The organism is Stenotrophomonas sp. STEN035 (genome assembly GCF_056759935.1).
In genome coordinates this window covers 1-57,671 of sequence record NZ_JBRRDY010000031.1, presented here as the reverse complement: position 1 = coordinate 57,671, position 57,671 = coordinate 1, and the positions used below count along the sequence as shown (strand labels likewise).

Annotated in this window: 49 protein-coding genes and 1 pseudogene (1 of these 50 running past the window's edge); 25 read left to right on the top strand and 25 right to left on the bottom strand. The window is 61.9% G+C overall.

Annotated elements, in window-relative coordinates:
- The 5 genes from ACVOLL_RS15955 to ACVOLL_RS15935 form a co-directional block, all read left to right on the top strand.
- Positions 1 to 911, top strand: partial view of a leucyl aminopeptidase gene (locus ACVOLL_RS15955; RefSeq protein WP_481513770.1) — the 3' portion only. 562 nt of this gene lie to the left of the window's left edge; the window shows 911 of its 1,473 coding nt (coding positions 563-1,473); the start codon falls outside the window, past its left edge; its stop codon occupies positions 909 to 911.
- 112 nt (positions 912 to 1,023) lie between these two features.
- Positions 1,024 to 1,449: a DNA polymerase III subunit chi gene (locus ACVOLL_RS15950; protein ID WP_481513779.1), complete on the top strand. Its 426-nt coding sequence runs from the start codon at positions 1,024 to 1,026 to the stop codon at positions 1,447 to 1,449.
- Between the two features lie 12 nt (positions 1,450 to 1,461).
- Positions 1,462 to 1,650, top strand: a complete 189-nt coding sequence (locus ACVOLL_RS15945) for a YqaE/Pmp3 family membrane protein (RefSeq protein WP_481513769.1) — start codon at positions 1,462 to 1,464, stop codon at positions 1,648 to 1,650.
- Between the two features lie 31 nt (positions 1,651 to 1,681).
- Positions 1,682 to 4,507 carry a valine--tRNA ligase gene (locus ACVOLL_RS15940; protein WP_481513768.1) on the top strand — a complete coding sequence of 942 codons (2,826 nt, stop codon included), beginning with the start codon at positions 1,682 to 1,684 and terminating at the stop codon, positions 4,505 to 4,507.
- Positions 4,508 to 4,951: 444 nt separating this feature from the next.
- Positions 4,952 to 5,776: an EamA family transporter gene (locus tag ACVOLL_RS15935; protein ID WP_481513767.1), complete on the top strand. Its 825-nt coding sequence runs from the start codon at positions 4,952 to 4,954 to the stop codon at positions 5,774 to 5,776.
- A 12-nt stretch (positions 5,777 to 5,788) separates the two neighbouring features.
- On the opposite strand, the gene rimI is transcribed toward ACVOLL_RS15935, so the two are convergent.
- From rimI to pssA, 3 genes are read right to left on the bottom strand one after another with little or no spacing between them, the layout of a single operon-like run.
- Positions 5,789 to 6,274 carry a ribosomal protein S18-alanine N-acetyltransferase gene (rimI, locus tag ACVOLL_RS15930; protein ID WP_481513766.1) on the bottom strand — a complete coding sequence of 162 codons (486 nt, stop codon included), beginning with the start codon at positions 6,272 to 6,274 and terminating at the stop codon, positions 5,789 to 5,791.
- Positions 6,271 to 6,693, bottom strand: a complete 423-nt coding sequence (locus tag ACVOLL_RS15925; protein WP_481513778.1) for an alanine acetyltransferase — start codon at positions 6,691 to 6,693, stop codon at positions 6,271 to 6,273. The genes rimI and ACVOLL_RS15925 overlap by 4 nt, the downstream gene beginning before the upstream one ends.
- Positions 6,694 to 6,749: 56 nt before the next feature.
- The gene (pssA, locus tag ACVOLL_RS15920; protein ID WP_481513777.1) at positions 6,750 to 7,529 is read right to left on the bottom strand and encodes a CDP-diacylglycerol--serine O-phosphatidyltransferase; all 780 of its coding nucleotides are present in this window, start codon (positions 7,527 to 7,529) and stop codon (positions 6,750 to 6,752) included.
- Positions 7,530 to 7,611: 82 nt separating this feature from the next.
- On the opposite strand from pssA, the gene ACVOLL_RS15915 reads away from it, so the two are divergent.
- From ACVOLL_RS15915 to ACVOLL_RS15905, 3 genes and pseudogenes are all read left to right on the top strand, one after another.
- Positions 7,612 to 8,001 carry a DUF4124 domain-containing protein gene (locus ACVOLL_RS15915; RefSeq protein WP_481513765.1) on the top strand — a complete coding sequence of 130 codons (390 nt, stop codon included), beginning with the start codon at positions 7,612 to 7,614 and terminating at the stop codon, positions 7,999 to 8,001.
- Positions 8,002 to 8,292: 291 nt separating this feature from the next.
- Positions 8,293 to 9,987 carry a proline--tRNA ligase gene (locus ACVOLL_RS15910; RefSeq protein ID WP_481513764.1) on the top strand — a complete coding sequence of 565 codons (1,695 nt, stop codon included), beginning with the start codon at positions 8,293 to 8,295 and terminating at the stop codon, positions 9,985 to 9,987.
- 162 nt (positions 9,988 to 10,149) lie between these two features.
- Positions 10,150 to 10,527, top strand: a pseudogene (locus ACVOLL_RS15905) (H-NS histone family protein); the annotation flags it as partial.
- Between the two features lie 78 nt (positions 10,528 to 10,605).
- Here ACVOLL_RS15905 and ACVOLL_RS15900 read toward each other — a convergent pair.
- Positions 10,606 to 11,877 (bottom strand): threonine/serine exporter family protein, encoded by a 1,272-nt coding sequence (locus ACVOLL_RS15900; protein WP_481513763.1) that lies wholly within the window; start codon positions 11,875 to 11,877, stop codon positions 10,606 to 10,608.
- Between the two features lie 83 nt (positions 11,878 to 11,960).
- On the opposite strand from ACVOLL_RS15900, the gene ACVOLL_RS15895 reads away from it, so the two are divergent.
- The 4 genes from ACVOLL_RS15895 to ACVOLL_RS15880 are packed head-to-tail and all read left to right on the top strand — an operon-like array spanning position 11,961 to position 15,459.
- Positions 11,961 to 13,073: an ABC transporter permease gene (locus ACVOLL_RS15895; protein WP_481507993.1), complete on the top strand. Its 1,113-nt coding sequence runs from the start codon at positions 11,961 to 11,963 to the stop codon at positions 13,071 to 13,073.
- A gap of 4 nt (positions 13,074 to 13,077) precedes the next feature.
- Positions 13,078 to 13,887 (top strand): ABC transporter ATP-binding protein, encoded by an 810-nt coding sequence (locus ACVOLL_RS15890; protein WP_481513762.1) that lies wholly within the window; start codon positions 13,078 to 13,080, stop codon positions 13,885 to 13,887.
- A gap of 1 nt (position 13,888) precedes the next feature.
- Complete coding sequence (locus ACVOLL_RS15885) at positions 13,889 to 14,815, top strand: MlaD family protein (RefSeq protein WP_481507995.1); 927 nt, start codon at positions 13,889 to 13,891, stop codon at positions 14,813 to 14,815.
- Positions 14,812 to 15,459, top strand: coding sequence for an ABC-type transport auxiliary lipoprotein family protein (locus ACVOLL_RS15880; RefSeq protein WP_481513761.1), 648 nt, complete (start codon positions 14,812 to 14,814; stop codon positions 15,457 to 15,459). The genes ACVOLL_RS15885 and ACVOLL_RS15880 overlap by 4 nt, the downstream gene beginning before the upstream one ends.
- Here the strand turns inward: ACVOLL_RS15880 and ACVOLL_RS15875 are convergent.
- Entirely contained in the window at positions 15,413 to 16,009 is a 597-nt protein-coding gene (locus ACVOLL_RS15875; protein WP_481513776.1) for an alpha-ketoglutarate-dependent dioxygenase AlkB family protein, read from the bottom strand. The two genes, ACVOLL_RS15880 and ACVOLL_RS15875, sit on opposite strands and share 47 nt — an antisense overlap.
- A gap of 101 nt (positions 16,010 to 16,110) precedes the next feature.
- Between ACVOLL_RS15875 and ACVOLL_RS15870 the strand changes: the two genes are divergently transcribed.
- Positions 16,111 to 17,394 (top strand): glycosyltransferase, encoded by a 1,284-nt coding sequence (locus ACVOLL_RS15870; protein ID WP_481513760.1) that lies wholly within the window; start codon positions 16,111 to 16,113, stop codon positions 17,392 to 17,394.
- Between the two features lie 41 nt (positions 17,395 to 17,435).
- Here ACVOLL_RS15870 and ACVOLL_RS15865 read toward each other — a convergent pair whose 3' ends face one another.
- Together ACVOLL_RS15865 and ACVOLL_RS15860 are read right to left on the bottom strand one after the other, a co-directional pair.
- A complete protein-coding gene (locus tag ACVOLL_RS15865; protein WP_481513759.1) occupies positions 17,436 to 18,065 on the bottom strand; it encodes a CoA transferase subunit B in 630 nt (209 codons plus the stop codon).
- Between the two features lies 1 nt (position 18,066).
- Entirely contained in the window at positions 18,067 to 18,798 is a 732-nt protein-coding gene (locus ACVOLL_RS15860) for a CoA transferase subunit A (protein WP_282266866.1), read from the bottom strand.
- Positions 18,799 to 18,974: 176 nt separating this feature from the next.
- Between ACVOLL_RS15860 and ACVOLL_RS15855 the strand changes: the two genes are divergently transcribed.
- From ACVOLL_RS15855 to ACVOLL_RS15845, 3 genes are all read left to right on the top strand, one after another.
- The gene (locus ACVOLL_RS15855; RefSeq protein WP_481513758.1) at positions 18,975 to 20,321 is read left to right on the top strand and encodes a phosphohexomutase domain-containing protein; all 1,347 of its coding nucleotides are present in this window, start codon (positions 18,975 to 18,977) and stop codon (positions 20,319 to 20,321) included.
- Between the two features lie 8 nt (positions 20,322 to 20,329).
- On the top strand, positions 20,330 to 21,733 hold the full coding sequence (locus tag ACVOLL_RS15850) for a mannose-1-phosphate guanylyltransferase/mannose-6-phosphate isomerase (protein ID WP_481513757.1): 1,404 nt from the start codon (positions 20,330 to 20,332) through the stop codon (positions 21,731 to 21,733).
- Between the two features lie 121 nt (positions 21,734 to 21,854).
- Entirely contained in the window at positions 21,855 to 22,838 is a 984-nt protein-coding gene (locus ACVOLL_RS15845) for an acyltransferase family protein (protein WP_481513756.1), read from the top strand.
- A gap of 58 nt (positions 22,839 to 22,896) precedes the next feature.
- Here ACVOLL_RS15845 and rfbD read toward each other — a convergent pair whose 3' ends face one another.
- Genes rfbD through rfbB form a run of 4 tightly spaced genes read right to left on the bottom strand, consistent with a single transcriptional unit; the run spans position 22,897 to position 26,315 of the window.
- The gene (rfbD, locus tag ACVOLL_RS15840; RefSeq protein WP_481513755.1) at positions 22,897 to 23,814 is read right to left on the bottom strand and encodes a dTDP-4-dehydrorhamnose reductase; all 918 of its coding nucleotides are present in this window, start codon (positions 23,812 to 23,814) and stop codon (positions 22,897 to 22,899) included.
- Positions 23,811 to 24,368, bottom strand: coding sequence for a dTDP-4-dehydrorhamnose 3,5-epimerase (gene rfbC, locus ACVOLL_RS15835; RefSeq protein ID WP_481513754.1), 558 nt, complete (start codon positions 24,366 to 24,368; stop codon positions 23,811 to 23,813). The genes rfbD and rfbC overlap by 4 nt, the downstream gene beginning before the upstream one ends.
- On the bottom strand, positions 24,365 to 25,252 hold the full coding sequence (gene rfbA, locus ACVOLL_RS15830) for a glucose-1-phosphate thymidylyltransferase RfbA (protein ID WP_481513753.1): 888 nt from the start codon (positions 25,250 to 25,252) through the stop codon (positions 24,365 to 24,367). The genes rfbC and rfbA overlap by 4 nt, the downstream gene beginning before the upstream one ends.
- A 1-nt stretch (position 25,253) precedes the next feature.
- Positions 25,254 to 26,315: a dTDP-glucose 4,6-dehydratase gene (gene rfbB / locus ACVOLL_RS15825; protein ID WP_481513775.1), complete on the bottom strand. Its 1,062-nt coding sequence runs from the start codon at positions 26,313 to 26,315 to the stop codon at positions 25,254 to 25,256.
- 908 nt (positions 26,316 to 27,223) lie between these two features.
- On the opposite strand from rfbB, the gene ACVOLL_RS15820 reads away from it, so the two are divergent.
- From ACVOLL_RS15820 to wecB, 6 genes are all read left to right on the top strand, one after another.
- Positions 27,224 to 28,648, top strand: coding sequence for a UbiA family prenyltransferase (locus tag ACVOLL_RS15820; protein WP_481513752.1), 1,425 nt, complete (start codon positions 27,224 to 27,226; stop codon positions 28,646 to 28,648).
- A 57-nt stretch (positions 28,649 to 28,705) separates the two neighbouring features.
- Positions 28,706 to 29,080, top strand: a complete 375-nt coding sequence (locus tag ACVOLL_RS15815) for an SMR family transporter (RefSeq protein WP_481513751.1) — start codon at positions 28,706 to 28,708, stop codon at positions 29,078 to 29,080.
- A 165-nt stretch (positions 29,081 to 29,245) separates the two neighbouring features.
- Entirely contained in the window at positions 29,246 to 30,949 is a 1,704-nt protein-coding gene (locus tag ACVOLL_RS15810) for a hypothetical protein (protein ID WP_481513750.1), read from the top strand.
- 123 nt (positions 30,950 to 31,072) lie between these two features.
- On the top strand, positions 31,073 to 31,819 hold the full coding sequence (locus ACVOLL_RS15805; protein ID WP_481513749.1) for an electron transfer flavoprotein subunit beta/FixA family protein: 747 nt from the start codon (positions 31,073 to 31,075) through the stop codon (positions 31,817 to 31,819).
- Positions 31,819 to 32,754 (top strand): electron transfer flavoprotein subunit alpha/FixB family protein, encoded by a 936-nt coding sequence (locus tag ACVOLL_RS15800; protein ID WP_481513748.1) that lies wholly within the window; start codon positions 31,819 to 31,821, stop codon positions 32,752 to 32,754. Before ACVOLL_RS15805 ends, ACVOLL_RS15800 begins: the two co-directional genes overlap by 1 nt.
- Position 32,755: 1 nt before the next feature.
- Positions 32,756 to 33,958, top strand: coding sequence for a non-hydrolyzing UDP-N-acetylglucosamine 2-epimerase (wecB, locus tag ACVOLL_RS15795; RefSeq protein ID WP_481513747.1), 1,203 nt, complete (start codon positions 32,756 to 32,758; stop codon positions 33,956 to 33,958).
- A gap of 602 nt (positions 33,959 to 34,560) precedes the next feature.
- Here the strand turns inward: wecB and ACVOLL_RS15790 are convergent.
- The 9 genes from ACVOLL_RS15790 to ACVOLL_RS15750 form a co-directional block, all read right to left on the bottom strand.
- On the bottom strand, positions 34,561 to 35,841 hold the full coding sequence (locus ACVOLL_RS15790; RefSeq protein ID WP_481513746.1) for a glycosyltransferase: 1,281 nt from the start codon (positions 35,839 to 35,841) through the stop codon (positions 34,561 to 34,563).
- A gap of 82 nt (positions 35,842 to 35,923) precedes the next feature.
- On the bottom strand, positions 35,924 to 39,322 hold the full coding sequence (locus ACVOLL_RS15785) for a glycosyltransferase (RefSeq protein WP_481513745.1): 3,399 nt from the start codon (positions 39,320 to 39,322) through the stop codon (positions 35,924 to 35,926).
- Positions 39,315 to 40,655, bottom strand: a complete 1,341-nt coding sequence (locus ACVOLL_RS15780) for an ABC transporter ATP-binding protein (RefSeq protein ID WP_481513744.1) — start codon at positions 40,653 to 40,655, stop codon at positions 39,315 to 39,317. Before ACVOLL_RS15780 ends, ACVOLL_RS15785 begins: the two co-directional genes overlap by 8 nt.
- Positions 40,655 to 41,461 (bottom strand): ABC transporter permease, encoded by an 807-nt coding sequence (locus ACVOLL_RS15775; RefSeq protein ID WP_481513743.1) that lies wholly within the window; start codon positions 41,459 to 41,461, stop codon positions 40,655 to 40,657. Before ACVOLL_RS15775 ends, ACVOLL_RS15780 begins: the two co-directional genes overlap by 1 nt.
- Complete coding sequence (locus ACVOLL_RS15770) at positions 41,458 to 42,639, bottom strand: cystathionine gamma-synthase (protein WP_481513742.1); 1,182 nt, start codon at positions 42,637 to 42,639, stop codon at positions 41,458 to 41,460. The genes ACVOLL_RS15775 and ACVOLL_RS15770 overlap by 4 nt, the downstream gene beginning before the upstream one ends.
- Positions 42,640 to 42,722: 83 nt before the next feature.
- Entirely contained in the window at positions 42,723 to 44,093 is a 1,371-nt protein-coding gene (locus tag ACVOLL_RS15765; RefSeq protein WP_481513741.1) for a pyridoxal-phosphate dependent enzyme, read from the bottom strand.
- A 180-nt stretch (positions 44,094 to 44,273) separates the two neighbouring features.
- Entirely contained in the window at positions 44,274 to 44,492 is a 219-nt protein-coding gene (locus ACVOLL_RS15760; protein WP_481508019.1) for an HP1242/YdcH family protein, read from the bottom strand.
- Between the two features lie 328 nt (positions 44,493 to 44,820).
- Complete coding sequence (locus tag ACVOLL_RS15755) at positions 44,821 to 45,702, bottom strand: OmpA family protein (protein ID WP_481513740.1); 882 nt, start codon at positions 45,700 to 45,702, stop codon at positions 44,821 to 44,823.
- Entirely contained in the window at positions 45,702 to 46,088 is a 387-nt protein-coding gene (locus ACVOLL_RS15750; RefSeq protein ID WP_481513739.1) for a DUF4398 domain-containing protein, read from the bottom strand. The genes ACVOLL_RS15755 and ACVOLL_RS15750 overlap by 1 nt, the downstream gene beginning before the upstream one ends.
- A 97-nt stretch (positions 46,089 to 46,185) precedes the next feature.
- Here ACVOLL_RS15750 and ACVOLL_RS15745 point away from each other — a divergent pair, with 97 nt between their 5' ends.
- Positions 46,186 to 47,316: a PilT/PilU family type 4a pilus ATPase gene (locus ACVOLL_RS15745; RefSeq protein WP_481508022.1), complete on the top strand. Its 1,131-nt coding sequence runs from the start codon at positions 46,186 to 46,188 to the stop codon at positions 47,314 to 47,316.
- A gap of 237 nt (positions 47,317 to 47,553) precedes the next feature.
- On the opposite strand, the gene maiA is transcribed toward ACVOLL_RS15745, so the two are convergent.
- The 3 genes from maiA to ACVOLL_RS15730 all read right to left on the bottom strand — a co-directional run bounded on the left by maiA (position 47,554) and on the right by ACVOLL_RS15730 (position 49,646).
- Positions 47,554 to 48,210, bottom strand: coding sequence for a maleylacetoacetate isomerase (gene maiA / locus ACVOLL_RS15740; RefSeq protein ID WP_481513738.1), 657 nt, complete (start codon positions 48,208 to 48,210; stop codon positions 47,554 to 47,556).
- Between the two features lie 89 nt (positions 48,211 to 48,299).
- Positions 48,300 to 49,289, bottom strand: coding sequence for a fumarylacetoacetate hydrolase family protein (locus tag ACVOLL_RS15735; protein WP_481513737.1), 990 nt, complete (start codon positions 49,287 to 49,289; stop codon positions 48,300 to 48,302).
- A gap of 228 nt (positions 49,290 to 49,517) precedes the next feature.
- On the bottom strand, positions 49,518 to 49,646 hold the full coding sequence (locus ACVOLL_RS15730; protein ID WP_481513736.1) for a hypothetical protein: 129 nt from the start codon (positions 49,644 to 49,646) through the stop codon (positions 49,518 to 49,520).
- Positions 49,647 to 49,661: 15 nt separating this feature from the next.
- Here ACVOLL_RS15730 and ACVOLL_RS15725 point away from each other — a divergent pair, with 15 nt between their 5' ends.
- A complete protein-coding gene (locus tag ACVOLL_RS15725; protein ID WP_481513735.1) occupies positions 49,662 to 51,065 on the top strand; it encodes a DEAD/DEAH box helicase in 1,404 nt (467 codons plus the stop codon).
- 341 nt (positions 51,066 to 51,406) lie between these two features.
- Here ACVOLL_RS15725 and ACVOLL_RS15720 read toward each other — a convergent pair whose 3' ends face one another.
- Positions 51,407 to 53,983 carry a M14 family zinc carboxypeptidase gene (locus ACVOLL_RS15720; protein WP_481513734.1) on the bottom strand — a complete coding sequence of 859 codons (2,577 nt, stop codon included), beginning with the start codon at positions 53,981 to 53,983 and terminating at the stop codon, positions 51,407 to 51,409.
- 180 nt (positions 53,984 to 54,163) lie between these two features.
- Entirely contained in the window at positions 54,164 to 56,794 is a 2,631-nt protein-coding gene (locus tag ACVOLL_RS15715) for a TonB-dependent receptor (protein WP_481513733.1), read from the bottom strand.
- A 184-nt stretch (positions 56,795 to 56,978) separates the two neighbouring features.
- Between ACVOLL_RS15715 and queD the strand changes: the two genes are divergently transcribed.
- Entirely contained in the window at positions 56,979 to 57,344 is a 366-nt protein-coding gene (gene queD / locus ACVOLL_RS15710) for a 6-carboxytetrahydropterin synthase QueD (protein ID WP_282272587.1), read from the top strand.
- Positions 57,345 to 57,671: the final 327 nt, after the last annotated feature.

Genomic DNA, 57,671 nt, shown 5'->3' with positions numbered 1-57,671 from the left:
TGCCGCCGAACTACTGCACCCCGGCCTACCTGGCTGAATCCTCGGTCAAGTTCGCCGCCGAGCACGACGGTGCCGAAGCCGAGATCCTGGACGAGGCGCAGATGGAAGCGCTGGGCATGGGCTCGCTGCTGGCCGTGGCCCGTGGTTCGGCCAACCGCCCCAAGCTGGTGGTGCTGAAGTGGAGCAACGGCGGTGACGCCAAGCCCTACGTACTGGTCGGCAAGGGCATCACCTTCGACACCGGCGGCGTCAACCTGAAGACCCAGGGTGGCATCGAGGAAATGAAGTACGACATGTGCGGTGGCGCCAACGTCATCGGCACCTTCGTCGCCACGGTCAAGGCCAAGCTGCCGTTGAACCTCGTTGTAGTCGTGCCGGCAGTGGAAAACGCCATCGACGGCAATGCCTATCGTCCGTCCGACGTGATCACCTCGATGTCGGGCAAGACCATCGAAGTCGGCAACACCGACGCCGAAGGCCGCCTGATCCTGTGCGACGCGCTGACCTATGCGCAGCGCTTCGAGCCGGCTGCACTGATTGACGTTGCCACGCTCACCGGCGCCTGCATGGTGGCCCTGGGCCACCAGACCGCCGGCCTGATGAGCAAGCACGACGACCTGGCCAACGAACTGACCGCCGCTGGCGAGAACGTGTTCGACCGCGCCTGGCGCCTGCCCTTGTGGGACGAGTACCAGGGCATGCTGGATTCCAGCTTCGCCGACGTCTACAACATCGGCGGCCGCTGGGCCGGTGCCATCACCGCTGGCTGCTTCCTGTCGCGCTTCACCGAAGGCCAGCGCTGGGCGCACCTGGACATCGCCGGCGTGGCCAGCGATGAAGGCAAGCGCGGCATGGCCACCGGTCGCCCGGTCGGCCTGCTGACCCAGTGGCTGCTGGATCGCGTTGCCTAAGTAAGTTCTGGATAAAGCCGGGGTTGGAAAGTGGGGGCAGCGTCGGGTTCTACCCGGCATCACCCGACGCTGACCCCGGTGTTGCACCCTCTTCCCTCTACTTCTTCGTGACCTGATGCGTGCCGACTTCTACCTGATTGCCAAGCCGCGCTTTCTCACCGAGCCACTGAAGCTGGTGTGCGAACTCGCGCGCAAGGCCAACGATGGCGGCCTGTACACGCTGGTACTGGCCCGTGACCAGGCCCAGGCCGAGGAGTTGGACGAGTTGCTGTGGTCGTTCGACCCGGACGCCTACATCCCGCACCAGATCATCGGTGAGGACGTGGACGAGGAAGAGGCCATCGTGCTGATCGCCACGCCGGGCGCCGAAGCACCCGAGCGCCCGCTGGTGATCAACCTGCGCGACGAGCCCTACCTCGGTGCGTGCGATCGCGTGCTGGAAGTGGTGCCGGCCGACCCAGCTGCACGTGAACCGCTGCGTGAGCGCTGGCGCCAGTACAAGGCCGCTAACTACACGCTCAACAAATACGACATGTAAGGGATTACACGCATGCGCCTGCTGATTGCCATCCTGCTGCCGTGGCTGGCCTTTTTCACCATTGGCCGTCCGATTTCCGGCATTGTCTGTCTCATCCTGCAAATCACCTTGATCGGTTGGGTACCCGCCGCCATCTGGGCTGCATACGCGGTGAGCCAGTACCACACCGACCAGAAGATCAAGCGCGCACTGGCGCGCTGATCCCTCCCCCCGCTCTTTCCGGTTTCCCCGCATGACCCAACTCGCCTCCAGCTACGACCCGAAAACCTTTGAAACCGCGCTCTATGAGTCGTGGGAGAAGGCCGGCCTGTTCAAGCCGTCCGGCAAGGGCGAGCCGTACACCATCCTGCTGCCGCCGCCGAATGTCACCGGCACCCTGCACATGGGCCACGCCTTCCAGCAGACGCTGATGGATGCGCTGATCCGTTACCACCGCATGCGTGGCTACGACACGCTGTGGCAAGTGGGTACCGACCACGCCGGCATCGCCACCGAAATGGTGGTCAGCCGCAACCTGGCGATGGAAGGCAAGGGTGAAACCCGCGACTCGCTGGGCCGCGATGGCTTCATCGACAAGGTGTGGGAGTGGAAGGCGCATTCGGGCAACGTTATCGAGGGCCAGATGCGCCGCCTCGGCACCTCGGCCGACTGGTCGCGCAGCACCTTCACCATGGACGCTGGCCCGAGCGAGGCGGTGATCGAGTCCTTCCTCCGCTGGCACGAGCAGGGCCTGATCTACCGTGGCCAGCGCCTGGTCAACTGGGATCCGGTGCTGAAGACCGCCATTTCCGATCTGGAAGTGGAGAGCGTGGAAGAAGACGGCTTCATGTGGTCGATCGCCTACGCGCTCAACGACGGCGCCAGCTATGAGCACGTCGAAGTGGACGCAGACGGCGTCGAAACCCTGCGCGAAACCCGCAACTACCTGGTCGTGGCCACCACCCGTCCGGAAACCCTGCTGGGCGACACCGCGGTGATGGTGCACCCCGAAGACAGCCGCTACGCGCACCTGATCGGCAAGAGCGTGACCCTGCCGCTGACCGGGCGCAGCGTGCCGGTGATCGGCGACGACTACGTCGACAAAGCCTTCGGCACCGGCGTGGTCAAGGTGACCCCGGCGCACGACTTCAACGATTACCAGGTCGGCGTGCGTCACAGCCTGCCGATGATCAACCTGTTCACCACCATTGCCACGCTCAACGAGAACGCCCCGCAGCAGTACCAGGGGCTGGACCGCTACGCAGCGCGCAAGGTGATCCTGGCCGAGCTGGAAGACCTGGGCATCCTGGTCGAGACCAAGGCGCACAAGCTGCAGGTGCCGCGTGGCGATCGTACCGGCCAGGTGATCGAGCCCTATCTGACCGACCAGTGGTTCGTGAAAATGGACGGGCTGGCCAAGCGCGGCCTCGAACTGGTTGAAAACGGCTCGATCAAGTTCGTGCCGGGCAACTGGATCAACACCTATCGCCATTGGATGGAGAACATCCAGGATTGGTGCATCAGCCGCCAGCTGTGGTGGGGCCACCGCATTCCGGCGTGGTTCGACGAAGCCGGCAACTGCTACGTCGGCCGCAACGAAGCCGAGGCCCGCGCCAAGGCCGGGCTGAGCGACGACGTGCTGCTGACCCAGGACAGCGACGTGCTGGAGACCTGGTTCTCCTCGCAGCTGTGGCCGTTCTCCACCCTGGGCTGGCCGAACGAAGCGGCGATGGCCGAGCGCGGCTTTGAGCGCTACTTGCCGTCGAACGTGCTGATCACCGGCTTCGACATCATCTTCTTCTGGGTGGCGCGCATGATCATGGCCACCGACAGCTTCACCGGCCAGATCCCGTTCAAGGACGTCTACATCACCGGCCTGATCCGCGACGGTCAGGGCCAGAAGATGTCCAAGTCCAAGGGCAATGTGCTGGATCCGCTGGACATCATCGACGGCATCAGCATCGACGACCTGGTTGCCAAGCGCACCCACGGCCTGATGCAGCCGAAGATGGCCGAGAAGATCGAAAAGGCCACGCGCAAGGAATTCCCGGACGGCATCATCGCCCACGGTGCCGATGCGCTGCGCTTCACCATCGCCGCGCTGGCCACCCACGGCCGCGACATCAAGTTCGACATGAGTCGCGCCGAGGGCTACAAGAACTTCTGCAACAAGCTGTGGAACGCCAGCCGCTTTACCCTGATGAACACCGAGGGTGCGAGCTTCACCGGCGTACCGCAGCCGCGCACCGATGCTGAGCGCTGGATCCTGGCGCGCCTGGCCAAGGTTTCGGCCGAAGCACAGCAGCATTACGCCGACTACCGCTTCGACCTGTTGTCGCAGGCGCTGTACGAATTCGTCTGGAACGAGTTCTGCGATTGGTTCCTGGAACTGACCAAGCCGGCCTTGAACGGCGACAACGCCGAGGATGCGGCCAGCACGCGTCATACGCTGCTGTACGTGTTGGAAGCGGTACTGCGCCTGCTGCACCCGCTGACCCCGTTCGTCACCGAGCAGCTGTGGCAGCAGGTGGCGCCGCGTCTTGGCATCAACGCCGAGTCACTGTCGTTGCAGGCCTACCCAACCGCGGAAGAGTTTGCCGGCGATTACGCGCAGGCCGAAGTCGACGTGGAATGGTTCAAGACCATGGTCAGCGCCCTGCGCCGCGTGCGCAGCGAATTGAACGTGCCGCCGTCCAAGCAGGTGCGTCTGCTGCTGCAGGGCGGACAAGCTGCTGACCGCAGCCGCCTCGACCGCTTCGCCTCGCAGCTGCGTTTCCTGCTCAAGCTCGAAAGCATCGATTGGTTGGCTGCTGATGCACAGACGCCGCCGGCTGCGGCCGCCATTGTTGGCGAGCTGAAGCTGCTGGTGCCGCTGGAAGGTCTGGTCGATCTGGACGCCGAACGTGCGCGTCTGGACAAAGAGATCGCCCGCGTTTCTTCGGAAAAGGACAAGAGCGAGGTCAAGCTGTCCAAGTTCACCGACAAGGTGCCGGCAGCGGTAGTCGAGCAGGAGCGTGTGCGTCTGCTTGACTGGAACAGCCAGCTGGCCGGCCTGCAGGAGCAGCGCGCGAAGTTGTAAGGCTTGTTGCTTGCTGTTGTGGAAAACGCCGCCTTTGGGCGGCGTTTTCTTTTGTGCGTTGAGAATCAAAGAGCAGCGAGCGAAGAGCGCCCTCATCGCCCTGCCGGGCACCTTCTCCCGCGAGCGGGAGAAGGGAGTGCAATGCGCCATGCACTTCTGCGGGATCGCTGTGCAATCTGCTTCATGTGCTTGAGCTTGATCCTACGCCCAGTTCACGACGCTGCAAGAATCACTGCAGTCCCTTCTCCCGCGTGCGGGAGAAGGTGCCCGGCAGGGCGGATGAGGGGGCTTTTGGCTTTTGGCTTTTGGCTTTTGGCTTTTGGCTTTTGGCTTTTGGCTTTTGGCTTTGGGCTTTTGGCTTTTGGCCTTGGACCTTACCTTCCCGCAGCACCAGCACCCCCCAAACCCAGCTACCCTCCCCAAGCACCCCAACGACAGAACCCAATGTCCCTCGGCATCTTCTGCGCCGTCTTGTTCGCCGCCCTGCTCCACGCCAGCTGGAACGCCATCGTCAAACTCGGCGGCGACAAGCTGCTGACCACGATCCTGGTCACCGGCTGCGCTGCCGTCCTGTCCGCCATCGCCCTGCCCTGGCTACCCGCGCCCGCCGCAGCCAGCCTGCCCTGGCTCGCAGCATCAGCCATCCTGCAAACCGGTTATTACGTGCTGGTTGCACGCGCCTATCACAGCGCCGACATGAGCCTCTCCTACCCACTGATGCGTGGCTGCGCGCCCTTGCTGGTTGCCATCGCCGGTACCTGGCTGTTCAACGAACACCTGTCTGCCAGCGCCTGGAGCGGCATCGCGCTGATCAGCACCGGCATCCTGTGCATGGCCGGCAGCAGCAAGGCGCGCAACATCCGCCTGCCGCTGTGTATCGCGCTGGTCATCGCCACCTATACACTGGTCGATGCACAGGGCGCGCGCCTGTCCGGCAGCGCCTTGAGTTACACGCTGTGGTTGTTCCTGCTGTCCGGCTTGCCGCTGCCGATCTGGGCGCTGTTCGCCCGCCGCCAGCAGCTGGGCAACTATCTGCGCGGCAACTGGCAGCGCGGACTGGTCGGCGGTATCGGCACCACGGCGTCCTATGCAATCGCGCTGTGGGCGATGACCATTGCGCCGGTCGCGGTGATCGCCGCACTGCGCGAAACCTCGATCCTGTTCGCCCTGCTGATCTCGGCGCTGCTGCTGAAAGAACACATCAGCCGCAAGCGCATGCTCGCGGCGGTGCTGATCATCGCTGGTGTAGTTCTATTGCGCCTGACGTAAACCAGACAAATCTCAGAGCGGCGGCATCACACAGATGTCGTCGTCCACCAGTTCCATCGCCATCACCAGCGCATCTTCGCGTCCGTTTGGCGTCGGGTAATAGCGTGGGCGGCGGCCAATCTCGTTGAAACCTTCGCTGTGGTACAGCGCGATGGCCGAGGTATTGGACGGCCGTACTTCCAGGAATACCCGCAGCGCGCCACGCTGCCGTGCAACCCGCACCAACTCGCGCAGCAGACGCCGGCCGTGACCACGCGACTGACACAGCGGGTCAACACAGACATTGAGTACGTGCGCTTCATCAACGGCGATGCTGAGCACGGCGTAGCCGACAATACCGTCATCCTGCACCAGCACCCGGCAGGGATAGTCAGCACGCAGGCAATCCTGGAAGATGCCGCGCGTCCACGGGAACGGATAGGCGCGCAGCTCCACTTCCATCACCGCATCCAGGTCCCCCTCGTGCATGGGACGCAGGACCGACCCCAGCGCGGTCATTGCCGTGCTTTCCGCCGCAAGCTGCGCAGCTGCGGCCACAGGGCACGCTTGGCCGCTGGATCGGCACGCAGCTCGGCCAATGGCCAGCTGTCCATCAGCGCCCGCGTTTCGGGCTCATTGGGATTGCAGCCGGAAGCGCGTAACAAGGCGATCTGCAGGCGGTCGGGCATCCCCAAACCGCCGCTGCGACGAACACCGCCCGGTGTAGCGACAGCAAATACCGGCGCTGGTGCAGTGCTCGGTGCCTGCGGTGCCTTTGCAGCCACTTCACGCGGCGGGGCAACAGCAACTGGCTTGCTCACCGCAGGTTGCGGCTGCGCTGCCAGCTCCACCGCTACCGTAGCGGCATCAAAGGCTGGCGCAGACACGGCTGGCGGCGCATCCAGCGCGCCGCCTTGCAGATATACGGTGTAGCCCATCGCCTGCAGCCATGCCTGCTGCTCGGCGGTCCACACCGGTTCGGGCGAGAAGCCGATCACTGCACCTTGCCGGCCGGCTGCCGCCAGCGTTGCAGCGCCCACATCACCGGGCCGGACAGCGCATAGATCACCCCAACCGCCAACAAGGTGCGCGCAGGGTCCAGCACCACGATCGAAATGATGATCGGCACCAGGGCCAGCACCACGAACGGTACGCGCTCTGAACGCGGGCCCTTCTCGCTGCCGCCCTTGAAGCTCCAGAAGCGGATCCGGCTGACCATCAACAAGCCAGACACAATGGTCACACCCAGCGCCACGTAGCGCAGCTCCTCACCGCTCCAGCCCAGCTGGCCATCGGCAAAGGCCCAGACGAAGGACATCATCAAACCGGCCGCAGCCGGGCTGGCCAGGCCGACAAACCAGCGCTTGTCGACGGTGCCCACCTGGGTATTGAAGCGGGCAAGGCGCAGCGCCGCGCAGGCCGCATACAGGAAGGCCGCCGACCAGCCGACCCGGCCCAGCACGTCGCCGTCGAATTTCAGTGAAGACAGGGCCCAGTGGTACATCACCAGCGCCGGCGCCATGCCAAAGCTGACCAGATCAGCCAGGGAGTCGTATTGCACGCCAAATTCGCTGCTGGTGCCGGTCAAACGCGCAACCCGGCCGTCCAGCCCGTCCATCACCGCAGCCACGAACACGGCGACGCTGGCTTGGACGAACTGCCCGTTGGAGGCGGCAATGATGGCGTAGAACCCGGCAAACAGCCCGGCGGTGGTAAACAGGTTCGGGAGCAGGTAGATGCTGCGCGAACGCGGTGGTGGTCTCAATTCGTCCATACCGGGGAGTTTAATCGACTTGCCAGCCACGTCACCGGGTGCTGCAATCGCTGCCTGCCCTGTTTCGGTGTCTGGAGTTGCCATGCTCACCCTGCCCCGCCTCTGCTGCCTGCTCCTGCTCAGCACCGCTGCCACCGCCAGCGCCGCCAATCTGTACAAGTGGAAGGACGCCAATGGCGTCACCCAGTACTCGGAACGGCCGCCGGCCGGCAAGCAGTTCGAAACCCGCCGCATCACCGCCAGCGGTGCCTCTGTCGCCGAACCAGAGGTTGCAGCCGAAGCCGGCGAATCCGAACAGTGCCTGGGTGCGCGCAAAAATCTGGAATTGCTGAACGGCAGTGGCCCGGTCAGCCAAGGCGTCGGCGCCGATGGCAAACCGGGGGCTCCGCTGGATGACGCCCAGCGCGCGGCGCAGAAGCAGCTGGCCGAAGCGGCAGCTGCGGTCTATTGCAAGCCAGCACCCAAAAAATAGACCTCCGGGAATGGCGGGCTATAGGGTTGTGGGAGCGGCGTAAGCCGTGAAGCCCATGGACCCGCAATTGCCTGCGTTATCCGGCAACCAGGGTTTCCTGACTTCGCGGCTTACGCCGCTCCCACAGCTCCTACAGTTATTGTGCCCTGATGGGTGCGGGGAAGGCCCTTGCCGAGCATGGCTCGGCACTACGACTGGCCCGCACAGATCGCCCTACCCGTTCGTGGCGGTGCGCACTGGGCTGCAAGGCTGGCAAAATAGGGGATCGTCCGTTTTGCGAAGCCCCCTGCCATGCGTCTTTCCCGCTTCCACCTGCATACCACCAAGGAAACTCCCGCCGACGCCGAGCTGGTCAGCCACCGGCTGATGCTGCGCGCGGGCATGATCCGCAAGCTGGCGTCGGGCCTGTACACCTGGTCGCCACTGGGCCTGCGGGTGTTGCGCAAAGTGGAAGCCATCGTCCGCGAGGAAATGAACCGGGCCGGCGCGGTGGAACTGCAGCTGCCCACCATCCAGCCCAAGGAGCTGTGGGAGGAAACCGGTCGCTGGCAGAAATTCGGCGGCCAGCTGCTGAAAATCAAGGACCGCAAGGAGCAGGAATACTGCTACAGCCCCACCGCCGAGGAAGCCATTACCGACTTCGCGCGTCAGGAACTGTCCAGCTACAAGCAGCTGCCGGTGAATTTCTACCAGGTGCAGACCAAGTTCCGTGACGAAATCCGTCCGCGTTTCGGGGTGATGCGCTCGCGCGAGTTTCTGATGAAGGATGCCTATTCCTTCCATCTGGACGACGCCAGCCTGGTCGCCGAGTACGAAAACATGAAGGCTGCCTACACCCGCATCTTCACCCGTCTGGGCTTGGAGTTCCGCGCGGTGCAGGCCGATTCCGGCGCCATCGGCGGTGACGCCTCGCAGGAATTCCACGTCATCGCTGACTCCGGTGAAGACGCGCTGGTGTTCTCCACCGGCTCGGATTACGCCGCCAATGTGGAAGCGGCGATTGCCGCCGATCCGGCAGCGCGCGCCGCCGCCGGCGAAGAACTGCGCAAGATCGATACCCCCACCCAGAAAACCTGCGAAGAAGTCGCCGCGCTGATGGGCATCGCCCTGCTGCGTACGGTCAAATCGATCGCGGTAATGACCACCGAAAATGAATTCGTGCTGGCCCTGGTCCGCGGCGACCACGAAGTCAACGAGATCAAACTGGCCAAGGTGGCTGGCCTTGCCGATTACCGCATGGCCAGCGAGGCCGAGATTGCCGATTATCTGGGCAGTGAGCCAGGTTTCCTCGGCCCCTTGAATCCGCGCAAGGCGATCCGCGTGGTCGCTGACCGCGAAGTGGCGGCGATGGCTGACTTTGTGATTGGCGCCAATGAGAAAGGTCTGCATATTGCCGGCGTCAACTGGGGCCGCGACCTGGCCGAGCCGGAAGTCGCAGATATTCGCAACGTCGTCGCCGGTGACCGTGCCCAGGACGGCGGCGAACTGAAGATTACCCGCGGTATTGAAGTCGGCCACGTATTCCAGCTGGGCCGCCAATATGCGCAGGCACTGAAGGCCACCGTGCTGGACCAGAACGGCAAGGCCGCGGTGATGGCGATGGGCTGCTACGGCATTGGCGTGTCGCGCATCGTCGCCGCTGCCATCGAACAGAACCACGACGACGCCGGCATTATCTGGCCGGTCAGCATGGCGCCGTGGCAAGCCGTGGTGTGCATGATCAACCCGAAGCAGGACCCGACGGTGACCGCAGCCGCCGAAGCGCTGCTGGCCGAACTGCAGGCCGCTGGCGTGGACGCCGCGCTGGACGACCGCGGCCTGCGTCCGGGCCAGATGTTTGCCGATATGGAACTGATCGGTATTCCGCACCGGATCGTGGTATCCGAGCGCGGCCTGGCCGCAGGCACGGTTGAATACCGCGCACGTAGCGCCAGCGAAGCGGAAAATCTGGACCAGGCAACGGTGATCAGCAAGATCATCGGCTGAGCTTGTTTTGCTTATAACGCCGGGACATTGCCCCGGCGTTTTCATTTCCGGATAACATGAAAAGCGCTATTAATTTGTCATTCCTGTTACCAGCCCGGTATGCTTTGCTGCGCTGCCACGGAATGGCATACATCCCAACCCATTATCCGGAGTAGTTATTCGATGAGTATTGATCTGTCCCAGCTGTCGGCCAAAGAGCTGGCCGTTCTGATCCGCGACGCACAGAAGCGCAAGACCGTTGTCGCCAAGCGCCAGCCGATTGCCAAGGCGCGCGCCCTGGTTGCCGCTGCGGCAAAGAAGGCTGGTTATACCGTCGAAGAGTTGTTCGGCACCGGCGCCGCCGTTGCAGTGAAGGCCCCGCGTGGCGCCAAGGCCAGCAAGGGCGCAGCCAAGACCGGCCGCAAGCTGCCGAAGGTTGAGCCGAAGTACCGTAACCCGGCAAATGCCGCAGAAACCTGGACCGGCCGTGGCAAGCAGCCGCGCTGGCTGGCCGAATACACCAAGGCAGGCCGCAAGGTTGAAGATTTCCTGATCCAGAAGTAATAACTCTGGAATATGGATTACAAAACGCCGGCAGTTTGCCGGCGTTTTCTTATTGCTTTTTGGCAAACACAGCAGTTACAGGTTCTTGCGCGCCGGCACCAGCAGATTACCGAACAGCAGACCCGCCACCAGCGCCATCACCACATTGACCACAGTCAGCAGCGCCGATTCGCCTGCGCTGACATTCTGCTGCTGGATCAGGCTCAATACCCCGCGCAGGCTGGTACTGCCGGGCACCAGCATGATGATGCCGGGCAAGCGGATGATCGCCCCCGGGCGCTGGACGATGCGTCCAAACAGATTGCCCGCGGCAGTCACCGCCATCGCAGCGAGAAAGATGCCGGCCGGTGCCCCCCACAACTGCCCGCCATATCGGGAAATTGCATAACCAGCGACCGAGGCGGCCATAACCCAGGGGTAATCACGTCTGCTGGCCCGGAACAGCATGGCGAACGCGAACGAGGCGACCAGCACCGAGCCCCATTCCACCCAGTTGGATTGTGGCCGCGAGGCGCGGATGATCGGTTCCAGGCCGATGGAATTGGCGATGGTCACCGCGATCATCGCGCCCACCGTGAGTTTCATGATGGTGGTCAGCGCGCCAGCAAAACGCGCCGTGCCCGATACCCAATGCCCGCTGGCCAGTTCATTGACCGAGTTGGTCAGCGCCATGCCGGGCAGCAGTACCACCAGCGAGGCAATGATGGTGGAGTTCATGTTCAGCGGCCCGATGAAACTGGCCACCAGCACCGCCACAAAACCCGCCAGCAACGCCGCCAGCGCTTCGCCGGCTTCGCGGGTAGCGACGCGGCGGTCGGTATAGAACAGCATCAGGCCAATCAGCAGACCGGTAATACCGGCGGTGGCGATATCCAACCACGGCAGCCGCCACAAACCGGCCACGCCGGCCGAGCCCAGGGTGAACGAGGCCAGCAACTGGATCTTGCTGCGCAGGCCGCCATCCTTGTCGAGCTGGCGCAGCGCGGTATGCCCCTGCGCGATCGACATCTGCCCGGCAGACACGGCATCGGCGATCTGGTCGGCCATCGCCAGCTTGTGCAGGTTGGTATCACCCGGCCCCAGACGGATCACCCGGGTGATGTCGCTGGAACCGATGGCACGGGTCGGGTCGCTGAAACTCAGGATCAAACCGGTCGGGTTCGACCACGGCTCGCAATCCAGATCCAGCTGCTGCGCCAAGGCCACCACCGCCGCCTCCAATCGCTGGGCGGTTGTGCCGTAACTGTGCAGACGCCCAGCCATCTCCGAAACGAAGGCCACACGTTGCGCGTAGGTAGCGCGATTGGAAGCAATGGCCGGGGCGGCGGCAAGGGTTTCGGCAGACATGGCCGCTAGTATCACCTGAAGCGGAGGAAATACTCATCCGGCTTGAAGGGCTGGCGGGTTATTCTCCGTAGCCAATGGTCACCATGAAAGACATTCCCCCACCCCACTGCGTACTTCCCCCCGATGCGGATGGCCTGCTCAGGCTTTCCGGCAACTGGACGTTGGCCACCGCGCTGCACTCGAGCGAGGTATTGCATGCCCAGACCGGAGCGGTAACCGGCATCGATGCGCGCAATATCGACCGGCTGGATTCGGCCGGGGTACTGCTGTTGCTGCGCTACGCGCACAAGCTGGGGCTGCCGGATGATGCGCTGCAGTTCCGCGCCGACCATCAGGCGCTGGTCTGCACCATCGAGGAAGTCGCCGATGAACGGCCCAAGCCGCAACGCGACTTCGGTGTGGCGGCGGCCCTGGATCGGCTTGGGCGCTCGGTACACGCCATCGCCGACAACGTGGTGGTATTGGTCAACTTCCTGGGTGAGAACCTGGCCAAGATGGCGCGGCTGGTGCGCCAACCCCGCCGTTTCCGGCTCACCGCTGCGGTCAACCAGATGGAAGAGGTTGGTCTGAACGCAGTGCCGCTGGTAGCCCTGCTGTCGTATCTGGTGGGCGCGGTGATCGCCTTCCTCGGCTCCACCATCCTGCGCGACTTCGGCGCCGAGATTTATGTAGTGGAGCTGGTCTCGATTGCGTTCCTGCGCGAGTTCGCGGTGCTGCTCACCGCCATCGTATTGGCTGGCCGCACCGCCAGCGCCTTCACCGCACAGATCGGTGCGATGAAGGCGCGCGAGGAAATCGATGCCATCCAGACCCTGGGCCTGGATCCTATCGACCTGCTGGTGCTGCCACGCGTGGTCGCGCTGCTGATCATGTTGCCGCTGCTGACCTTCGTGGCGATGATCGCCGGCCTGGCCGGTGGCGTTACCGTGGGCGCCTTCGACCTTGGCATCCCGCCACAGATGTATCTGGCGCGCATGCACGACACCATCGAGGTGCGGCATATGCTGGTTGGCCTGTCCAAGGCACCGGTGTTCGCGCTGATCATCGCACTGATCGGCTGCCTGGAAGGCCTGAAGGTGGAAGGCACGGCGCAATCCGTTGGCGAACGCACGACATCCAGCGTGGTACAGACGATTTCGCTGGTCATCATCCTCGACGCGCTGGCCGCGTTGTGGTTCATGCATATGGGCTGGTGAGGCGATGAGCACGATGGAAGACGCCAACATCGACGACGCCAACCTGGCCATTCGCGTACGCGGGTTGGTCAATCGCTTCGGCAGCCAGACCGTGCACGACGGCCTGGATCTGGACGTACGCCGTGGCGAGATCCTCGGCGTGGTCGGCGGCTCGGGCACCGGCAAATCGGTATTGATGCGCTCCATCCTCGGCCTGCGCTCGCCCGATGCCGGGCAGATCGAAGTACTGGGCGTGGATGCGCGCTCAAACAATCCCGCCGACCGTCTGCGGATCGAACGCAATACCGGCGTGCTGTTCCAGGACGGCGCCCTGTTCTCCTCGCTGACGGTCGGCGAGAACGTGCAGGTGCCACTGAAGGAGCACCACCAAGAACTCAGCGAGCGCTGGCACTACGAGCTGGCTTTGTTGAAAGTGAAGCTGGCCGGCCTGCCCGCCGACGCCATCAACAAACTGCCCTCGCAGCTCTCCGGCGGCATGCGCAAACGCGCCGGGCTTGCCCGTGCGCTGGCTCTGGATCCGCCCTTGCTGTTCCTGGACGAACCCACCGCCGGCCTCGACCCGATTGGTGCGGCCGCGTTCGACCGCCTGATCAAGACCCTGCAGGAAGCCCTGGGCCTGACCGTATTCCTGATCACCCACGATCTGGACACGCTCTACGCCATCTGTGACCGCGTCGCGGTGCTGGCCGACAACAAGGTCATCGCCAACGCACCCTTGCCCGAAATCGAACAACTCGACCATCCGTGGATACGCGAGTACTTCCACGGCCCCCGCGCCCGCGCTGCGCGCGGCCTCCAGCACGAGCCCGCTTGATATGGAAACCAAAGCCAACTACGTCCTGATCGGTGCCTTCACCCTGCTCATCGGCGTTGCCCTGCTCGCCTTTGGACTATGGGCAGCCAAATATTCCTCCGACCGCACCTGGCAGGAATACCAGGTGGTGTTCACCGAGGCGGTGACCGGTTTGTCGGTGGGCAGCCCGGTGCAATACAACGGCATCGCGGTGGGCTCGATCACCCAGCTGACCCTGGCCCCGGACGACCCGCGCAAGGTGGTGGCCAAGTTGCGGCTCAACTCCACCACCCCGGTCAAGACCGATACCCGCGCCAAGCTGGCCATTACCAGCCTGACCGGGCCATCGATCATCCAGCTCAGCGGCGGTACGCCGCAGGCCGCCGCCCTCACTGCGGTGAGCAAGGAGCCGGTACCGACCATCGCCACCATGCCGTCGGCCTTGCAGAACATCACCGACGTGGCCAACCGCGTGGTCGAGCGCATGGACGAACTGCTCAGCGACGACAACGTCAGCAAGATCACCGCCACCCTGGCCCACCTGGAAACCATCAGCGGCGGCCTGGCCGACCGCGACCAAGGCACCCAGGCCTTGCTGGTGGAAGCCCGCGATGCAGCGCGCAACCTCAACGTCACTCTCGGTTCGGCCAACGGCGCCATCAAGAACCTGGACGAGAACGTGCTGCGGGAACTGCCGGCGACGATGGACAAGCTTGATACCAGCCTGGCCAAGCTCGATTCGGCGGCCGGCAATGCGGACGCCATCCTTGGCGAGAATCGCGCGGCCATCAACAGCTTCGCCAATGACGGCCTGGCCCAGCTCGGCCCGACCTTGACCGAACTGCGCGGCCTGATCCGCGACCTGCGCCGGGTCAGTGACCGGCTGGAGAACAACCCGGCGCGCTACCTGCTCGGTCGCGACGCCCCGAAGGAGTTCGAACCCAAATGAAGCACACTTTCCTGATCAAGCTGCTCGCCCCAGCCTGCCTGCTGGCCTTGGCCGGCTGCTCGGCACTGGCCGGCGGCGACCGCCAGTCCACCACCATCTATGCGCCGCAGGTGCGGGTGCAGGCCGATCCGGCATGGCCCCAGGTCAGCTGGCAGCTGGCCATCGCCAAACCCAGCGCCGCGCGCATGGTCGACAGCCCGCGCATCAGCGTGCGGCCGACGCCGGGTGAGCTGGAGGTCTATCGCGGTGCCACCTGGTCGCAGCCGGCCACCGACATCCTGGAGGACACCCTGCTGCGTGGCTTCGAGGACTCCGGAAAGATCGATGCGGTTGCGCGCATCGCCACCGGCATCCGCTCGGACTACAAGCTGACCACCGACCTGCGCCGCTTCGAATCGGACTACCGTGGCGGCGACCTGCCGGCGGCCACCATCGAGCTCAACGCCAAACTCATCCACAGCCTGGACCAGCGCGTGGTTGCGGCACGCACCTTCGTCGTCGCCGAACCAGCCACCAGCACCGAGATCAGCAGCGTCGCTGCCGCGTTCGAAACCGCGTTGAACAAGACCACCACCGACCTGATCGGCTGGACCCTGCTCAGCGGCCAGCGCGACGCGGCACAGCTGCGATCTGGCGGAAAGTAAGATTGATGCGCTCGCCCGACACCCGCGCGGTCTTGGGCAGCGCATGCTGGTAGTCGCGCTGGCACTGCCCGCGCATCAGCAGCAGATCGCCGTGACCGAGCAGGTATTCGAACTTCTGCGCAGGATCGTCCCGACGCCGCAGTAGAAAGCGCCGCGGTGCCCCAAGGCTCAGCGAGGCGATCAACGGCGTCGGCCCCAGTTCAGGCTCGTCATCACTATGCCAGCCCATGCTGTCGCGGCCATCGCGGTAACGATTGAGGAGCACGCTGTTGAAGCGCGCATCACAGGTCTGTTGCAGCAGATCGCGTATTTCCTGCACAGCCGGCGCCCATGGGTGCGGAAGGAAGTCCGCGCCCGAATAGCGGTAACGCGCATCAGCATCGCCCATCCAGCAACTCAGCCGCGGCGAATCCAACCAGCGCCCGAACATGCGGATGCGGTGGATTTCCCATGCAACCTGCGCATGCAGGACAGACAACAAGGCGTCGGCTTGGTTCCCGGCCAGCCATGTCGGCAGGTGCTGTACCACCGTTGCTCGTGACCCGCCCATGGCAGGAAAGCAGACACCGGTTTGCTCGATCATGCCGCTGCCCTCAGAATCAGCCGTTGCACGCAGGTTCCTGCTGCCGTGCGTTCATCAACGATAGTGCCATGACCTCCCCTCTGCATCGCCACATTGTCCTGCAACGCTGGCGTCTGTCGCGCAACATCGCGCTGGCCACCGGCCTGCTGCGCAGCATTTTCACCCGCGGCGTAGGCGGCACCATCGCGTCCATCCGCCGTCGCGTGCAGCCCGTGGCGGATGCCGCGCTAGCCGCACCGACGACGCCCTCCACCCGCACGGGGAAGCTGCTGCTGTTCATCGATGCTGCCACTCCAACCCCCAGCCGCGACTCAGGCTCGGTACGCGCATTGGCACTGCTGCGGCTCTGCCGCGAACTCGGCTGGTCAGTGGCGTTCATGCCAGACAACAACCAGCTGACAAGCGAGTCGGCAGCGCTGCTGGAAACGCTGGGGGTTGAATTGATCGGCACACCCGGCCAACCGCGCCTGGATCGCTGGCTGCAGCACAACGGCAATCAGGTGAATGCTGTTTTCCTGTGCCGACATCACGTTGCTCGTCGCCATCTGCAACTACTGCGCGCCTTCACTGCGGCACCGATCATCTTCGACACGGTTGACCTGCACCACGTCCGCCTGCAACGCGCCGCAGCGCTTCAGAACGACCAGGCATTGCTTCGCGTCGCCCAGCAGGTGCGGGCCGAAGAGTTCGCCTTGATCGCCGCCAGCGATGCCACCACCGTGGTCAGCCACGCGGAGCTGGACTATCTGCGCGCCAATGGCGTGGACACCCCCGTGTCCGTGCTGTCCAACGTGCATGACGTAGCCGTTGCCGAACGCAACTTTGCCGACACCTCCGGACTGTTGTTTGTCGGCGGCTACCAACACCACCCAAACCAGGAAGCCATTGCCTGGTTGTTGACCGATATCATGCCGCTGCTACGACAGCAGCTGCCGGGCGTGGTATTGCATCTGGTCGGCGAGATTCCACCGCCGGAAGCACAACGCCTGCGCGCCGACGATGTGGTCGTGCACGGCCACGTGCCCGCAGTAGAGCCTTTCCTGCAACACAGCCGAATCAACCTCGCGCCGTTGCGTAGTGGTGCCGGGGTCAAGGGCAAGATCAACCAAGCCATGAGCCACGGCCTGCCAGTAGTGGCCACCGGCATTGCCGCCGAAGGCATGTTCCTGCGCCACGATGACAATGCCTTGATTGCCGACAACGCCGAAGACTACGCAGCGCAGGTGGTCCGCCTCTATCAGGACGCCGCGCTGTGGCAACGCCTGTCTGCCAACGGCTACCGCAACATCGAAGATCACTTTTCATCTGCACTGGCACGCGAAACGCTGCAGACGCTACTACCCGCATACTGACGATTGGCGGTAAGTACCGCCAATCGTCTCATCCACACGACTCAGCGCCGGAACGGCACGCCGGTCTTTTCCTTCAGCTCTTCATCGCTGACACCCGGCGCGGCTTCCACCAGCACCAGCCCCTCAGCGGTCACATCGAAGATCGCCAGATCGGTGATGATGCGGTCGACCACGGCAACGCCGGTCAGCGGCAGGGTGCAATCCGGCAGGATCTTGTGCTCGCCATTCTTGGCGGTGTGCTCCATCAGGACCACCACGCGCTGCACGCCGGCGACAAGATCCATCGCGCCACCCATGCCCTTGACCATCTTGCCCGGCACCATCCAGTTGGCCAGATCGCCCTTGTCGGTGACCTGCATCGCGCCAAGGATGGCAAGGTTGATGTGGCCACCGCGGATCATCGCAAACGAATCGTGGCTACCGAAGTAACTGGCGCCAGCACGCGCGGTGACGGTCTGCTTGCCTGCATTGATCAGGTCAGCATCTACCTCAGCTTCGGTCGGGAACGGGCCAATGCCTAGCAGGCCGTTTTCGGACTGCAGCCACACATCCACGCCGTCGGGGATGTGATTGGCCACCAGGGTCGGCAGGCCGATACCCAGGTTCACGTAGGCACCATCGGCCAGCTCGCGCGCGGCGCGCTGTGCCATTTCATCACGGGTCCAGGCCATCTCAGTTCCCCTCCTGACGCACGGTGCGCTGTTCGATGCGCTTTTCCGGCGTTGCGTTCAATACGATGCGATCAACGTAGATGCCCGGCAGGTGCACCTGGTCCGGGTCGATGGCGCCCACCGCGACGATTTCTTCCACTTCGACCACGCAGACCTTGCCGGCCATGGCGCAGGCCGGGTTGAAGTTGCGCGCGGTCTTGCGGAACAGCAGGTTGCCGGCTTCGTCGGCCTTCCATGCCTTGACCAACGACACATCGGCCTTCAGCGCGGTTTCCAGCACGTAGTGCTTGCCGTCGATCTCGCGGGTTTCCTTGCCTTCGGCGACGATGGTGCCGTAGCCCGTGGCGGTGAAGAACGCCGGGATGCCAGCACCGCCGGCGCGCAGGCGCTCGGCCAGGGTACCTTGCGGGTTGAACTCCAGTTCCAGCTCGCCGGCCAGGTACTGGCGTTCGAATTCCTTGTTCTCGCCCACGTAGGACGAAATCATCTTCTTGATCTGCCGGGTTTCCAGCAACTGGCCCAAGCCGAAGCCATCCACACCGGCGTTGTTGGAGATCGCGGTCAAGCCCTTGACCCCGCTGTCGCGTAGCGCGGCAATCAGTGCCTCGGGGATGCCGCACAGGCCAAAGCCACCCACGGCAAGGGTTTGCCCATCGGCCACGATGCCGGCCAGGGCCTCGGCGGCGCTGGCAAAAACCTTGCCACGCTGCCGGGTCGGGGAGAGATCGCTCATCGCATCACACTCACAGTGCTGAAGATGCCCATATTCTAGCCATACCGCAGGGGCAACCCCCTTGGACCTTCGGCCAGCGCGTTTTGCGCACCGTGGAACTTCCATCCAGCGTACAGACAGCCTGCGAGCGCGCAGCCGACTAAACTAGGCAATCTTTCACCCAGCAGGATGCATGCATGCCCCTCCCCGCGTTCAAAGCCTACGACATTCGCGGCCGTGTGCCTGAAGAGCTCAACGAAGACATGGCGCGCAAGATCGGCAAGGCATTGGCTGCCGAGCTCGGCGCCGGTCCGGTGGTACTGGGCCATGACGTACGCCTGACCAGTCCTGCGTTGCAGGATGCGCTGGCTGCCGGCTTGCGCGGGGAAGGCCGGGAAGTCATCGACATCGGCTTGTGCGGCACCGAGGAGGTCTATTTCCAGACCGGCCACCTGCATGCAGCCGGCGGAGTGATGGTCACCGCCAGCCACAACCCGATGGACTACAACGGCATGAAGCTGGTGCGCGAACAAGCGCGCCCGATCAGCTCGGACACCGGCCTGTTCAGCATTTCAGACACGGTGGCCGCCGATACCTCACAGCCGCAGCCTGCATGTGCGGGCCAGACCGCACAGCATGACAAGTCTGCTTACATCCAGCACCTGCTCAGCTATATCGACGCCAGCCAGCTCAAGCCCTTGAAGCTGGTAGTCAATGCAGGCAACGGCGGTGCCGGTGCCATCGTCGACCTGCTGGCGCCGCACCTGCCGCTGGAATTCGTGCGGATTTGCCACGAGCCCGATGGCAGCTTCCCCAATGGCATCCCCAACCCCTTGTTGCCGGAGAATCGCGACGTCACCGCCACGGCGGTGCGCGAACACGCTGCCGACTTCGGTATCGCCTGGGATGGTGACTTCGACCGCTGCTTCTTCTTCGACCACAATGGCCGCTTCATCGAAGGCTATTACCTGGTCGGCCTGTTGGCCCAGGCAATTCTCGCCCGCAACCCCGGCGGCAAGATCATCCACGACCCGCGCCTGACCTGGAACACGGTCGAGATGGTGGAAGCCGCCGGCGGTGTGCCGGTGCTGTGCAAGAGCGGCCATGCCTTCATCAAGGAAAAGATGCGCGCGGAAAACGCCGTCTACGGTGGCGAGATGAGCGCACACCACTACTTCCGAGAGTTCGCTTATGCCGATTCGGGAATGATCCCATGGCTGTTGATTGCCTCGCAGGTCTCCAGCAGCGGCTTGTCGCTGGCCGAGCTGGTCGAAGACCGCATGGCGCGCTTCCCATGCAGTGGCGAAATCAACTTCAAGGTTGCCGACGCCAAAGCTGCCGTTGCGCGGGTAATGGCGCACTTCGCCGCGCAATCGCCTGCACTGGATCACACCGATGGTATCAGCGCCGACTTTGGCAGCTGGCGCTTCAATCTGCGCAGCTCCAACACCGAGCCGCTGCTGCGATTGAATGTTGAAACCCGAGGTGATGCCCCATTGCTGGCTGAGCGCACCGCCGAAATTTCCACCTTGATCACCGCCTGAGAACCTTCATGAGCCAGATCCTGCCCGTCATTCTTTCCGGTGGCTCCGGCACGCGCCTGTGGCCGCTGTCGCGCGAAGCCTACCCCAAGCAATTCCTGCAGTTGGCCGGCGAGCACAGCATGCTGCAGTCCACCTGGCTGCGGGTGGCTGATGTCGCCACCCAGGCCCCTATTGTCGTGGCCAATGAAGCGCACCGTTTCGTCGCCGCCGAGCAGTTGCAGCAGGTGGGTACCACGCCGTCGGCCATCCTGCTGGAGCCGGTTGGCCGCAACACTGCCCCGGCCATCGCTGCGGCTGCTTTGGAGGCTTGCCGCGACGGCGCAGACCCACTGCTACTGGTACTGCCCTCGGATCATCTGATTCGTGATGTTGCGCATTTCCACCGCGCGATCCTGGAAGCTGCCGATATCGCCGAGCAGGGCAAGCTGGTCACCTTCGGCATCCAGCCGACCGCCCCGGAAACCGGCTACGGTTATATCAAGGCCGTCGCCGGTGAAGGCGCGCGGGCCATCGAGCGCTTCGTCGAGAAGCCCGACCTTGCAACCGCTCAGAACTACGTCGCCTCCGGCGAGTACTACTGGAACAGCGGGATGTTCCTGTTCCGCGCCTCACGCTACCTGCATGAGCTGGAACGCCTGCAGCCGCAGATTCTCGCTGCCTGCCGTACCTCATGGGAAAAGGCACGACGTGATGCCGACTTCATCCGCCTGGATGCAGAAGCGTTCAAGACCAGTCCGTCCGATTCCATCGACTACGCGGTGATGGAAAAGACCGCTGATGCGGCCGTTGTTCCGCTGGACGCAGGCTGGAGTGATGTCGGCTCCTGGACCGCCCTGCGGGATGTCTCCGAACAGGATGCAAACGGCAACGCGCACCGCGGCGATGTCATTGCCATCGATTGCCATGACACCTTCGCTTATGGCGAACGCCTGATCGCAATGGTCGGTCTGGATGACGTGATCGTGGTCGAGACCGACGATGCGGTACTGGTCGGCAAGTCCGATCGCATGCAGGAAGTGAAGGACGTTGTGGCACGCCTGAAGGCGGATGGTCGCAGTGAAGCCACCTGGCACCGCAAGGTTTACCGCCCGTGGGGTGCCTATGACTCCATCGATCACGGCGACCGTTTCCAGGTCAAGCGCATCACCGTCAAACCCGGCGGCACCTTGAGCCTGCAGATGCACCACCACCGTGCCGAGCACTGGATCGTGGTCAGTGGCACGGCCGAGGTCACCCGTGGCGATGAAGTGCTGCTGCTTACCGAGAACCAGAGCACCTACATCCCGCTGGGCGTCACCCACCGCCTGCGCAATCCGGGCAAGCTCCCACTGGAACTGATCGAGGTGCAGTCCGGCAGCTACCTGGGCGAGGACGATATCGTGCGCTTCGAGGATACTTACGGACGAGCTTGATCGACTACTCCGGGAGGGGTATGGCGAGCACGCAACAGCCCCTTGCACCTGACGCATTTGTGTTTCCCAATCGTTCACCTATCATATCGCCCTCAAACAAACAGCCAGAGGACGATAACGGATGAACAAGACTGGCACCCTCCAATCCCTCCAGGCGCTGAGAGGCGTCGGAGCGGTTGCCGTTGTCATTTACCACGCGCTGTCGATGCACCCGTTCCTGAATTTTCGAGCAGGTGCGGCAGGTGTTGACCTGTTCTTCGTCATCAGTGGCATCGTCATGTGTCTGTCCCTACGGCCCGAAACGACCGCTCTGGATTTCATGAAGCGTAGGGTGATTCGCGTCGTACCGATGTACTGGATCGCAACCACGTTGGCTGCGGCCTACTTCTATATCCGTTACCCGGACATCCCCCCTTCAACCACGCACATTGCGCGGTCCTATATGTTCGCCCCCCCACCCGAGGGCTTCGGAATGCCCGTCCTGTACCCAGGGTGGACGTTGAACTTCGAGATGTTCTTCTACGCGATCCTTTCTTTGCTGCTTTTGACCAAACGCATGGTGGTTCCGCTGGCGATCTGCCTGTTGGCTGCACTCAGTAGTATCGGAAGCGTCATCCCTCTACTCGTCAAGGCCTACTACTTCAATCCAATCATCTTGGAATTCGCAGCAGGCATGTTGGTCGGCTTGGCAATCAAGTCGGGCTATCGACCAAACAGGACGGAAGGTTGCATCTACCTGCTAACCGCTCTTGTTCTAATCGTGGTGCACAACCACTATCGATCAGAAGGCGTTCTCCCGTGGGCGCTTCCGAGCATCCTGCTGATTCTGGGTGCACTTGCATTTGAAACGTCACTGATCGTCACGAATCGCTTCACCCAGTTGATTGGAGAGGCCAGCTACTCGATCTACCTCTTCCATGCGCTGGCAATCTGGCTCACCACTTGGATCTGGAGAAGCACGCCGCAGGTCGGCGCCGTCCTGTTTGCAGTGGCGCTCTCGGTCGCAGCAGGCGTGATCGCATATCTTTTCATCGAAAAGCCGTTGCTCAATCTGATGCTTGGCCGCAGGAAAGTCGCCCACCCACCCATGAGCAGCACTACCTGAGCATAGACTGCCGGCTCGCGGCAGGGAACATGTGTGAATCAGCCACCACCCCCTCCGCTCACGAAGATGCTGCTGGGCCCGGCACAGCCAGTTCCAGCAGCACCTGCTTCAAGCCGTCCCGCCAAGCGGGCAACACGATGCCGAAATCTCGGCGCAGCTTGCGATTATCCAGCACCGACCACGATGGCCGCTTGGCTGGAGTTGGGTAGTCCGCACTAGAAATCGCCTCGACCATCGGCGTATCTGCCATCAACCCCGCAGCCAACGCTTCGGCAAATATCGCCTCGGCAAAGCCATGCCAACTGGTCTGCCCCGAAGCTGTCAGGTGCCAGGTACCGGACAGCCTGCCCGGATGCCGTAGAGCTTTCAGGGTGATTTCGGCAATCAAAGTTGCACTGGTTGGCGTGCCGATCTGATCAGCAACCACGCGTAGCGCACCACGCTCGGCCCCAAGCCGCAGCATCGTGCGCAGGAAATTCCGGCCATGCGAGGCGTACACCCACGCGGTACGGAAGATCAAATGCCGGCCACCGGCTGCGCGCACAGCGTCCTCGCCGTCCCGCTTGCTGATGCCGTAGACACCTAGCGGTGCGGTCGTCCCGTCCTCACGATACGGTGCCCTGCCTTGCCCATCGAATACGTAGTCGGTGGAGTAATGCACCATCGGTACATCGTGTGAAGCGCACCAGCGTGCGATCACTCCCGGAGCCCGTGCATTGGCGGCAAACGCAGCTTCCGGTTCCAGCTCCGCACGATCCACGTCGGTATAGGCAGCCGCGTTGATCACCACGTCGGGGCAAACACGGTCGAGGAAAGCCGTCAGATGCTCCGGCTGGGCGAAATCGGCCGTTTCGCAATCACATCCATCGGGCAGACGACCACTGCGCGTGGTCGCCACAACGTCATCCACGCCGTGCAATGCACGCAGCAACTCCTGGCCGACCTGGCCGTTGCCACCGAACACCAGCACGGTCATGGGACGTAAACCGGAAGTAGATCTTCGCGGATATCCCTCAGAAAGGGCGCGACCTCATCCTTGCCGGACAGGGTCGGGGCGCTGATCGGCCAGTCCACGGCGATATCGGCATCGTTCCAACGCACGCCTGCGTCGAATTCCTTTAGGTACACCTCGGTACACAGGTAGCTGAACACTGCATGTTCGGACAACACGGCGAAGCCATGTGCGAATCCCTCCGGGATCCAGAGCTGGCGCTTGTTTTCAGCACTCAGCACCACGGCATCCCATTGGCCGAAGGTGGGTGAACCAAGGCGGATATCCACCGCCACGTCGTAGACCTCGCCTTCCAGCACGCTGACCAGCTTGCCCTGCGGGCGCGGCCACTGATAATGCAGCCCGCGCAGCACGCCCTTGCTGGAGGAGGAGACATTGCCCTGTACGAACCGGTCCGGCAATCCATGTGCCTTGAAACGCTCTGCATTCCAAGTTTCGAAGAAGAAGCCGCGCTCATCACCGAATACCGTCGGCTCGATGACCACACAGCCGGGCAACTTGGTTTCAATCACTTTCATGGAACAATACCCCGTTGCAGCAGCTTCTGCAGATACTGGCCATATCCATTCTTCAATAGTGGGGCGGCCAGTTCCTCGAGCTGTTCCGCACTGATCCAGCCTTGCCCGAAGGCGATCTCTTCCGGACAGCACACCTGCAGACCCTGCCGTGTCTGCAAGGTTTCGATGAAATTGGAGGCCTCCAGCAAGGACGCATGGGTACCGGTATCCAGCCAGGCATAGCCGCGACCAAGCGGCTCAAGGTGCAGATCGCCTTCGTCGAGATAACGCTGATTGAGGTCGGTGATCTCCAGCTCACCACGTATCGAGGGCTGGAGTTCTGCGGCGTAGTCACCTGCCTTGCCGTCGTAGAAGTACAGGCCGGTAACCGCATAGTTGGAGCGCGGCTGCGTGGGTTTTTCGACCAACCCAACAACCTTGCCATCTTTGTCGAACTCGGCCACGCCGTAACGCTCCGGGTCATTGACCCAGTAGCCGAACACCGTGGCGCCCTGCGCACGTGCATCCGCGCGCCGCAACATCTCCCGCAGGCCGGTGCCGTGGAAGATATTGTCACCAAGGACCAGGCAACTGGGCTGCCCGGCGACGAATTCACGACCGATCACGTAGGCCTGGGCCAATCCGTCAGGACTCGGCTGCACCGCGTACCGGATGTCCATGCCCCACTGGGAGCCATCGCCGAGCAGGCTGCGGAACAAGGCCTGCTCATGCGGCGTGTTGATCACCAACACCTCGCGGATGCCAGTCATCATCAGCACGCTCAACGGGTAATAGATCATCGGCTTGTCATAGACCGGCAGTAGCTGCTTGCTAGTACCCTGCGTGATCGGATATAGCCGTGTTCCTGACCCACCGGCCAAGATGATGCCCTTACGCTGACTCATGTCATGCCACCTCGCCGCAGCCAATTCGCTGCAGACGATAGCTGCCGTCCAGCACGCCGTTCACCCATGCCTGATTGGCCAGAAACCAGTCAACAGTGAGGGCGATGCCCTCCTCGAAGGAATGGCGCGGCTCCCAGCCCAGCTCATCCTTCAACTTGGAGGCATCAATCGCATAGCGACGGTCATGTCCAGGGCGATCAACCACGTGGGTGATCTGGCTGCTACGCGGTGTGCCATCCGCGCGCGGATGACGCTCATCAAGCAATTCACAGATTGCCTGCACCACCTCGATGTTCTGCCGCTCCGCGTTGCCGCCCACGTTATACGTCTCCCCGACCCGCCCTTTGGCCAGCACCGTACGGATCGCCTCACAGTGATCGGAAACGAACAGCCAATCCCGCACCTGCATGCCATCGCCATATACCGGCAGCGACTCACCGGCCAATGCCTTGGTGATCACCAAGGGAATGAGCTTCTCCGGGAAATGATACGGGCCGTAGTTGTTTGAGCAGTTGGTGGTCAGCACCGGCAGCCCATAGGTATGGTGGAAAGCTCGCACCAGATGATCGGATGCGGCCTTCGACGCCGAGTACGGAGAGTTGGGGGCATACGCAGTGATCTCGGAGAATTTTCCAGTCTCGCCCAACGTGCCATAGACCTCGTCGGTAGAAACGTGCAGCAATCGGAACGCCGCGGCCTTGTCTGCCGGGAGTGCCTTCCAGTAGTCACGCACCGCCTCCAGCAAACCAAGGGTGCCGACCACATTGGTTTGGATGAACGCTGCCGGTCCGTCAATGGAGCGGTCGACGTGGCTTTCCGCCGCAAAATTCAACACCGCATCCGGTTGATGCTCAGTCAGCAACCGCATCAGCAGCGCACGATCTCCGATGTCGCCCTGCACGAAGACATGATCGGGAACACCCTCAAGACTCGCAAGAGTGCTCAGATTGCCTGCATAGGTCAGCAGATCAAGGTTGATGACCTTGATACCACGTGCAACGGCCTCGAGGACAAAATTGCCGCCGATGAAACCGGCACCGCCGGTGACGAGCCATGTGGACACCATCCGTTCTCCAGATTCAGGGATTGCACATCCGGGTCCGGCTGCGCTTTCAGAACGTAGAGAATACCTTTCCCGGGTCAACCGGTGCATGACCCCGACATGCCCGCAGGCCGCCAGCAACAGTTTTTCCGCCATTGTAAGGATCAATTACCCCCCGATCCTCTAGGAGCAGTGATAGATAGTCCCAAGGAGCACCATCCCCGACGGCAACTATTGAGCCAGCGCGTGAGCTGCCGCAGCCTCGGCAACAGCCTGAGCGCCCCACCGATCGCAGAACAGCGCGAGAAAGGAAACCATCCACAGACAACCCACTCCAACCCGAGAGGCCCGTCAACATCGCTAAAGGGCCAATACACCTAGCCAGCCGGGGCGAAGCTGGCCGCCCCCCTCTCTATCCTCATTGCGGCAAGTCGCTGGGATGCCAGCACATCCAATCCAGGTCTAGGGAACGCGGGGCTCCGCCTGCAGCAAGCATCCACTTCAGAATCTTGGCATCCTCACCGCCCCTGCCGAACAAACCCGCGCGCAAGCCGGCCTCTCGCTGGAAACACAGAAATCTGGACAGGACCGCGGCAGCATGCCCAGTGGCTGCTAGGTTGCGGCCAGATTCAGGCCGTTGTGTTGAGCATCATCGCGCCCCTACGGCTAGCCCAGACGGCGGCAACACGTTCAAACAAAGCTTCGTTGCATACGATCCACGGCAGGAGCACGTTCCTGCGGGCAACGAAGGACGAGAGATGGGTCGCCTACGCGTGCAAAGCACGACACCAAAGAATGGCGTATGGGCGGCATGACGAACGAATCACAGGCCATGCCCATGTCGATCGCGGTACCAACAGCTATACTTTGCCGCGAATTCAGGCTTCCCGATTCGAGTCTGAAGCATACAAAAACCCGGCGGCTATCGAATGCAACGAACTGACCACGCACTTTGCGTAGACTTGGATGGCACACTGCTGCGATCAGACCTGCTGTATGAGTCCCTGCTGACGCTGTTAGCAAGCAACCCCCTGTATCTCTTCCTTCTGCCGTTCTGGCTGCTCCGCGGCAAGGCTGCGCTCAAGCGCGAGATCGCCTCCCGGGTGTCACTTTCAATCGAGCATCTGCCGTACGACCCGCGTGTGCTGGAAGCGCTGCAGACGACGCAACAGCGCCCCCGGGTCCTCTGTTCGGCCTCGGACAAAGAGCTTGTTGATGCCATCGCCACCCATCTTGGTGTGTTCGACGAAGTCATGGCCAGCGATGGACGGCTCAATCTGGCCGGACACCACAAGGCCGAAGCACTTAATTCGCGCTTTGGCACCGGTCAGTACGACTATATGGGAAACGCAAGCGTGGACCTGCAGGTATGGAAGCACGCGGCAGGCGCCTACGTAGTCAATGCGGGGACTGGCTTGGCGACGGCAGCATCCGGCGTCACCAGCGTCCTCACACATTGGCCGGCATACGGCGGCGGGCTTCGCGCCTGGATCAAGGCACTGCGCATTTATCAATGGGCCAAGAATCTCTTGGTCTTGGTACCACTGCTGACCGCCCACCGGTTCTTCGACCTTCCTTCGGTGCTGGATGCGGCGACCGCCTTCGTCGCGTTCGGGCTGTGCGCATCGGGCGTTTACCTGCTCAATGACCTGCTCGACCTGGCTCCGGATCGGCAGCACGCGCGCAAGCGCAAGCGTCCTTTTGCTGCCGGCGATCTACCGCTGCTGCACGGTCTACTGGCGGCACCATTGTTGACCCTGGCCGGGTTTGCGCTGGCACTATGGACCAGTCCCGCCTTTGCCTTGGTGCTGCTGGTCTACTACATCACGACCCTTGCCTATTCATTTGTGCTCAAGCGTATCGTGATGATCGACGTGGTAACGCTCGCTGCGCTCTACACCATCCGTATCATCGGCGGCGCGGTAGCCATCAGCGCAGACCTGTCATTCTGGCTACTGGCCTTCTCCATGTTTATTTTCCTGAGCCTTGCATTGGTCAAGCGCTACACTGAGCTTGCCTCGATGGCCAATTCCGGCAAGCAGAAGGTCGCAGGCCGCGGCTACGATGTATCCGACCTACCCTTGATCCAGTCGCTGGGTGCGGCAGCCGGCTACATAGGCATCATGATCTTTGCCCTCTACATCAATAGCCCGGACAGCCTGGAGCTATATCACAACCCTCGTATTCTCTGGCTGTTGTGCCCGGTCCTGCTGTACTGGATCAGCCGTGTCTGGATCATCGCACATCGCGGCGACATGCACGACGATCCGATCGTGTTTGCTGCACGCGATCACGTCAGTCGGATCGTTGCACTGATATCGATCCTCATTGTCGCCGCCGCCACGATCACATAGTGATCGAAATCCGCAGGCCTCACCTAGCCGTCAACAGAACACTACCGGACACGACGCATGTACCTGGCCTACATCCCTGCCATCCTACTGTCAGTCGCTCTGAACGCAACGGCGCAGATCCTACTTCGGCAAGGCATGCCGACAGTGGCGTTGATCACTGGAGAAGGACTGCTGTCGCTCGCGGCAAGCGGAATCAGGATCGTGTTCAATCCATGGGTTTTCTCTGGCCTCTTCTGTTTCGCAGCCAGCCTTGTGCTCTGGATGTATGTCCTGTCCAAGGTAGAGGTCAGTTTCGCTTACCCTTTCAACAGCATTGGCTACGTAATCGTTGTAGCCGCCGCTTACTTCTTCTTTCGTGAACCGATCAGCGCCATGAAAATCGCAGGCATCGGCCTTATCTGCCTCGGCGTCTTCTTGGTTACCAGGAGCTGAGGTACCACCCCCCCGGAATCGGCATCCTGATGCTCCCTCCGGCCATATTTCGACGCCTCGCCATGCCTGTGGGTAATACGCGCCACCCACGGGACGGAGTCAACTTCTCATGGGTCGCAGCAGCGATTGACGCGCAACCCACCAATCCAGGGGACCACACCTACCATGCAGAACCAGAACGCTGCCGCCGACACTGACTTGGTCATGGGCATCGATGCGCGGAGATTGGCCGCCAGCATCGTTGCGTTGATCGTGACGATAGCGGGCGCCAAGGCAGTCGCTGCTTATTTCGACACCCCGATCATGGTGTTCCTGCTGCCGATGGCGGTCGCAGTCGGACTTTGCCTATGCAAACCGGAGCGCCGCTGGGTGTCCCCCGCCGTGACAGCCATCGCCTTGCTCCTCGTCACAGCACTGCTCTCCAACGTGGTTCCCGATCCAACCTGGGACGGGAACATGTACCACAAGGTGGCAATGGTCGCTCTACACGACGGCTGGAATCCATGGCGCTTTCCTGAACTCGGAGACTGGATGAAAGGGCAGCACACCCTTGAGTACAGCAACGCGGTATGGGACAGCAATATCGCCGACTCCTGGATCAGCCATTACCCCAACGTATCCTGGTTGTTCGGCGCCGCTATGCTGGACTATGGGTTCGGCTGGGAATCGGCCAAGGCGATCAGCCTCCTGCTGGCGATCGCTACGGTTTTTTACGGAGCCTCAGTGTTCCGTCAATGGATCGCATCGCGTTGGAAGTACGCCCTCCTGACTGCCGGCATCGTGCTGTGCCAACCCCTGCTGGCGCAGGTGGCGACAAACTATGTCGACGGCATGACCTATGGGCTCTGCGCCTTGATCCTTCTTGCGCTGCTCGATCGCAACCGTGGCCCCATCGTCAGAACCCTGGTCTGGTGCAGCCTGATCCTACTGGCCGGCCTAAAGTTCACCGGGGCGTTGTATGGAGCACTATTCGCGATCCCCTTTGTCATCCTGTTCCGCCCACGCATCCGCGAAATCGCACTTTGGGGGACTATTGGCCTCTGCCTGCTATCACACCCATATCTGAATCACGTCGTATCAGGACTACCCGTTGGCTATCCGGTTACCTCCGGTGATCAGATCCTGGCCGGGCAGGTCGAAAAGGAAATGCTTGCTCAATCGCGGCCACAGGCACTGGTAACGTCTATTCTCTCAAAGTCGTCCAACGGCCTTGAAATACCTGACATGAAGATTCCAGGCACGATCCATGCCGGCGAGATTCTCATTTCGGGATCCCCGGACACCCGATATTCCGGATTCGGCCCACTGTTCTCACTCGCGATACTGCTGGGGTTGATCAGCTGTTTAGCTGCAACAATCGAAGCTTGGCGCCATGGCAACCAACGCAATACGTGGGTGCTACTTGCATGCATCGGTTTCGTAATGCTGCTGACACTTATCCACTCAGCGCCTTGGTGGGCGCGCTATGTCCCCTTCCTGCAGTTCGGCCTGGTGATCGCTTTCCTGATGGGAATGCGCGCACGCGCCGCCTGGATCAGAGGCCTAGCAGTAGCAGGTGCGCTTGTTCTTCTCATTAATGGTCTGCTGCTCATAGTCGGCGTAGGCAGCTACCTGGAACGTTTCTCGGTCGCCCAAGGGTTGGCGACTGATCGACAGATCATTCGCAACCATCCACGTGGCGAAAGCGTGGTGATTCGCTCCCCTTCTTTCATTGCATTCGCGGCTATCTACCACGCCCGGGAAAACCTCGATCTTGAACGGATCGAATATGAGATGGTTCCCCTTGATCAGCTTGACTGCGGCGGCCGTGAGGAGTTCGGCACCTGGATCGGGCTTGCCAAGTTCTGCCGAGGGCAGGCAACCCCCTGACCACACATACCATACGCGTTCGCATGGCCCCTCTAGGCCAGTTAGAATCGGGTCGTACCCCGACCCGGTTTCTGTTTCTGAGTGCCGGATGCTCCCCCTGCTTACCGAAGGACCCCGCAGCACATGAAAATCCTCGTCGCGTACAAGCGCGTGGTGGACTACAACGTCCGCATTCAAGTCAAGCCGGATGGTTCCGGCGTGGTCACCGATGGCGTCAAGCTTTCGCCGAACCCGTTCGATGAAATCGCCCTGGAAGAAGCCCTGCGCCTGCGCGACAAGGGCATCGCCACGGAGGTGATCGTGGCCACCATCGCCCCAGCCGATGCCCAGGCGCACCTGCGCAACGGCCTGGCCATGGGCGCCAACCGCGCCATCCACGTGGTCACCGACCAGGCCATCCAGCCGCTGACCGCCGCCCGCACGCTTCTCAAGCTGGTGGAAAAGGAACAGCCGGACCTGGTCATCCTCGGCAAGCAGGCCATCGACGACGATGCCAACCAGACCGGGCAGATGCTGGCAACGCTGTGGGCCCGCCCGCAGGCCACCTTCGCCTCCAAGGTAGAGATTGCCGACGGCAAGGCCACGGTCACCCGTGAAGTCGATGCCGGCCTGGAAACGCTGGAAGTCGATCTGCCGGCGGTAATCACCACCGACCTGCGCCTGAACGAGCCGCGCTTCATCAAGCTGCCGGACATCATGAAGGCCAAGGCCAAGCCGCTGGAGACCCTGCAGCTGGCCGACCTCGGTGTTGAAGCCGCCGATACGTTCAAGACCACCCAGTACGCTGCGCCGTCCAAGCGCAGCAAGGGCGTTATGGTGAAGGATGCTGCCGAACTGGTAGCCGCACTCAAGCAGAAGGGGTTGCTGTAATGGCCAAGATTCTCGTCATCGCCGAACACCTGGACGGCAAGCTCAACAGCGCCGTCGCCAAGACCGTGTCGGCAGCAACCGCAGTGGGCGGCGACATCGATGTGCTGGTGCTGGCCGCCGATCCGACCGCCATCGCCGCCGAAGCCGCGCAGATTGCAGGCGTCAGCAAGGTGCTGACCATCGCCAATCCGGCCAATGAACACGCGCTGGCACAGGTACAGGCACCGCAGATAGCCAAGGCCGCTGCCGGCTACAGCCATGTATTCGGCCCGTCGACCACCACCGGCAAGGATGTAATGCCGGCCGTGGCTGCCCTGCTCGGCGTCAACCAGGTCTCGGACCTGATGTCCGTTGAAGGCCCCCATACCTTCAAGCGCCCGATCTACGCTGGCAACGCCATCATCACCGTCGAAGTCCCGGCCGACCAGGTCGTCGTGGCCACCGTGCGTGCCGCATCCTGGCAGGAAGCGGCCAAGGGCAACAGCGCCCCGGTCGAAGCGATCAACGTTGATGCCGCCCTGCCCTCGCACACCCGCTTCGTCGGCCTGGCCGCCGGCAAGAGCGATCGCCCTGACCTGCAGAGCGCCAAGCGCGTGGTCTCCGGCGGTCGTGGTGTCGGCTCGGAGGAAAACTTCAAGGTGATCTACCAGCTGGCCGACAAGCTCGGCGCCGGCGTTGGTGCGTCGCGCGCCGCGGTGGATGCTGGCTACGTGCCCAGCGACATGCAGGTCGGCCAGACCGGCAAGATCATCGCCCCGGAGCTGTACATCGCCGTGGGTATCTCAGGTGCCATCCAACACCTGACCGGCATCAAGGACGCCGGCACCATCGTCGCCATCAATAAGGACGGCGATGCGCCGATCTTCGAGATTGCGGATATTGGATTGGTGGGCGATCTGTTTACGCTGCTGCCAGAGTTGGAAAACGCGCTTTGACGTGCAATCGCCCGCTGGCATCGGCCAATGCCGCCGCCCTTCAGAATTCAAGCAGGAAATCGTGAGCACTCCCTATAAAAAGATAATGGTTGTTTTCGGAACCCGACCGGAGGCCATCAAGATGGCTCCCGTGGTTGAGGCTCTCAAGGAACGACCCGAAATTGAGACAATCGTCGCAGTCACCGCCCAACATCGACAGATGCTCGATCAGGTACTTGACCTGTTCAACATCAAGGCTGATATCGACCTCAACGTGATGGAGCCTGGCCAGACATTGGCCGGCCTTTTTGCCAAGATTCTTACTGGCATGACGGCAGTCATCGCCGAGCACAAGCCTGACCTTGTACTGGTCCATGGTGATACCAGCACCACCTTGGCCAGCGCCCTCGCCGCTTTCTACAACCGGGTTGCCGTGGGTCACGTGGAAGCAGGACTTCGCACCGGGGACATATATGCCCCGTGGCCGGAAGAGGGCAATCGCCGACTGACTGGTCCCTTGACCCGTCTGCACTTCGCCCCCACCAGCCGCTCTCGCGACAATCTGCTGGCCGAGGGAACCTCAATCACCGATATCCATGTCACCGGCAATACAGTGATCGACGCACTTCTCAATGTCGCCGACAAGCTGAAGAACGACGCAGTGTTGAACGATGCCATGCGCAGTCGTTTTCCATTCTTGGATCCGTCCAAACGCCTGATCTTGGTCACCGGCCATCGTCGCGAGAACTTCGGCAGCGGCTTTGAGAGCATCTGTGAAGCACTCATAGCCCTGGCCTCGCGCGGCGATACCCAGATCGTCTACCCGGTGCACCTCAATCCAAATGTGCAGGGACCGGTCAACCGTATCCTTGCAAACGCCCCGGGCGTGGTACTGATCGAGCCACAGGACTATCTGCCATTCGTCTATCTGATGACACAGTCCACACTGATCATTACCGACTCCGGTGGTGTACAGGAAGAAGCGCCTTCTCTTGGAAAGCCCGTCCTGGTGATGCGCGATACCACCGAGCGCCCCGAAGCCGTGGATGCAGGCACGGTACGACTGGTGGGCACCGACGCCCAGCGGATTGTCATCGAGGCCAATCGCCTGCTTGACGATGCCCAAGCCTATCAACACATGTCTCGTGCTCACAATCCCTATGGCGATGGCCAAGCAGGCCGGCGAATCGCCGACATCATCTGCGAAAGCACGTCACAAGCGTAACGGCACCTGCGCTCCGGAACGGAAAACTTCGGAGCGCAGCATGACAGCGCGAATCAATCATGGCATGGCGAGCACTCTCTCGCTGTCGCAACAACCACAACCATGGTGGATGGGGCATTGCATCACCGGGGAAACAGCCCTGGTTCGAAATCACGCTGCCCAGTTAGCATCCGTATTGCCGCTGTGGCATCCAATCTGCATTGGAGCAATCGAGGCATAAGGTGCACTGGCGACCATCCCAGCAGCACTGGAACGATCTCGCAACCGGCTTGGCCTGCGGTTCTTGGGGAACAGAATGCTTCCACATTTGCAGGCAAGCACGGTTTTGCAACGTTCAGATCCGCTGGGCAACGATCGACGCTGCATCGCGCACGCATGCAGGTGTCAACTCGTCACTGCATATCTGCCGCATCCATCGCAACAATGCGAACACGGCCCTCTTCACCACACCTGATGCTGCCCCCGACATTCCGACCATGGGATCCGCCATCCCGTTCACTGGCTGGCCCCGCTACGGTACTGGCCTTTGCGTTTCACGTACCCACAGTCACCGCTCAAGCACAAGGCAAAAAGCAACGTGACATAGCCCTAGGCCAGGGCGATCAATCCCTGCCTTCATACACCATTGTGCAGACTCCGCTCAATCGCTGCCCCAAGCTACGCCAACTGAATCTCTCGAACGCTGCGGCACCTAGGACAAGCCCGTCCTCCAATGTTCCGTCACGCTTCCTGACCACCAGGTCGTCGAGTAGCATGGATATATCTGAAACACGCGCATCCACCACATAGCCACAACGTTCGGCTTCGATAAGGAGCGCGGCAGCGTCTTCCCTGTCCGGTCGAACATGCAGGATGGGCCGTCCGCTGCCCATATACTCGAGCACTTTTCCAGGGACCTGGGTCATCCCGGCATTCCCGATGCTTACCAGCAGATCGGCGCTTGCCTGCAGACGCAGCGCTTCGTCATGCGGCACAGAACCGAGCCATGAGCAGTGGGTATTCCCTTCACTCAGAAACCCTTCGACGTGAGCAGGAAGCTCTGGCGCAGCCAGGATGCACTCGCAATCCTGAATCCCCGAGACCGCCCTTAGCAAGGGCATCGGATCGCGAAAGGGATAGAACCGCCCGGTATACACGAGTCGCAGTCCTTCATTGGCTCCCCGGGCCTCTACGCCAACAGAGATCAGCGGATCGAACCCTTGCGGAATGACATGCAGCTTCGAAGCAACACCATGCCGCGTGCCGAAAAGTCTTGCCGTCGCTTCAGAAGTCAACACGACCGCAGCGGATTGCTCGCAGACATTCCGCTCAAGACGAAAAGCGCGCCGCTGCCAGCGCCTTGCCGTGTAGGTCGCCAGAATCGGATCTCCAAGTTCAGAGACCAATACCACTCCCGTTTCCTTGGAGAAGTGCAGCGCCGCCATGACACCCACTGCGGGCTCATGCGATCCGATGAGTAGATTAGGTACTCCCGCATCTGCTACCCAAGCGCGGGCGTAGCGTAACGCAGCCTTCACCCATAGCGATCGCGCATCAGGAAACAGGAACACGCCCATCAATTCTCGGATGAACTGGATGAACCTGCCTTTCCAGTTCAACCCGTTTCGCACGCGCGAAGGAGATGCAGCCGATTCGCGGTCCACTGCAAGCCTGGAACGACCACGCTTCAACCATGCAACCAGACCATCAATCCCCCCCGGATTGATCCGATGCACCACCACTCCGTCAATTACCTCATGCGCAACTGCCGATACCGGCCCTGCCGCAGCGATGACATCCACTTCATGGCCACACGCGACAAGCTCCCGCATAAGCCTTGCGACACGAAGTGCCTGCGGCGTATCCGATGGAAGGAATTCATAACTGAATACGAGAATGCGCATTATTGCGTCCGACACCAACGAACTCGGCCTGAAGCTGTGGTCAATTAGCTGCCAACGCCCCAAACGTTGGCAGCCCGGTAACTCACTCTTGAGGAGGAACGTTGAAGAAGTAGTTCGGGCGATGCCCCCACTTTTCCTTGAAGTAGCGCGAGTTCTTCAGGAACAACGCCGCGTAGCTCTCCGAACCAGCGCTGGCGGCGGTGGTCTGATGGGGTTGATGCCGCACCCCCTGCAAATCGCGGTAAGCCAGATGGTAACCGGCGTTCAGTACACCAAAGGAGATATCGGTATCTTCGAAGCATGTCGGGTCGTACGCTTCATCAAACCCACCGACCAAGTCGAACGTATTCCGCCTCAGGAACATCCCGCCGGAGCCGAGGTAGGCGATATCCGTCCTGTAGCCCAGTTCCCGATACTCCCCTGTCAAGGTGCCCCGCGCGGGCAGGTAATCCGCAATCGGACCTCCCACGCTCTCGACACCGGCATTGAACCAACCGGCAGCCCAACCAACTGCCCCAATACTTGGATTGGATTGCAGAATCGACAACGCTTCTTCGAAGGAACCTCGGTTAGTCAGCCACTGATCCGAATCGAAGAAGGCAACTATTGAACCGCTCGCATGCCGGACACCCAGATTCCGACCGGAACTGCACCCGTTCTTCGGGCTCCTGAGCACCAATACATCTGGGAACAAGGATTCGACCAGATCCGCACCGCCATCGGTGCTTGCGTTGTCGACAACAATGATCTCGCGCAGGTACTCCTGCCCGTGGAGTCTCAGGCTGGAAATGCAGCGCTCGATGATCCTTGCGTTGTTGTGGATAAGCACGATCGCACTAACTATCTTGCCAAATCCTCGTGGAGGCAGGATTGCGTCGGCGCGGCTAGCCCAGGAATTCCGCATGAGGAAGCTGTCCACCTTGGCAGCATCGGCCTGCACGCCTTCGGCGCACAATTCGGCAAAATGCTGACCATCCCGCGCAATGAACACATTTGGATAGCCCTCCAGCTCCGGCAACGCGTTGGCTATCACTGGAACGCCCATGGCCAGGTACTCAAAGACCTTGATCGGCGACACCGCATCGGAAATGTGCCCCGGAATAAAGGGTAGCAGCGCCGCATCACAATGGCGAAGGTAGGCCGGCAGCTCATCGATGTTCTTGCTTCCGAGGAAGTGCACGTTTGAGTCCACAACCCGACCAGCCGGAGCATCACCAATCAGATAAATGTTCGCTCCGCTTCCGATCCGCTTCGCCGCCAGACTGATGGCATCCCAGTCGAACCACTCTCCGTAGAGAGACCCAAAATAGAGCAAAGCACGTTTGCTCGAATCGATTTCCGCCGGGCAGGCGTACTCCTTGTAGGAGTCAAAGATTCGCTCATTCGCAGCATTGGGTAGATAGAGCGCATCGCCTCGCCCCGCTGCCACGAGCTTGTCCCTGAGCACCTTTGCGGTACCAACGACAATCTCGCTCTCGGCGATGTACTTCGACATCACCGCCTCATCAAACCAGTCGCCACCAAGGGAGCTATCCCATGCATCGATAAGTTCAAAGACACGTTGCCCCCCCACTTCGCCAATACGTTCGAAGTAGGGCATGAAGCCCTTGTGAGGCATCTCGAATATAGCCACATCATTGGACGATATCCCGGCCACGATGTCCTGACCAGAAATCCTGTCGAGGAAGAGATGGGTCAGACCTTCAGTCGTGAAAGTGCTTTCGACGGGAGCGCCGCCCTCCCACTTGCGATACGCGTACACGTAAGTCACTTGTTCGCCGCGCTCAAGTAGAACACGGGTCAGCTGGGCTGCACGCTGCCCTCCCCCGATATCATCGAAAGGAACGCCAGTGAAGACGAAGATCCTGCGACCTGCCTTCATTGCCGGGCTTAGGTCATCCAGCGTCTTCTTCACCTCCACCAGTTCCGACCGGAAGTGCTCAAACCGTCCGTCTGGTCCCTGCACACTCGCAGCCGCCGGAAGCTCGGATCCATCCGCATGCCCACGCAAGCGAGCTATCACGCGTCGCAACGGTCCGGTCAGGCGCCAACTTCTGCTGGTTCGGAGCTGCTCAATCTGCTTGATCAGTTCATCGCGCTGCGCGGTGACATCCGATGCGTAGGAAGAAAGATTCCTGGCTAGATCGGCTGCGCGACGGATTGATGCGCGGGTGACAGCGGCATCAGCACCGACACCGGCATCAATCGCCGACTCCGGCAATACAGTGCCAATGCTCCGCTTCAACGGTTCATCGAGAACGGTTGGATTGGCGACTTCAGGCTCCGGGATCAAGATCTCCGCCTGAGCAACCTCCTGCTCTGTGCTCGGAGTTACCAGTTGGACAACCTCCGGCTCCGCGACCAGCGCCACCACTTGCGCTTCTTCAGGGTCCGGGATCGGCACTACCACTTGGCCATCCGCAAGTTCCACGATCGAAGCCACCACTTGCGCTTCTTCAGGGTCCGGGATCGGCGCTACCACTTGGCCATCCGCAGGTTCCGCGATCGGCGCCACCACTTGGCCATCTGCAGGGTCCGGGATCGGCGCTACCACTTGCGCATCTTCAGATTCCTGGATCGCTGCCGCCAGGTGATTTGCGAGAGCTTCAGCCTTGGAGACTGCTTCTTGCAGGCTCTGGACTTCTGCGGTCAGCCGATCACGCTCTTCGATCCGGTTCATGGCGACGCTCTGCTCATAGCTGACGCGCCCCTCAAGCTCAGCGATCATAAGACGCTGCTGCACCGACTGATGACGCTCCTGGATCAACGCGTTGATCAGTGCGTCTTCACCCTCGTTCTGCACGTCGGGGCGCAGCGCAACCGGCACGGCGATGTGCCCGAGCTTGATCCTCGCTGCAACCGGTGCATCATTCCGCAGATAAACAAGAAGTATCTGCTTGCCCGCCCACTCGGTCTCGGGAATTGACGCGCCATCGACGATTCGATGGTAGGCAAGGAAGAAATCGCCGTCGAGGCGGAAGGGAATATTGCCTGCCTCAAAGGTATAGAAGTGCTCCTCGATCCTGAGATATTCCTCATAGGGAATCAGCAGGACGATACCCATCCGCGCGATCCGCGAAACCGCGTCGAGCATTTCCCATGGCTTGTAAAAATGCTCCAGCGTATTTGAGCTGAAGACGAAGTCCCACTTCCTATCAAGCTCCGCTGCAGCGACGTCAAAGCACTGGAACTCAATATTCGGATAACGCCCGGCTGCGTCATCAATCGCCGCTGGCGAGAAATCACAACCCGTCACGACGGCACCGCTGATGGACTGGGCCAGCACGTCGGTCCCGTCTCCAAGCGCACAGCCCCAGTCGAGCAGACTGAGCCTCTCCGAAGCCATCGACCACTTCAACCAATCTGGAAGGAGCCCAACACCGAGACGTGCAAAAAACCGGCTCTGCTCCCTGCCACGGCGTTCGATCCAGTTCTCCTTGAATCGCTGGTCCCAGTATTCCTTGTCATTCACATCAGACATTAGTGAATTTCTCCTGCTTAACGGTAATTGCTGCTGGGATATTGAAGATTCCGAAACGCCGTACGCGACTGGTAACAGAGAAGTAGTGCGCCCCCTCGACATACTCGAAGTACTGGATAGCTTCAATGGTCCGATCCTCCAAGGCAAGCACCAGCAGGTACTTACCCTCGGTCAAACGATTGACGAACTCGAAGCCCACCTCGACTTCCCCCGTGCGGCCAGAAAACAGCATGGGATTCTCGTCATGAGTCGACACCACGAATAAATCCGTTCCCCGCAGGTCCTTCACCGACATCGACAGCGCCACGTGCGCGGGATCAATCTGTTCTGGCAGGCAAATCCTCACGCGTACACGAAGCGTGTCGCCATACTCAGCCACCTTTGCAGTCGCGCCACCGATCCCCTCGAATGACCACGAAGAAATCGCACCGACATTCGAACCCCAGTGACTGATTGGCGCCAATCGGCTATCGGCCAAAAGCGAGTCTGATACCAAGGCATGAGTGGCACCCGCGGCAGAAGACGGCGCGGATGCCTCCTCCAGTTCAACCTTTGACTCCGTCTCGGCTTCGGCAGCCATTAGAGATGCGGACTCATCGGTATCTTCAAACATCTTTTCCATGTAACGCGATGTCACACCAAATACATCGCCAAGAGCAACCATGTTGCCCGAATCCAACCAGAGCGCCCGGTCACAAAGCGTCCGCACGATTCCCACGTCATGGCTGACAAAAAGCAGCGTACAGCCGTTCTCGCGCAGTGACCTGATCCGCTTGATGCACTTGGCCGAGAACCTTGCATCACCAACCGCAAGCGCCTCATCAACGATGAGGATTTCCGGATCGACATGGGAGGCCACAGCAAACGCAAGGCGAACAAACATGCCGCTTGAGTAAGTCTTTACCGGCTCTTCCAGGAACCGACCGATCTCGGCAAACGACACGATCTCATCGAATCGCGCTTCAGTTTCCGCTCGGGACAGGCCCAGAAGCGCGGAGTTCATGAAGACATTGTCCCTGCCCGTAAACTCCGGATCGAATCCCGCACCAAGCTCCAGCAGACTGGCAATGCGCCCCTGCGCACTCACCCGCCCCTCGCTTGGCTCCATGACACCGCAGACAAGTTGCAGCAGGGTGCTCTTCCCGCTTCCGTTACGGCCGATGATTCCAACGGACTCGCCCCGGTCCACGGAGAAGTCCAGGTTCCGAAGTGCCCAGAACTGATCGATGGCGGGCGGCTTGCGATTGAACAGCTTCGCGCGGAACTGGACCCCCGGCGATGGTTTGAGCGGGTAGGCCTTTCCAAGCCCCTCAGCAGAAAGAACAACTGACATCAGATTGCGTCCGCGAAGCCAGATCTCATCCGGCGGAAGAACAGGTAGCCAAGCGTCATGACGACCGCGCCGATAAGCAGATGCAACGGGTAGTGAAGCAGATCCAGCTTATCCGGCCAAAGCAGCAGAGCGCGGGAGGACTCGATGGCATAGCTCAATGGGTTGAACTGCATTACCTGCCGCAACACCGGCGGGACGCTGGCCATGGGGTAGAAGATCGGCGACAGGAACATCAGGGCGATATTGAACGTCCCCACGATCTGATCCGTGTCACGGAAATATGCCCCCAGTGCGGCGAGTAACCAGCAGACACCCAACGTAATCATCATCAGAGGCAACCAGACCAAGGGCAACAGCAGCACTGCAAACGGCAGTGCGCCCTTGATGCAGATATAAAAAACCACCCATACGAGCAGTGCGATCATCGCGTGATACGCAGCGCTGCCAAGTGATACCCCAGGAAGAATGGCAAGCGGAAACACTGCTTTCTTCACCAAATTCGAGTGGGATCGCATCGACGAAGCCGCCGACGCAAACGACTCGGTCAGAAACAAGTAAGGGATCTTTCCCAGGAACAGGATAAGGACGTAGTCCCACGAACTGGCGATAGACGGCCAGCGAGGCTGAAAGATCAAGCCAAACACGACCGTGTAGATACCGATCATCATCACCGGTTGGATGATCGCCCAGAGCAAGCCACCCGCAGTGGATTTGTAGCGCCGCTCGATATCACGGCGAACCATTTGGCTGTAGAGATAGTACAGCTGGGAATAGCGCCCTACTCCTTGCGATATGTTGACGCTCACAGCGCCTGCTCCAGATCCCCCCGCAGATCCTCAACATCCTCAACCCCCACGCTCAACCGCACCAACGCATCACTGATGCCCAGCTGTTCGCGGCGAGCCACGGGAATCGAGGCGTGGGTCATCACGGCCGGATGGTTGACCAGGCTCTCCACACCGCCAAGCGACTCGGCCAGGGTGAACAGCTCGGTGCGTTCGCAGAAGCGCTTGGCTGCTTCGAAGCCGCCCTTGAGCACGATCGAGACGATGCCACCGTAACCGGCCATCTGCTTGCCCGCCAGTTCGTGCTGCGGGTGCGAGGCCAAGCCTGGGTAGATCACCTTCTCAATTGCCGGATGGGTTTCCAGCCACTTGGCCAGCTCCATCGCATTGGCGCAATGCGCCTTCATGCGCAGCGGCAGGGTCTTCAGGCCGCGCAGGGCCAGGAAGCTGTCGAACGGGCCCTGCACGCCACCGATGGAGTTCTGCAGGAAAGCCATCTGCTCGGCGAGCTCAGCGTTGTCGCCGACCACCACCATGCCACCGACCATGTCGGAGTGGCCATTGAGGTACTTGGTAGCCGAATGCAGCACCAGGTCCGCGCCCAGCTCCAGCGGACGCTGCAGCATCGGCGAGGCGAAGGTGTTGTCCACCACCACGATCAGGCCGTGACGCTTGGCGATGGCGGCGACCGCGGCGATATCCACGATCTTCAGCATCGGGTTGGTCGGGGTTTCGATCCACAGCATCTTGGTCTTCGGCGTAATCGAAGCTTCAAACGCAGCCAGATCAGTCAGGTCGACGAAGCTGAAATCCAGTGCGGCGGTGCGGCGACGCACACGCTCGAACAGGCGGAAGCTGCCGCCGTAGATGTCGTCCATCGCCACCACGTGGCTGCCGGCATCCAACAGTTCGATCACGGTAGAGCTGGCGGCCATGCCCGAGGCGAAGGCAAAGCCACGCGTACCGCCTTCCAGTGAGGCCACGCAACGCTCGTAGGCGAAGCGGGTCGGGTTGTGCGTGCGCGAGTACTCAAAACCCTGATGCTCGCCCGGGCTGGACTGTGCGTAGGTCGAGGTCGCGTAGATCGGCGGCATTACTGCGCCGGTGCTGGGGTCAGGCGACTGCCCGCCGTGGATGGCCAAGGTGGCAAGCGACAAGGCGCGCTCGCCGTCCTGGCTGCGTGAATGCTGATCCGTCATGAGGGCTTCCAGCTAAAGGGGCGAAATTCTATCAGTGCTGTCTGAATCTACCGTGGCCCCTCCAGCGAGAGGCCCAGTTGGGCTTACTGAACGCGGCGGCGCAGGTAGTTCAACAGGTCGATGCGGGTGATCAAACCGAGGAATGCATCACCATCGGTGATGATCGCAACCTGGCCGCGGTCAAATACCGGCAGCAGGGCTTCGATCGGCGATTTGACATCCAAACGGTCGAGCTTGCTGACCATGGCCACCGAGACCGGATCACGGAAACGGGCTTCGTCGCCATAGACGTGCAACAGCACGTCGCTTTCATCGATGATGCCGACCAGCTGACTGCCATCCATCACCGGCAGCTGCGACACGTCGTACAGCTTCATGCGCTGGTAGGCGGTGGTCAGCAGGTCCTTCGGGCCCACCACTACGGTGTCGCGTTGGCTGTACGGCCGCAGGATCAGGTCACGCAGGTCGCCGAACTGCGGGCGCTCGAGGAAGCCGTTGTCCAGCATCCAGTAGTCGTTGTACATCTTGGACAGGTACTTGTTGCCGGTATCCGGCACCAGCACCAGCACCTTCTTCGGGGTGGTCTGCTCGCGGCAGTACTTCAGTGCGGCGGCCAGCAGGGTGCCGGTCGAGGAGCCGCCGAGGATGCCTTCCTTGCCCAGCAACTCACGCGCGGTGTGGAAGCTCTCGGCGTCGCTGATGGCGTAAGCCTTCTTGACCCGGCTGAAATCAGCGATATCCGGCAGGAAGTCCTCACCGATACCCTCCACCAGCCAGCTGCCGGACTTTTCGTTCAGCGTGCCGTCGTTGATGTACTCGGCCAGGATCGAACCGACCGGGTCAGCCAGCACCAGCTCGGTCTTGGGCGAAAGCCTGGCAAAGGCGCGCGACAGGCCGGTCATGGTGCCGGAGCTGCCGCAGCCGAACACGATGGCGTCCAGGTCACCGCCCATCTGCTCGATGATCTCCGGGCCGGTGCCGAATTCATGCGCGGCAGGGTTGTCGGGGTTGCCGAACTGGTTGATGAAGTAGGCACCCGGGGTACGATCGGCAACGGTCTTGGCCAGGTCCTGGTAGTACTCCGGGTGGCCCTTGGCCACGTCCGAGCGGGTCAACACCACCTCAGCGCCCATGGCCTTGAGATTGAAGATCTTCTCCCGGCTCATCTTGTCCGGTACCACCAGGATCAGCTTGTAGCCCTTCTGCTGTGCCACCAGCGCCAGGCCCAGGCCGGTATTGCCTGCGGTGCCTTCCACCAGCGTCGCGCCGGGCTTGAGATCACCACGCTTCTCGGCTGCCTCAATCATCGACAGACCAATGCGGTCCTTGATCGACCCACCCGGATTGGCACTCTCCATCTTGAGGTACAGCTCGCACACGCCAGCATCCAGGCGCTGGGCCTTGATGATCGGCGTATTGCCAATGAGTTCGAGGATGGAGGAATGGATGGGCATCGGCTTGATTCAGATCGCGCCGCAAAGCGGCCGGACCGATGATTATCCGATGGTTGTGTAAGAAAGTCAGGTATTCACACCTTCAGGCACTGTAACCACACCACCAAGTGACGCGGACAATGACGGCCGACGAGGAGGCCGCCACCGTCCGCGACATAAACGGTCAAGCGTGGGGAAGGTTCAGTTGATGCTGTTTTCGTAAATCCGCAGGAGCTTCTGCTTGGCCAGCAGTTTTTCCCGTTTCATCTGTCCCAAGGTGACCCCGTCAATCGGGAGTACACCCAACTCCGCGTCCATGCATTTCTTGTTCAGCTTCTTATGCTGTTGGTAGAGCTGCTTGAACTCGGGGTTGGCCTTGGCCAATGCGTCGATTTCACTCTGCGGCTGCCCTTCGAACATGACTACCTCCTTCATGCAGAAACAAGAACGCCCCGGCCTGACGGCACGGGGCGTTGCTGGATTGGAAAGCCAAGCCGCTCACCGTGGCACCACCAACCGTCCTCCGGCCAACCTGCCAGGAGCTTTCGGTTACTGGTTCGCGCCACGCTTGCACCGGCTCGGCCCTCCGTTGTCCGGACGACGAAAGTGCCGCCCGGACAATTGACCCTACGCCTGCAAAAAGGTTCCGGCAAGGGCTATACGGAAACGTTTACTGAATATTCAAACCACGCCGCATTCAGCCCCGCAGGAATGACAAAAACCTAACAAGTTCAGCCATTTAAGTTTGTCACGGCGCGATTATGACCTCGGCTGAACGGGCCCGGGTGGAGGCTGCTTTCTTGCCCGTCACCTGGATCCGGCTGGCCGCAACGCCACCGGCTACCAGCGCGTCCTTGAGCGCCTGCGCACGCCGCTGACCAACGCCGTTCGCGCTGTCATAGGCCTCGATCACCACCCGTCCCTTCTTGCCGATGTTCAGATACTCGGCCAGCGCCTTGGCCTGGTTGCGGGCGCCGCCGGACAGCGCCGCCTGGCCTGCCGCAAAGGCATCACCGCTGAAGGTGTAAACCTCACCGCGACCGTCGAACCTGGACGCTGGCAACTTCTGCCCGGAGACCAGCTCGGCTTCTTCGCGGGCCAGCTTGGCCGCGTTCTGCTGGGCCGCGCTCAAACGCTGCTGCTGACGGCCGGCAACGCTGGTCAGTGCAGTTTCGGCATCCTGACGGGCCAGCGTCTCGGCTTCGGCTGCCAGGCGCAGGCGCTCGGCTTCTTCGGCCTGGATCTGGGTCTGCACTCGCAGCTGTTCCGCTTCCTGACGGGCACGGGCTGCATCGCGGCGACTGGCCTCGATCAGCAATTCACTGCGGGTGCGCTCCAACTCGCCCACCTCACGTCGAGCCAGCGCTGTGCGACTGGCCGCCTCGGCAATGGCAACGCGACGCTCGGCCAGATAACGGGCATCGTCCAGCTCCTTGCGCTTGGCCTTGGCCAAGGCCGCAATCGCCTGCTGCGCCTGCAGTTTCTCGAACGAGGCCACATCGGCCGTGGCCATGTCGGCCTGCAGCACCAACAGACGCTGGTTCAAGGCCGCCACCGCCGGATCTTCCGCCGCCAGTGCCAACAAGGGCACGGCCAACAGACCCACAACCACCAGATTCCTGATCCGCATCAACGTCCCTCCCCTGTCGCCAACTGGCGTTGCAGCTGTACAACCTCGGCCTTGCGCTGGGCCAGCTGTGCTTGTGCGACGGCTTCCTCACTCTGCGCACGTGCCAGATCGGCGTCGGCGGCAGCGCGCAGCGCCAGGATCGGCGCCTGCTTGCGCAGCCGTCGGTCGCTTGCGGCTTGCTGGGCCTGGCCCAACTGCTGGCGGGCCATCGCCATCGTGTCCGGCGCGTACTGGTCAGCGTCGGCGCGGTCGGCTTTCTCGACGGCCTGTTGTGCGGCAAGCAATTCCATTGCGCCCGGATCCTGCGCGAATGCGCTGCCGCATAGCACGAATGTGCAGGCGGCAACACACAGGAATCGTCTTAATTGTGCGAAGCTAGATTTCATTGGGGAGCCGTGGCTTGGGTGACTGAGCGCGGCCATTGTGGTCAAGCCAGAGGCGTGCTTGCAACGGCACGCCGCCGTTTGTTGGGGAAAATTTCGCATGGATATCGGCTATTTCTTGAAGCTGATGACCGAAAAGAACGCTTCGGACATGTTTTTGACTACCGGAGCGCCGGTTTACATCAAGATTGAAGGCAAGTTGTACCCGCTGGGCAATACCGGCCTGCCCCCCGGCATGGTCAAGAAAATCGCCTACTCGCTGATGGACGAAGGCCAGGTGCCGCAGTTCGAGCGCGACCTGGAACTGAACATGGCCATCGCCCTGGCCGACGCCGGGCGCTTCCGCGTCAACGTGTTCAAGCAGCGCGGCGAAGTGGGCATGGTGATCCGTGCGATCAAGAGCCGTATCCCCAGCATCGAGGAGCTCAACCTCCCGCAGGTGCTGAAGGACGTGATCATGACCCCGCGCGGGCTGGTGCTGGTGGTCGGTTCGACCGGCTCGGGCAAGTCAACCTCGCTGGCCTCGATGATCGACCATCGCAACAGCACCTCGACCGGGCACATCCTCACCATCGAGGACCCGATCGAGTTCCTGCACAAACACAAGCAGTCCATCGTCAACCAGCGCGAGGTCGGCCTGGATACCCACGCCTTCCACAATGCGCTGAAGAACGCGATGCGTGAGGCGCCAGATGTCATCCTGATCGGCGAAATTCTCGATGCCGAGACCATGGAAGCGGCCATCGCCTTCGCCGAAACCGGTCACCTGTGCCTGGCCACGCTGCACTCCAACAACGCCGACCAGACCATCGAGCGCATCCTCAACTTCTTCCCGGAAAGCGCGCACAAGAACGTCTTGATGAACTTGTCGCTGAACCTGCGCGCTGTGGTGTCGCAGCGTCTGGTCAAGGGCAAGGACGGTCGTCGCCGCCCGGCGACGGAAGTGTTGCTCAATACCCCGATGATCCGTGACCTGCTGCGCCGCGGCGAAGTCCACACTATCAAGCAGGCAATGGAAGAGTCGCTGGAAGAAGGCATGCAGAGCTTCGACCAGTGCCTGTTCCGGATGGCCAAGGACGGCATCATCGAGCAGGAGGAAGCGCTGCGCGCAGCCGACTCACGCGATGGCCTGGCGCTGAAGTTCCGCCTCTCCGAAGGTGGCAGCGGCGAGCATGATCCGTATGCGGATTTCGCGGTTTCGGCACCTGCTGCGATCACGCACGGGTTCTGAGCTGGTGGTTCGTGCAACAAGAGCCCCGCATTGCGGGGCTTTTTCATGAGGCGGGTCGACCCTGGCTTTTGTAGGAGCGGCGTAAGCCGCGAAGCCACTGATGGATCCGGACACCAATTTCGCCGGCATTAGGTGATCTGCTGCTTCGGATGCAATGCCGGCTTCGCGGCTTACGCCGCTCCTACATGGCATATCAGCTTCGCGGCTGACACCGCTCCCACAACCATCCAGCCGGGCTTAAACCGCGTCGATCTGGTTCTCCGGGCGCGCTGCGTCGAATGCCGGCAGCGCCAGGCAGGCCTCTTCAATCCGCTGCAGGGTTGGATACGGGGTCAGGTCCAGATGGAAACGACGGGCGTTGTACAGCTGCGGCACCAGGCAGCAATCGGCCAGGCCGGGCTCTGCGCCGTGGCAATAGCGGCCGGTGTCGAACGAACCTGCCAGCATGGTCTCCAGCGCGGCAAAACCGGTGCGCATCCAGTGCAGCGTCCACTCGTCGCGCTCGGGCTGCGGCACGTTCCATTCGCGATCGAAGAACTGCATCACCCGCAGATTGTTCAAGGGGTGGATGTCGCAGGCGACCTGCTGCGCCAATGCACGTACACGCGCACGGCCACCGGCATCGGCCGGCAACAGGGCCGGCTCGGGGAAGATCTCTTCCAGGTACTCAAGAATCGCCATCGACTGGGTCAGTACACGCTCGCCATGGCGCAGCGTCGGCACCAGCTCCTGCGGGTTCAATGCAGCGTAATCCGGCGCATGTTGTTGGCCGCCATCACGCACCAGATGTACTGGCGTGAGCGCGTATTCCAAGCCCTTCAGGTTCAAGCCGATACGCACGCGATACGCGGCACTTGAGCGCCAATAACTATAGAGCGACAGCCCTGCTTCCATGTCAGATTCCCCCATCACCTGCCACCACAATAGCGGCTGGCGGTGAGGATTCCTTCACCACCAGCACAGTCAACGCGCGAACTGTTTTATCAGGGACGCGAAGCCTGCTCGATGCGCTGTTCAATCGCACCAAAAATGCTGACGCCGTCACGGTCCAGCATCTCAATGTGCACCACGTCACCAAAACTCATGAACGGTGTCGACGGCTTGCCATCGCGAAGGGTTTCGACGGTGCGCTGTTCGGCGAAGCAGGAGGCACCCAGTGCGGTGTCTTCATTGGCAATGGTGCCCGAGCCGACGACGGCACCTGCAGTCAGTGGGCGGGTCTTGGCCGCATGCGCCACCAGCTGGGCGAAGTTGAACTGCATGTCGACGCCGGCTTCCGGCGCACCGAACCACTTGCCGTTGATGTGGGTCACCAGCGGCAGGTGCAACTTGCTGTCCTGCCAGGCAGCGCCCAGCTCGTCCGGGGTCACGAATACCGGGCTCAGCGCCGAACGCGGCTTGGACTGCAGGAAGCCGAAGCCCTTGGCCAGCTCGCCCGGGATCAGGTTGCGCAGGCTGACGTCGTTGACCAGGCCGACCAGCTGGATGTGACCGGCGGCCTGCTCCGGCGTCACCGCCATCGGCACGTCGTCGGTGATGACCACGATCTCGGCTTCCAGATCGATGCCGTAGTCCTCGCTGATCACCTTCACTGCATCGCGCGGACCATAGAAACCGGCACTGGTGGCCTGGTACATCAACGGATCGGTGTAGAAGCTTTCCGGCACTTCGGCGCCGCGCGCCTTGCGCACCCGCGCCACGTGCGGCAGGTAGGCGCTGCCATCGACGAATTCGTAGGCGCGCGGCAGCGGCGCGGCCAGCGCCTGCATGTCCACGCCGAACTCGCCTTCCACGGTGCCGGCATTGAGCTGCTCGGACAGCGCGTTCAGGCGCGGCGCCAGATTGGACCAGTCTTCCAGCGCCTGCTGCAGGGTGGCGGCAATGCCAGCGGCCCGCACCGCACGGGTCAGGTCACGCGAAACCACGATCAGGGTGCCGTCGCGGCCGCCTTCCTTCAGGGAACCAAGCTTCATGGGAGTGTCCAGTCTGCGGAGAAATAAGTTTCAATTGTAATGAATAAGCCAGCTACCACCAGCCTCACCAGCCGAATGCTGAACGGGCGTTTTTGTGCCGACCGAAACAATCCCTTAGACTAGCGCGGTCTGCCAGCGGCCGTCCGTTTCCCTCAGGGATCGCCGGCGGTGCAGGATCAGCGGCCATCTGGCCCATCCGCCCGCCCGCCCCCACTCCGACGCCTATCGTCACGCATTCCAGCCAGCGCACCGCGTTGGTTGCATCCAGATCTTGCAGCGCGGTTTACGGGAACGCTCCGAGATCAGCTGGTCTTCAATGATCAGCAACGCAAGCCCCTTCGGGCGCGCGTTCTTCATGTTTCGGAGTACTCCATGTCGTTTGAAAACCTGGGCCTTGCGCCCTTCCTGCTGCGCGCGCTCGCCGAGCAGGGCTACGAAAACCCGACCCCGATCCAGCAGCAGGCCATTCCGCTTGCGCTGGACGGCCGCGACCTGCTGGCCGGCGCCCAGACCGGTACCGGCAAGACCGCCGCGTTCGGCCTGCCGCTGCTGCAGCACCTGGCCACCTCGCCGCAGAGCGTGGGCAATGGCCCGCGCCGCCCGCGCGCCCTGGTGTTGGCACCGACCCGCGAACTGGCTACCCAGGTGCATGACAGCCTGCGTGGCTACAGCAAGTACCTGCGCATCCCCAGCGCCTGCATCTACGGCGGTGTCGGCATGGGCAACCAGCTGGACATCCTGCGCCGTGGCGTTGACCTGCTGGTCGCCTGCCCGGGCCGCCTGATCGACCACCTGGAGCGTCGCAGCGTCGACCTGTCCGGCGTCGAGATCCTGGTGCTGGACGAAGCCGACCGCATGCTCGACATGGGCTTCCTGCCCTCGATCAAGCGCATCCTGGCCAAGCTGCCGCGCCAGAACCGTCAGACCCTGCTGTTCTCGGCAACGTTTGAAGAGAGCATCAAGCAGCTGGCGTTGGAGTTCATGCATGACCCGGAGCAGATCCAGGTCACGCCGAAGAACACCGTTGCCGAGACCATCACCCACCGCGTGCACCCGGTAGACGGCGCGCGCAAGCGTGAGCTGCTGCTGCACCTGCTGGCCAAGGATTCCCGCGTGCAGACGCTGGTGTTCGGCCGCACCAAGCATGGCTGCGACAAGCTGGCGGACTTCCTGGAGAAGTCCGGCATCAAGACCGCAGCGATCCACGGCAACAAGAGCCAGGGCCAGCGCCTGCGCGCACTGGCTGACTTCAAGGCCGGCCGCGTGACCGTGCTGGTGGCCACCGATATCGCTGCCCGCGGCATCGACATCAACGAGCTGCCGAAGGTCATCAACTACGACCTGCCGATGGTGCCGGAAGATTACGTGCATCGTATCGGCCGTACTGGCCGTAACGGTTCGACCGGTGAGGCTGTCTCGCTGGTTGCCCAGGACGAAGCCAAGCTGCTGCGCCAGATCGTGCGTCTGCTCGACCGCGACATGGACATCCGTGACGTGCCGGGCTTTGAGCCGCACACCCCGATTCGTTGGGGCAACAGCGCACCGGGCAAGGCGGAGCATCCGGGCGGCCACAAGGCACCACGCCGCGGCAATGGCGGCCATGCCGCACGCCGCCCGACCGGCGATGCACCGCGCGGCGGCCGTGGCGGCCAGCCGCAGAAGCCGGGTGGCCAGCGCAATGCCGGCAATGGCCAGCAGCGTCGTGATGCGCACCCGGGTGGTGGTCAGCGTCGTGGCGGTGGTGGCGGCCGTGGCCAGAGCCGTACCAGCGCCTGATTCCAACTTTTTGTTGGGATGAGATGAGTTGCAAAGGAAAGGCCGACGCATTGCGTCGGCCTTTCTGGTTCATGTGGTGCTGTGCTTTGAGCTTTGAGCTTTGGCCTTGGCTTTGGCTTTGGCTTTGGTTCTATCCCTTCTCCCGTTTACGGGAGAAGAGCCTGTCCCCGCGAAGGCGGGGATGCCCCGCAGGGGCGGATGAGGGCGGCTTTCGGCCTTTGCGATACCCATACCCGCCGGCCCAGAAAAGCAGAACTGCACGGTGCTGCGCACCGCCCCCTCACCCCAACCCCTCTCCCGCAAGCGGGAGAGGGGCTATGAGCACAACGGGGCTACAAGCACTACTCCCCGCGCTGGCGCGGTGTGCTCAGGTGGTTCGCCTGCAGCAAGGCATTGAGCAGCAAGCGCTCGGTGCCATGCCAATACTTGCGGTGCGCCGGATCATCAGCAAACAACACCACATTGCCATTCCCGCTCGGCACCACCTGCAGATAACTGGAACCCGACACCCGCGAACGATTGGCATCGGAGAGATAGCCATTCACCACCGGCGCGCGGTCAATGTTCACCACATTGAGAAATGCATTCTTCACCGGCTCGAACACCAGCCCGCCTTCCTTGTTGACCCAGATGCGCCGCTGCTGCACACCAAAGCCCAGCGGATGGGTCGGGTCGATATCCGCACTGAGGATGTTGCCGCTGACCCGGCCCAGCGCGAACACATCACGCACCGTACCGAAATCCAGACGCTCAGCCTCATCCTTCTTGTCGCCCTCGCGCAGCTTGGCTTCGACAAGACCCTTGTCGATGGCCCAGCGCGCGCCACTGCCATACACCACCAAGGAGCCACCGGCAGCAATCCAACGCTTGAGCGCAGCCACACCGGCATCACTGACGTTTGCATAGGTACCGCCGGACAGCACGATCGACGTATAACGCGCCAGATCAACGCTGGCCAGCTGCACAGGATCCAGCTTGCTCGACGGCAGGCCCAGCGAGGTATCCAGCGAGAACCACGTTGAACCAATCTCGGTCGCGGACACGCCCTCGCCCATCACCAGGGCAATGCTCGGCGTGCGCAGTACCCGCACATTGTCGCTGCCCAGATCGATACCACTGGCCGCACGACCAGTGGCCAATGCATGAACCGTGACACCGGCTTCCTGCGCACGCGCCAGCACCTTGGCCTGCAGGGCATCCGCATCCAGGCTTTGGCCCGCAACCGGAATTACCACCGCACCATGGCCAAACGCCATATCACCATTCGCCGTAGCCGCAGTGAATGGCTGATGCGCGGTGCGCACCCGCACGTTATCGCGCAGAAGCCCACCCAGCAGACGGAAACTGCCGAAATCACGCGCATCGGCAACATAGGCAAAACCCGCACGGCCACCACTGATACCGCCCTGCGCCGTCGGCACTGCATCTACCACCGCACCGCTCGGCAAGGCACCACGGCTACCGGCATAGCGCAGGCCATAGGCAGGCGCCACCGCATACGAAGTGCCGCTATAGAACACATCGCCCTTCACCGGCGGCGTGAACTCGAAGATCGAATGAGCGAGGCGGAACTGCGGCTGCCGCGCCGGCACCACGTAGGCCGAACCGGCCTGGAAGCGCTTGCCATCCACTTCCACATCACGCGCCAGCGCATGCACCTCGATGCGGTGCTGCAAAAGCACCGCCAGCAGCTTGCGGGTCAGCGTGGCATCGGCAGCATCACCGAACACCCAGTCGTGCACCGGATAGGCGGCCGCTTGCTTCAAGGCGCTGCGGAAAAACTCCTTCTGCAGCACAAACAGACGGTCACGATCTTCAACCACGCCACGCACGCTGGCCAGACCGGTAGCCACCTGGTTGCGGACGGTGAAGTTGAAATGCAGCGGGCCGTTAACCGATTCCTGCACCAGCCCGCGCGAACTGGCCTGCTCCACGGTCACACCGACCGCACCATGGAAATCCGGGTAAGTGGAACCATAGATCGGCGAGAAGTTGTCGAAATTCTCGCCGGTGTAGTACAGCGAACCAAGGTCATCCAAGGCCTTGGCATGAAAACGCGCCAGCCACTTGTTCGCCTCGTACGAAGACTTCGGCAGCAGCGGGCTTTCCATGCTCTTCGGCGACGGCTCGAAGTAATACGTGCTGTCCTTCCCCATCTCATGGAAGTCGATCTGGATATTCGGATACCAGCGATGGAACTGCGCGACCTTCGGCCAGCTGTCGGTCTGCGCCAACGCCAGCCAATCGCGGTTGAGATCGGTGAAGTAGTGATTGACGCGACCACTGGGGAAGGGTTCGACGTGCTCCTTGTCGGCGGGATCAGCCGATGCAGGACGCGAGCCCCAGCCGTTATGCCAGCTGGCGGCACGATCGCGCCCATCCGGGTTCTGTGCCGGATCGATCACCACAACAGCCTGATCCAGCCAGCGCGCGGTTTCCGCGTCCTGGTTGGCGGCCAGGTAGTAAGCGGTGAGCATCGCCGCTTCACCGCTGGAGGTTTCGTTGCCGTGCACGCTGTAACCCAACCAGGCCACTGCCGGTGCATCGGCGCCGGGCAGCGGCTGTGCGGGATCGATCAGCGCCTGCCGTTGCGCGGCGATCTCGGCGCTACGCGCGTGGTTGCGCGCCGAGGTGATGGTCACCAACAGCAGCGGACGCTGCTCGTAACTTTGACCAATGACTTCGACCTTGACCTTGTCCGAGACCCGCGCTAGTTCGGTGAAGTAGGCCACCAGCTGGTCATGACGGGTGTAGTGGCTTCCGATTTCGTAGCCGAGGAACTGCTGCGGTGAAGGCACCTTCGCATCGAACTGCTGCGCGGCGGGGAAGTAGTAGCTGTTCTGGGCGTAGGCCGGAGACAGGCTGATGAGTGTTGCCAACAGCAGCGCTGGCAGCAGACGTGAAAAGCGGAACGACATCGGTGTAGCACTCCCCTATTGCATGAACGTTGTTGCGAATAATTGCTGGCAGCACGACCTGTAGTGCCGAGCCATGCTCGGCAAGGGCTTCACCGGCAAAGCTCCAGCGCGGTAAAGCTGCCCTCACCCCAACCCCTCTCCCGTGAACGGGAGAGGGGCTAAAGCACCGCTGGCTTTCAATCAGAAGCGGTAATCAAAACCCAGCGTGTAATAGCGCCCACGCAGGTCGTACTGACTGAAGTCATACGGTGCACGCACACCCGGGAAGGTGGCGTCGTACGGCGGCTGGCGGTCACCGATGTTCTGCACCTTTGCGTACACGGTCAGCTTGTCGATGCCGGTGTAGCCCAGATACAGATCGAACTGGCTGTAACTGGCCACCTGCTTCTGCACTGCCTTGGCCGCAGCACTGCCTTGCTGGTCATAGCTGCTGGTGTAGTACCAGGTCAGCGCGGTGCGCCAATCACCCAAAGCCCAATCCAGCGTGGTGGTGGCCTTGGTATCCGGCAGCGACGGGCCGAGGTTGGAACCGGCGTAATCCACCAACGGGCCACCAATCACCTGCGGACGCTTGTAGTCGATGACATAGGTCAGCGCGGAGGACAGGCCGAAGTCACCCGCAGCGGCCGTCTGCAAGCGCTGACGCAACTCGATGTCGACGCCCGACGTCTCCAGCTCGCTCAGGTTCTGGTAACGGTTGTAGACCGCCAGCAGCTTGCCGCGCGAATCACGCAGCACATTGGCCGGGTCGTTCTCCGCCACCAGCGTTGTGGTGTTACCGGTGCCGATCAGGTTGTCCAGCTTGATGCGGTAGTAATCGACGCTGAGATTGGTGTTCTGCCACGGGGAGAGCACGAAGCCGGCATTGAAGCTGCGCGTGCGCTCCGGATCCAGGTTGGTGTTGCCGACGGTGAAGAAGGTCGGGTTCTGCCGCGAGCCGGCAACGTCCGGATCATGCGGATCGACCACCGAGCCATAGGCGATACTGGTCGACGCCGAGTTCTCCGACAACGATGGCGCACGGAAACCGCGCGAGGCCGCAGCGCGCACCAGCAACCAATCCAGCGGCTGCCAACGCAGGCCGAGCTTGGGCGAGAACGCATTGCCGAAATCACTGTAATGATCGGCGCGTGCCGCCGCCTGCAGTTCCAACGTGCTGTGCAGCGGCACGCTTACTTCCGCGTAGGCGGCGCTGACCTGGCGCTGGCCATGGACTTCCGCGATTGCCGGACGCACCTGCAGGCCGGCATCGATCTGCCACGGATTGTTGGAATCGAGCTTCTCCTGACGCCATTCGGCACCGGCGGCAAAGCCAATCTCGCCCGCCCAGGTTGCACCCAGGGTGCCGGACACCTTGGCATCGACACCCTTGAGCACGGATTCGGCTGGGCGCAGCGTGCTCAGGCCAATCGCAGCTAGCACCGCCGGATCCGTCGCTGACGGATTGAGCAGGTTGTAGCTGCCGCTGGCCAGTGCGTCATACAGGGCCCAGCGGTTCGCAAAACCGCCGGAGACGGTCTCGCGCTGTTTGCTGGCGGCCTGGAACGCACCAACTTCCCAATCCCACTTCTCGGTCTGCCCGCGCAGGCCGAGCACGCCACGATAGGAACGCGAGCGGTTGGTCTTGATGGTACCGCCAAGGTTGAAGAAGGTGTATTCGATCGGCACGTCCACGCCGTACGGGTTGTACGGATTGGCCGCCGGCAGCGTCGAGCGCACCGGCTCGGCCAGGCCGGTATCGGCGTTGAGCGCGAAGCGGCCGCTCTCCAGGGTGAAGAACGGGCTGGAGCCGAACCAGGACACGCCCTTGATGTCGCTGTAGATCACATCGGCGAAGGCTTCCACCGAGTCGTTGATGCGCAGCGTGCCATTGACGTAGGCCTGCCAGCGCTTGGTCGAGGGAATCAGGGTGGTATACGGCGCCTGGTTGAAGGCGCAGGTGTCACCGGCCAGGCCGTCGATCGGACCACTCGCGGTAAGTACGGTGCCTTCCGGGCAGTTGCCGGCGGCGTCGAGCATCGGCACCGACTTGCCGCCGATCAGGTAACGCGCGCCCTTGGCCGACCACCCGTTCCAGCGGCCACCGGCCTTGTCGGTATAGATGCCCGAGCGGGTCAGGTCGCGCTGGTTCTGGTCCAATCGGTCGCGGTTATAGCCTTCCAGCGACACCAGGATGTTGTAGCCATCGCGGTCGAGATCGCCGAGGCCACCCACGAACTTGAGGTTCTGCTGATCCAGCCCACCGGCTTCGGAGGTGCCGCCGCTGACGCCGACTTCGGCCCCTTCAAAATTCTGCCGGGTGATGATGTTGACCACGCCGGCGACTGCGTCTGAGCCGTATACCGCCGAAGCACCATCCTTCAGTACTTCGATACGCTCCACCGCTACCAGCGGCAACGCGTTGAGATCGACGAAGGTGTCCGACAGACCACCGGACGGGAAGCCGTAGTTGGCCAGACGGCGACCATTGAGCAGCACCAGCGTGTTCTTCTGCGACAGACCGCGCAGACCGATGCCGGCCGAGCCCGAGGCCCAACCGCTGTTGCTGGTTTCGTTGCTGGCGTTGCCGGTATTGGCGGAGATCGAACGCAGCAGGTCAGCCACACTGGCCTTGCCGGTCTGCTCCAGTTGCTGGCGTTCGATCACCTGCACCGGGTTGGCGGTCTCGGTATCGGTGCGCTTGATGTTGGAGCCGGTGACCCGGACCGCATCGAGGGTCTTGCTGCCGTCGGCAGCGGTTTCGGCCAGGGCGAGGGAGGGAGCAACGATGGCCGCGGCCACCGCGAAGGCGAGCAAGGAACGAGTAGGCATGGAATCCGGGGAGAGGTGAATGACAACCCGTGCAGTACCTCATGACAGCCAAATGTCCGGCCAATCACTTTGTTGCATTCGCACATAACCATCCGTTACATCGCTCCATCAGGATGGATATGAAAATATGACTGGCATCACTGGCGCATACGCGCAGCGACGGCAGCACCCTACAATTGCGCCCATGGATATTTTCAAGGTTTTCACCCTCGAAGCCGCACACCGGCTGCCCAACGTCCCGGTCGGCCATAAGTGCTCGCGCCTGCACGGCCACTCGTTCCGCGTGGAACTGCGGGTCAGCGGCGAACCCGGCCCGGAGACCGGTTGGATCATGGACTTCAGTGATCTGAAGGCCGCTTTCCAGCCACTCTACGACCAGCTCGACCACAACTACCTCAACGACATCCCCGGCCTGGAGAACCCCACCAGCGAACGCCTGGCGATGTGGATCTGGGAAAAGCTGAAGCCGGCACTGCCGCTGCTCAGCGAAGTAGTCGTGCACGAAACCTGCACCTCCGGCTGCAGCTACAAAGGCGACAAAGCCGCCTGACGGAGGCGGTAGGCGGTAGTGCCGAGCCATGCTCGGCAGAGGTTTTATCGGAGTCACCTGTAGTGCCGAGCCATGCTCGGCAGAGGCTTTACACGCCATGCAGCGGAATTTGTAGGCGTGGCGTAAGCCGAAAAGCCAGGACTGCAACCGCCAGCGAAGAGCCAACCCCTCTCCAGCCCTCCCCTTGCCTGCGGCAAAGGGAGGGAGCGGTAGTGGGGGGGGGGGGGGGGGGGGGGGGGGGGGGGGGGGGGGGGGGGAGGCGGGCAGGGGTGGGAGAGCACAGCGCACAGGCGCCCGCGGGCGGGGAGGGGGGGGGGACAGGGCGGC

Bases quoted from the DNA above. Each gene is read 5' to 3' on its own strand.
- ACVOLL_RS15770 (WP_481513742.1), bottom strand. From the start codon at position 42,639: ATGACGGATCAGCATTCACGCAGCCAGGACGGCGAGCGCGCCTTGTCG.
- ACVOLL_RS15800 (WP_481513748.1), top strand. From the start codon at position 31,819: ATGGCCAAGATTCTCGTCATCGCCGAACACCTGGACGGCAAGCTCAAC.
- ACVOLL_RS15925 (WP_481513778.1), bottom strand. From the start codon at position 6,693: ATGGGCTACACCGTATATCTGCAAGGCGGCGCGCTGGATGCGCCGCCA.
- rfbD (WP_481513755.1), bottom strand. From the start codon at position 23,814: ATGACCGTGCTGGTGTTCGGTGGCAACGGCCAGGTCGGCCAGGAGTTG.
- ACVOLL_RS15815 (WP_481513751.1), top strand. From the start codon at position 28,706: ATGTACCTGGCCTACATCCCTGCCATCCTACTGTCAGTCGCTCTGAAC.
- ACVOLL_RS15910 (WP_481513764.1), top strand. From the start codon at position 8,293: ATGCGTCTTTCCCGCTTCCACCTGCATACCACCAAGGAAACTCCCGCC.
- ACVOLL_RS15780 (WP_481513744.1), bottom strand. From the start codon at position 40,655: ATGTCAGTTGTTCTTTCTGCTGAGGGGCTTGGAAAGGCCTACCCGCTC.
- ACVOLL_RS15900 (WP_481513763.1), bottom strand. From the start codon at position 11,877: ATGTCTGCCGAAACCCTTGCCGCCGCCCCGGCCATTGCTTCCAATCGC.
- ACVOLL_RS15855 (WP_481513758.1), top strand. From the start codon at position 18,975: ATGCCCCTCCCCGCGTTCAAAGCCTACGACATTCGCGGCCGTGTGCCT.
- ACVOLL_RS15790 (WP_481513746.1), bottom strand. From the start codon at position 35,841: ATGCGCATTCTCGTATTCAGTTATGAATTCCTTCCATCGGATACGCCG.
- ACVOLL_RS15940 (WP_481513768.1), top strand. From the start codon at position 1,682: ATGACCCAACTCGCCTCCAGCTACGACCCGAAAACCTTTGAAACCGCG.
- ACVOLL_RS15880 (WP_481513761.1), top strand. From the start codon at position 14,812: ATGAAGCACACTTTCCTGATCAAGCTGCTCGCCCCAGCCTGCCTGCTG.
- rimI (WP_481513766.1), bottom strand. From the start codon at position 6,274: ATGACCGCGCTGGGGTCGGTCCTGCGTCCCATGCACGAGGGGGACCTG.
- ACVOLL_RS15875 (WP_481513776.1), bottom strand. From the start codon at position 16,009: ATGGGCGGGTCACGAGCAACGGTGGTACAGCACCTGCCGACATGGCTG.
- pssA (WP_481513777.1), bottom strand. From the start codon at position 7,529: ATGGACGAATTGAGACCACCACCGCGTTCGCGCAGCATCTACCTGCTC.
- ACVOLL_RS15810 (WP_481513750.1), top strand. From the start codon at position 29,246: ATGCAGAACCAGAACGCTGCCGCCGACACTGACTTGGTCATGGGCATC.
- ACVOLL_RS15845 (WP_481513756.1), top strand. From the start codon at position 21,855: ATGAACAAGACTGGCACCCTCCAATCCCTCCAGGCGCTGAGAGGCGTC.
- ACVOLL_RS15915 (WP_481513765.1), top strand. From the start codon at position 7,612: ATGCTCACCCTGCCCCGCCTCTGCTGCCTGCTCCTGCTCAGCACCGCT.
- ACVOLL_RS15755 (WP_481513740.1), bottom strand. From the start codon at position 45,702: ATGCGGATCAGGAATCTGGTGGTTGTGGGTCTGTTGGCCGTGCCCTTG.
- ACVOLL_RS15870 (WP_481513760.1), top strand. From the start codon at position 16,111: ATGACCTCCCCTCTGCATCGCCACATTGTCCTGCAACGCTGGCGTCTG.
- ACVOLL_RS15935 (WP_481513767.1), top strand. From the start codon at position 4,952: ATGTCCCTCGGCATCTTCTGCGCCGTCTTGTTCGCCGCCCTGCTCCAC.
- ACVOLL_RS15890 (WP_481513762.1), top strand. From the start codon at position 13,078: ATGAGCACGATGGAAGACGCCAACATCGACGACGCCAACCTGGCCATT.
- ACVOLL_RS15885 (WP_481507995.1), top strand. From the start codon at position 13,889: ATGGAAACCAAAGCCAACTACGTCCTGATCGGTGCCTTCACCCTGCTC.
- ACVOLL_RS15945 (WP_481513769.1), top strand. From the start codon at position 1,462: ATGCGCCTGCTGATTGCCATCCTGCTGCCGTGGCTGGCCTTTTTCACC.
- ACVOLL_RS15730 (WP_481513736.1), bottom strand. From the start codon at position 49,646: ATGAAGAACGCGCGCCCGAAGGGGCTTGCGTTGCTGATCATTGAAGAC.
- ACVOLL_RS15820 (WP_481513752.1), top strand. From the start codon at position 27,224: ATGCAACGAACTGACCACGCACTTTGCGTAGACTTGGATGGCACACTG.
- ACVOLL_RS15760 (WP_481508019.1), bottom strand. From the start codon at position 44,492: ATGTTCGAAGGGCAGCCGCAGAGTGAAATCGACGCATTGGCCAAGGCC.
- ACVOLL_RS15765 (WP_481513741.1), bottom strand. From the start codon at position 44,093: ATGCCCATCCATTCCTCCATCCTCGAACTCATTGGCAATACGCCGATC.
- ACVOLL_RS15865 (WP_481513759.1), bottom strand. From the start codon at position 18,065: ATGGCCTGGACCCGTGATGAAATGGCACAGCGCGCCGCGCGCGAGCTG.
- ACVOLL_RS15725 (WP_481513735.1), top strand. From the start codon at position 49,662: ATGTCGTTTGAAAACCTGGGCCTTGCGCCCTTCCTGCTGCGCGCGCTC.
- queD (WP_282272587.1), top strand. From the start codon at position 56,979: ATGGATATTTTCAAGGTTTTCACCCTCGAAGCCGCACACCGGCTGCCC.
- ACVOLL_RS15850 (WP_481513757.1), top strand. From the start codon at position 20,330: ATGAGCCAGATCCTGCCCGTCATTCTTTCCGGTGGCTCCGGCACGCGC.
- ACVOLL_RS15785 (WP_481513745.1), bottom strand. From the start codon at position 39,322: ATGTCTGATGTGAATGACAAGGAATACTGGGACCAGCGATTCAAGGAG.
- ACVOLL_RS15750 (WP_481513739.1), bottom strand. From the start codon at position 46,088: ATGAAATCTAGCTTCGCACAATTAAGACGATTCCTGTGTGTTGCCGCC.
- ACVOLL_RS15895 (WP_481507993.1), top strand. From the start codon at position 11,961: ATGAAAGACATTCCCCCACCCCACTGCGTACTTCCCCCCGATGCGGAT.
- maiA (WP_481513738.1), bottom strand. From the start codon at position 48,210: ATGGAAGCAGGGCTGTCGCTCTATAGTTATTGGCGCTCAAGTGCCGCG.
- ACVOLL_RS15715 (WP_481513733.1), bottom strand. From the start codon at position 56,794: ATGCCTACTCGTTCCTTGCTCGCCTTCGCGGTGGCCGCGGCCATCGTT.
- ACVOLL_RS15745 (WP_481508022.1), top strand. From the start codon at position 46,186: ATGGATATCGGCTATTTCTTGAAGCTGATGACCGAAAAGAACGCTTCG.
- rfbC (WP_481513754.1), bottom strand. From the start codon at position 24,368: ATGAAAGTGATTGAAACCAAGTTGCCCGGCTGTGTGGTCATCGAGCCG.
- ACVOLL_RS15735 (WP_481513737.1), bottom strand. From the start codon at position 49,289: ATGAAGCTTGGTTCCCTGAAGGAAGGCGGCCGCGACGGCACCCTGATC.
- ACVOLL_RS15860 (WP_282266866.1), bottom strand. From the start codon at position 18,798: ATGAGCGATCTCTCCCCGACCCGGCAGCGTGGCAAGGTTTTTGCCAGC.
- ACVOLL_RS15720 (WP_481513734.1), bottom strand. From the start codon at position 53,983: ATGTCGTTCCGCTTTTCACGTCTGCTGCCAGCGCTGCTGTTGGCAACA.
- rfbA (WP_481513753.1), bottom strand. From the start codon at position 25,252: ATGAGTCAGCGTAAGGGCATCATCTTGGCCGGTGGGTCAGGAACACGG.
- ACVOLL_RS15805 (WP_481513749.1), top strand. From the start codon at position 31,073: ATGAAAATCCTCGTCGCGTACAAGCGCGTGGTGGACTACAACGTCCGC.